Annotated in this window: 44 protein-coding genes and 1 tRNA gene (1 of these 45 running past the window's edge); 41 read left to right on the top strand and 4 right to left on the bottom strand. The window is 41.5% G+C overall.

Going from position 1 to position 57,671, the window contains the following annotated elements; genetic code table 11:
• The 6 genes from G610_RS0115390 to carB form a co-directional block, all read left to right on the top strand.
• Window positions 1-3,334, top strand: partial view of an InlB B-repeat-containing protein gene (locus G610_RS0115390; protein ID WP_026525476.1) — the 3' portion only. Its footprint begins 590 nt before the window's first position; 3,334 of the gene's 3,924 nt are visible here — the last part of the coding sequence; the start codon falls outside the window, past its left edge; its stop codon occupies window positions 3,332-3,334.
• Between the two features lie 227 nt (window positions 3,335-3,561).
• Window positions 3,562-4,029 carry a hypothetical protein gene (locus tag G610_RS0115385; RefSeq protein ID WP_026525475.1) on the top strand — a complete coding sequence of 156 codons (468 nt, stop codon included), beginning with the start codon at window positions 3,562-3,564 and terminating at the stop codon, window positions 4,027-4,029.
• A gap of 17 nt (window positions 4,030-4,046) precedes the next feature.
• The gene (locus G610_RS0115380) at window positions 4,047-4,634 is read left to right on the top strand and encodes a TetR/AcrR family transcriptional regulator (RefSeq protein WP_026525474.1); all 588 of its coding nucleotides are present in this window, start codon (window positions 4,047-4,049) and stop codon (window positions 4,632-4,634) included.
• 156 nt (window positions 4,635-4,790) lie between these two features.
• A complete protein-coding gene (locus G610_RS0115375; protein WP_026525473.1) occupies window positions 4,791-8,666 on the top strand; it encodes a phosphoribosylformylglycinamidine synthase in 3,876 nt (1,291 codons plus the stop codon).
• Window positions 8,667-8,862: 196 nt separating this feature from the next.
• Entirely contained in the window at window positions 8,863-10,062 is a 1,200-nt protein-coding gene (locus G610_RS0115370; RefSeq protein WP_026525472.1) for a carbamoyl phosphate synthase small subunit, read from the top strand.
• A 74-nt stretch (window positions 10,063-10,136) separates the two neighbouring features.
• Window positions 10,137-13,421 (top strand): carbamoyl-phosphate synthase large subunit, encoded by a 3,285-nt coding sequence (gene carB / locus G610_RS0115365; protein WP_026525471.1) that lies wholly within the window; start codon window positions 10,137-10,139, stop codon window positions 13,419-13,421.
• Between the two features lie 53 nt (window positions 13,422-13,474).
• Here carB and G610_RS0115360 read toward each other — a convergent pair whose 3' ends face one another.
• On the bottom strand, window positions 13,475-14,413 hold the full coding sequence (locus tag G610_RS0115360; RefSeq protein WP_035797759.1) for a Uma2 family endonuclease: 939 nt from the start codon (window positions 14,411-14,413) through the stop codon (window positions 13,475-13,477).
• A gap of 254 nt (window positions 14,414-14,667) precedes the next feature.
• Window positions 14,668-15,231 (bottom strand): TIGR01440 family protein, encoded by a 564-nt coding sequence (locus G610_RS0115355; protein WP_026525469.1) that lies wholly within the window; start codon window positions 15,229-15,231, stop codon window positions 14,668-14,670.
• 147 nt (window positions 15,232-15,378) lie between these two features.
• On the opposite strand from G610_RS0115355, the gene G610_RS0115350 reads away from it, so the two are divergent.
• The 11 genes from G610_RS0115350 to G610_RS23595 all read left to right on the top strand — a co-directional run bounded on the left by G610_RS0115350 (window position 15,379) and on the right by G610_RS23595 (window position 31,201).
• Window positions 15,379-16,365, top strand: coding sequence for a dipeptidase (locus G610_RS0115350; RefSeq protein WP_026525468.1), 987 nt, complete (start codon window positions 15,379-15,381; stop codon window positions 16,363-16,365).
• On the top strand, window positions 16,365-17,372 hold the full coding sequence (locus tag G610_RS0115345; RefSeq protein ID WP_026525467.1) for a GTP-binding protein: 1,008 nt from the start codon (window positions 16,365-16,367) through the stop codon (window positions 17,370-17,372). Before G610_RS0115350 ends, G610_RS0115345 begins: the two co-directional genes overlap by 1 nt.
• 194 nt (window positions 17,373-17,566) lie before the next feature.
• Window positions 17,567-19,042 (top strand): leucine-rich repeat domain-containing protein, encoded by a 1,476-nt coding sequence (locus tag G610_RS0115340; RefSeq protein ID WP_026525466.1) that lies wholly within the window; start codon window positions 17,567-17,569, stop codon window positions 19,040-19,042.
• A 24-nt stretch (window positions 19,043-19,066) separates the two neighbouring features.
• Window positions 19,067-20,926, top strand: a complete 1,860-nt coding sequence (locus G610_RS0115335) for a leucine-rich repeat domain-containing protein (protein WP_081667529.1) — start codon at window positions 19,067-19,069, stop codon at window positions 20,924-20,926.
• A 195-nt stretch (window positions 20,927-21,121) separates the two neighbouring features.
• A complete protein-coding gene (locus tag G610_RS0115330; protein ID WP_026494909.1) occupies window positions 21,122-22,492 on the top strand; it encodes a sodium-dependent transporter in 1,371 nt (456 codons plus the stop codon).
• A gap of 65 nt (window positions 22,493-22,557) precedes the next feature.
• Window positions 22,558-23,031 (top strand): NUDIX hydrolase, encoded by a 474-nt coding sequence (locus G610_RS0115325; protein ID WP_035797757.1) that lies wholly within the window; start codon window positions 22,558-22,560, stop codon window positions 23,029-23,031.
• 66 nt (window positions 23,032-23,097) lie between these two features.
• Window positions 23,098-25,551 carry an InlB B-repeat-containing protein gene (locus tag G610_RS0115320; RefSeq protein WP_026525463.1) on the top strand — a complete coding sequence of 818 codons (2,454 nt, stop codon included), beginning with the start codon at window positions 23,098-23,100 and terminating at the stop codon, window positions 25,549-25,551.
• Between the two features lie 140 nt (window positions 25,552-25,691).
• Window positions 25,692-27,419, top strand: coding sequence for a vWA domain-containing protein (locus G610_RS21245; RefSeq protein WP_155831048.1), 1,728 nt, complete (start codon window positions 25,692-25,694; stop codon window positions 27,417-27,419).
• 113 nt (window positions 27,420-27,532) lie between these two features.
• Window positions 27,533-28,174, top strand: coding sequence for an RNA polymerase sigma factor (locus G610_RS0115310; protein ID WP_242829666.1), 642 nt, complete (start codon window positions 27,533-27,535; stop codon window positions 28,172-28,174).
• A complete protein-coding gene (locus tag G610_RS21240; RefSeq protein ID WP_051198049.1) occupies window positions 28,167-29,885 on the top strand; it encodes a CapA family protein in 1,719 nt (572 codons plus the stop codon). The genes G610_RS0115310 and G610_RS21240 overlap by 8 nt, the downstream gene beginning before the upstream one ends.
• Window positions 29,882-31,201, top strand: coding sequence for a glycoside hydrolase family 25 protein (locus G610_RS23595; RefSeq protein ID WP_051198048.1), 1,320 nt, complete (start codon window positions 29,882-29,884; stop codon window positions 31,199-31,201). Before G610_RS21240 ends, G610_RS23595 begins: the two co-directional genes overlap by 4 nt.
• A gap of 47 nt (window positions 31,202-31,248) precedes the next feature.
• On the opposite strand, the gene G610_RS0115295 is transcribed toward G610_RS23595, so the two are convergent.
• On the bottom strand, window positions 31,249-31,716 hold the full coding sequence (locus G610_RS0115295; protein WP_026525461.1) for a GNAT family N-acetyltransferase: 468 nt from the start codon (window positions 31,714-31,716) through the stop codon (window positions 31,249-31,251).
• A gap of 144 nt (window positions 31,717-31,860) precedes the next feature.
• Between G610_RS0115295 and G610_RS0115285 the strand changes: the two genes are divergently transcribed.
• From G610_RS0115285 to G610_RS23850, 18 genes are all read left to right on the top strand, one after another.
• Window positions 31,861-32,538: an epoxyqueuosine reductase QueH gene (locus G610_RS0115285; RefSeq protein WP_026525460.1), complete on the top strand. Its 678-nt coding sequence runs from the start codon at window positions 31,861-31,863 to the stop codon at window positions 32,536-32,538.
• Window positions 32,539-32,557: 19 nt separating this feature from the next.
• Window positions 32,558-34,072, top strand: a complete 1,515-nt coding sequence (locus G610_RS0115280) for a hypothetical protein (RefSeq protein ID WP_026525459.1) — start codon at window positions 32,558-32,560, stop codon at window positions 34,070-34,072.
• Window positions 34,072-35,499, top strand: a complete 1,428-nt coding sequence (locus tag G610_RS21230) for an MBOAT family O-acyltransferase (protein ID WP_081667527.1) — start codon at window positions 34,072-34,074, stop codon at window positions 35,497-35,499. Before G610_RS0115280 ends, G610_RS21230 begins: the two co-directional genes overlap by 1 nt.
• 138 nt (window positions 35,500-35,637) lie before the next feature.
• Window positions 35,638-36,675, top strand: coding sequence for a M42 family metallopeptidase (locus G610_RS0115270; protein WP_026525458.1), 1,038 nt, complete (start codon window positions 35,638-35,640; stop codon window positions 36,673-36,675).
• A 34-nt stretch (window positions 36,676-36,709) separates the two neighbouring features.
• Window positions 36,710-38,479 carry an arginine--tRNA ligase gene (gene argS / locus G610_RS0115265; protein WP_026525457.1) on the top strand — a complete coding sequence of 590 codons (1,770 nt, stop codon included), beginning with the start codon at window positions 36,710-36,712 and terminating at the stop codon, window positions 38,477-38,479.
• A 163-nt stretch (window positions 38,480-38,642) separates the two neighbouring features.
• Window positions 38,643-41,126, top strand: a complete 2,484-nt coding sequence (locus G610_RS0115260; protein ID WP_026525456.1) for an InlB B-repeat-containing protein — start codon at window positions 38,643-38,645, stop codon at window positions 41,124-41,126.
• Window positions 41,127-41,171: 45 nt separating this feature from the next.
• Window positions 41,172-41,609 carry a DUF3592 domain-containing protein gene (locus G610_RS0115255; RefSeq protein WP_026525455.1) on the top strand — a complete coding sequence of 146 codons (438 nt, stop codon included), beginning with the start codon at window positions 41,172-41,174 and terminating at the stop codon, window positions 41,607-41,609.
• A gap of 171 nt (window positions 41,610-41,780) precedes the next feature.
• A tRNA-Met gene (locus G610_RS0115250) sits at window positions 41,781-41,854 on the top strand.
• A gap of 205 nt (window positions 41,855-42,059) precedes the next feature.
• A complete protein-coding gene (locus tag G610_RS0115245) occupies window positions 42,060-42,380 on the top strand; it encodes a hypothetical protein (RefSeq protein WP_026525454.1) in 321 nt (106 codons plus the stop codon).
• A 99-nt stretch (window positions 42,381-42,479) separates the two neighbouring features.
• Complete coding sequence (locus G610_RS0115240) at window positions 42,480-43,223, top strand: Stp1/IreP family PP2C-type Ser/Thr phosphatase (protein ID WP_026525453.1); 744 nt, start codon at window positions 42,480-42,482, stop codon at window positions 43,221-43,223.
• On the top strand, window positions 43,220-45,241 hold the full coding sequence (pknB, locus tag G610_RS0115235) for a Stk1 family PASTA domain-containing Ser/Thr kinase (protein WP_026525452.1): 2,022 nt from the start codon (window positions 43,220-43,222) through the stop codon (window positions 45,239-45,241). Before G610_RS0115240 ends, pknB begins: the two co-directional genes overlap by 4 nt.
• A complete protein-coding gene (gene rsgA, locus G610_RS0115230; RefSeq protein WP_026525451.1) occupies window positions 45,241-46,143 on the top strand; it encodes a ribosome small subunit-dependent GTPase A in 903 nt (300 codons plus the stop codon). Before pknB ends, rsgA begins: the two co-directional genes overlap by 1 nt.
• Window positions 46,144-46,186: 43 nt before the next feature.
• On the top strand, window positions 46,187-47,110 hold the full coding sequence (locus tag G610_RS0115225; RefSeq protein ID WP_026525450.1) for an AAA family ATPase: 924 nt from the start codon (window positions 46,187-46,189) through the stop codon (window positions 47,108-47,110).
• A complete protein-coding gene (locus tag G610_RS0115220; protein WP_026525449.1) occupies window positions 47,107-48,177 on the top strand; it encodes a DUF58 domain-containing protein in 1,071 nt (356 codons plus the stop codon). The genes G610_RS0115225 and G610_RS0115220 overlap by 4 nt, the downstream gene beginning before the upstream one ends.
• On the top strand, window positions 48,104-50,461 hold the full coding sequence (locus G610_RS0115215) for a transglutaminase-like domain-containing protein (RefSeq protein WP_081667525.1): 2,358 nt from the start codon (window positions 48,104-48,106) through the stop codon (window positions 50,459-50,461). The genes G610_RS0115220 and G610_RS0115215 overlap by 74 nt, the downstream gene beginning before the upstream one ends.
• A 191-nt stretch (window positions 50,462-50,652) precedes the next feature.
• Complete coding sequence (locus tag G610_RS0115205) at window positions 50,653-51,582, top strand: mechanosensitive ion channel family protein (protein WP_026525447.1); 930 nt, start codon at window positions 50,653-50,655, stop codon at window positions 51,580-51,582.
• A gap of 2 nt (window positions 51,583-51,584) precedes the next feature.
• The gene (locus tag G610_RS21225) at window positions 51,585-52,574 is read left to right on the top strand and encodes a phosphotransferase enzyme family protein (protein WP_051198046.1); all 990 of its coding nucleotides are present in this window, start codon (window positions 51,585-51,587) and stop codon (window positions 52,572-52,574) included.
• 59 nt (window positions 52,575-52,633) lie between these two features.
• Window positions 52,634-52,786, top strand: a complete 153-nt coding sequence (locus G610_RS23850; protein WP_330368167.1) for a hypothetical protein — start codon at window positions 52,634-52,636, stop codon at window positions 52,784-52,786.
• A gap of 250 nt (window positions 52,787-53,036) precedes the next feature.
• Here the strand turns inward: G610_RS23850 and G610_RS0115190 are convergent, their stop codons facing one another.
• Complete coding sequence (locus G610_RS0115190) at window positions 53,037-53,714, bottom strand: DUF3800 domain-containing protein (RefSeq protein ID WP_026525446.1); 678 nt, start codon at window positions 53,712-53,714, stop codon at window positions 53,037-53,039.
• Between the two features lie 316 nt (window positions 53,715-54,030).
• On the opposite strand from G610_RS0115190, the gene G610_RS23730 reads away from it, so the two are divergent.
• The 6 genes from G610_RS23730 to G610_RS0115160 all read left to right on the top strand — a co-directional run bounded on the left by G610_RS23730 (window position 54,031) and on the right by G610_RS0115160 (window position 57,444).
• Window positions 54,031-54,156, top strand: coding sequence for a hypothetical protein (locus G610_RS23730; protein WP_256379782.1), 126 nt, complete (start codon window positions 54,031-54,033; stop codon window positions 54,154-54,156).
• 236 nt (window positions 54,157-54,392) lie between these two features.
• Window positions 54,393-54,842 carry a DUF1016 N-terminal domain-containing protein gene (locus G610_RS21220; RefSeq protein WP_051198045.1) on the top strand — a complete coding sequence of 150 codons (450 nt, stop codon included), beginning with the start codon at window positions 54,393-54,395 and terminating at the stop codon, window positions 54,840-54,842.
• A gap of 35 nt (window positions 54,843-54,877) precedes the next feature.
• The gene (locus G610_RS0115175; protein WP_026525445.1) at window positions 54,878-55,441 is read left to right on the top strand and encodes a hypothetical protein; all 564 of its coding nucleotides are present in this window, start codon (window positions 54,878-54,880) and stop codon (window positions 55,439-55,441) included.
• Window positions 55,442-55,465: 24 nt separating this feature from the next.
• The gene (locus tag G610_RS0115170; RefSeq protein WP_026525444.1) at window positions 55,466-55,678 is read left to right on the top strand and encodes a hypothetical protein; all 213 of its coding nucleotides are present in this window, start codon (window positions 55,466-55,468) and stop codon (window positions 55,676-55,678) included.
• A gap of 79 nt (window positions 55,679-55,757) precedes the next feature.
• Window positions 55,758-56,417 (top strand): flavin reductase family protein, encoded by a 660-nt coding sequence (locus G610_RS21215; RefSeq protein ID WP_049946219.1) that lies wholly within the window; start codon window positions 55,758-55,760, stop codon window positions 56,415-56,417.
• 352 nt (window positions 56,418-56,769) lie between these two features.
• Window positions 56,770-57,444, top strand: a complete 675-nt coding sequence (locus G610_RS0115160; protein WP_026525443.1) for a DUF3800 domain-containing protein — start codon at window positions 56,770-56,772, stop codon at window positions 57,442-57,444.
• Window positions 57,445-57,671 lie beyond the last annotated feature (227 nt).

The raw sequence follows: 57,671 nt of genomic DNA, 5'->3' as shown, positions 1-57,671 counted from the left end.
CAATACACCTGGTTCAAATTATACAGGTAATCAGGTTGCTCAGATGGAGTCTGACCTCAAGCGTGCATGTAACTCCTTATACAACAGTTTAAGTCTTTCCGGCGAGGATGCTTCTAAGGAACTTGCAATTCATGATGCCCTTATTGATGCTGTTGAATATAACTATGATGAAACAAATAAATATCTAAAATATACCGCGTATGGTGCACTTGTTGAAAAACTGCCTGTGTGCCAGGGATACGCCACAGCATTTAAAATGCTTATGGACAAAGCCGGAATAGAGACTCACGTTGTTTCTGGAGTTACTGGTTCCGGTGAAGGACATGCCTGGAATGTTGTTAAACTTGGCAGCGATTATTATGAAGTTGATACAACATGGGATGATGGTAATTATAATAATAGTTACCCATATAATTACCTGCTGACGCACCAGTACTTTAATTGTACTACAGATACTTTTGCACACTATAACTATTCCATTCCGGGATTTAATAATGCTCTTTCCAAACATCTGAGGAATAGTAAACATATGGGATATCTTAATCCTCCTTTGGCTAATGGAACCAGGTATTCATACAATAATATTAAAAAGGCCTACAGAGTAGATTTTGATGGGGTTAAGAAAGGTGCATATTATTATCTTCCTTACAGATACACTTATACTTACGAGGGCAAAATTGTCGAAATGCCTAAGAATATGTCATTAAGTAGATGTTCCTTTAATAACTGGTATACGGAAAAGGACGGAGGAACAGTTGTAACAGCTAATACAATTATTAATTCTGATATAACTGTTTATGCTCACTGGAATGGTGGAGATAATGTAGAGGATGCTGTAACGGATCAGTCAGATTTACGTACAGTTACCCTACATTATAATTATGATAATAAGACAGAGATAAAGAAGATTGCTAAAGGAAGTACAATCGGGGAGCTTCCGACTCTTTACAGATATGGCTACGACTTAAGCGGTTGGACAAATTCAATAAGTGGAGGAAGTGTAGTTGATAAAAATACAGTTGTAAGTGCGAATCTGGATATTTATGCCCAGTGGAAGCCTGTTGAGGTAAGTGCATATTTTTATAAAGATGATGGAAGCAAAACTGTTAGAAGTACAAATTTTGGAAAAACCTATGGCGATGCTATGAGGCTGGCTTCCGATTATACTAAAGCGGGGCATACGTTAGTCGGATGGTATAAAAGCTTTGATTCTGATGAAGCTATTTCTCCTGATACAGTCATAGATTCAACAAAACCTTTGTATTTTTATGCACATTGGAAAAAGAATACATATACCGTAACCTATGACGCCAATGGAGGAGCCTATAAAAATGGTCAAACCTCCGATAAGCAGAATTCAGAGTATGATACCTACATTACCTTGGGAACCCATGAAAAGCCTTCAAAAAGTGGATATAGCTTTACCGGTTGGAATACTTCAAAAGATGCAACAAGTGGTCTCACAAGTTATAAAGTAACCGGTGATACGACTTTGTATGCAATCTGGAAAAAAACATGTGTAGTGACCCTGCGCTACAATTATGATGATAAGACTGAAAATATTGCGTTTGGTGAAGGCACATATTACACATTGCCCAAGCCTGAAAGATATGGATACAGTTTCGTTGGTTGGAGAAGAGATGGGGATACCGGATCTTCTTATACATCAGGTATAAGGATTTATAAGGATACAGATTTTTATGCAGTATGGAGTCCTAAAAAGGTTTACCTCCATTTTAATTCTACAATAGGAACGCCATCATATCAGTCAATTAGCGTGAATTTTGGAAGTACCTTTGGAGAAGCTTTTGACAGGGTCACAAAACCTTCCAAGGCAGGCTATAAGTTTGAAGGATGGACTGACACAGCAATTAATGATAATGAAAATGTGCTGTCCCGCAATACAGTCATTGATAGTATAGATTCATACAATTTCTATGCTAAATTCACTCAGAGTAATTGTACGATCACCTTGCACTATGATTACGATGAAAAGACTGAGGAAATCAAGGTTGTTGAAGGCACATATTACGAATTACCAAAGCCTGAAAGATATGGATTTACTTTCGTTGGCTGGAGAGAAGGAGAGAGCGAATCTTATATACTTGGTACAACAATTAGAAAAGATACGGATTTTTATGCTAAGTGGAGTCAAAAGCAGGTAAATCTCTATTTCTTTTCTTCAACAGGCACACCGTCATTACAGACCTTGACGGTAGCATTGGGAAGTACTTTTGGAGAAGCCTTTGACAAAGTAACTGAGCCTGCTTTGACCGGTTATAAATTTGAAGGCTGGACAGCAAGCTACAATTCAGATGAGACCTTTAGCCGTGATAGTGTTTTCGATAAAGAGGAAAGATACTATTTCTACTCAAAATTAACGCAAACACCTAAAGAGTCAGAAGAGACAGAAGAATCCAAAGAGATAGGAGAATCCAAAGAAACAGAAGGGTCTAAAGAGACAGAAGGCTCTAAAGGAACAGAGGAATCTAAGGAGAAGGAGGATAAAGGTCACGAAGGCCATGAAGAAAGCAGAAGGACATATACTGTTTCATATGATGCACTGGGAGGACACTTTAGTGATGGAAGAGAAACAAGGTATACACAGGTAGAAGATGGTACAATTATAGACTTGGCCTCACAGGAGGTTCCTGTAAGGGATGGTTCTGAGTTCATCGGATGGACCAGGGATTTGAGTACAAATGGATTGTCCACACACGTATATACAAATAATTACATACATCTTTATGCTGTCTGGAAGGTAATAGAGGAAGATCCTGAGCAGGAGACCGGTAAGTCCGGTGGCAATGGAACCGGAGAAAATCCTGCCGCAGCTGAGCCTGATAATCTGAAATATTATGACATTGTAGATGATTACAGTGAAGCTGATAACCTTCCTGAGGATGGCATAGTAGTGCAGGGCGGCAATGAATATGAGCTTTCAGAGTCAGGTACCGCGACCATAACGGCAGCTACAAATAAGAATTCTGCTTCTGTTAATACAGGAGAATATGTTTCTTATGGTAACAACAGCTTTAGAATCACAAGGATCAACAAAAACGCCTATAAGAACAATAAGAAGCTTAAGAAAGCAACAATAGGATCAAACATCGAGAGCATAGGCGAAAAAGCTTTTAATGGATGCAAAAAACTTTCCAATATTACTGTATATGGTAATAACCTTAAGAGCATCGGTAAGGGTAGCTTTAAGGGGATAAAAAACGGAGCCAAGATCACTATCGTATGTAAAGATAAGAAGGCTTACAATAAGCTTGTGAGGTTGTTCAAAAAGGCAGGCGCAAAGAAGGCGAAGTTTAAATTTAAGAAGGGCTGAGATGCCCTTCTTATTCTTTATTTCTATTATAAAAAGGACATTTTTGTTCTGGAAACCCATGTGCACAAATATGTCAGCAACCTGCATTTCATAAAACTATTAATTGAACAATTTGCCATCTTCACATTTTTATCTCTTATGTTATAATTCTTTGAGATAAAAGAGTTCCGGGGGATTTTTCTTTGAATTTAGGAAACATTTTCGACTAAATGTGAGGGGGCGGTTACATGTTTGAAGGAAAAGACGGCGAAAACAGTGTAGAGGATATTTTAGCCAGATACAAGGACGATGTGGCGACACTTGCACCTTACATCGACTGGCTTAAGGAACACACCAAGCAGCAGGTGGCAGAGAGCTATTCCAACAGCGAATTATCCAATTCAATGCCATTTCCTGTTTATGATTCGACGCTTCTTAGTTTCGTCAAGCAGGCTCAGCAGACAGGTATGATAAATCGCAATTATCACTATGTGTATTCAAGAAATCATATCACCAATTATAAGGATGAGCTTAAGTTCATTGAGAATGCTGAGATAACCGATATGGACGATCTTGCGGGACTGCTTTCCAGATACATTCTGGAGGGAATGACCAAGGGTACTGTTTGGGCAGAGGGTGTTTACACCGGAGTCCTGTACGCACTGGTTTTTAAAATGGATGATCTGATTCATTTTTGGGGAACGATGTCTTACTAATTAACGGGAGCTTTTGAATGAGTGAGAAGTCTGCTCAGAAAAGAAAATACATTCTGAAAAAAGCCCGTGAGGTATTTTCAGAAAAGGGATTTAAGAACGTCACCATGAAGGATGTCGTGGAAGCTTGTGACATCAGCCGTGGAGGCCTTTATCTCTATTTCTCATCCACTGAGGAGATTTTCCTTGCCGTACTGTCTGATGAACCCGATGATGACGATGATGAAGCTATCTCAAAAGCGCTCACAGGAGACGCTACTGCCGGCGATATGCTGGCTCTTTTCTTGAAAGAGCAGAAAAAGGAGATTCTTCGCAAGAAGAGTCTTGTTCTTGCTTCTTATGAATATTTCGCAGAAAAAGATATAGCAGCTGGAGACAATCCGCTTCGCAAACAGTTCGAAGCCGGTATCCAGATTGTTCAGACATTAATTGAAAATGGTGTTCGTGCAGGTGAATTCATCTGTGCTGATCCCTATGGATGTGCCCGCAATCTCATGTATGTGGTTGAGGGTCTTAAAGTTTCCGCTAAAACTATCGGTGTTAGCGAGGCCGCGGTTGACCGTGAGCTTTTGTATATATTGGAGGGCTTAATGCCCGGTGGTAATTGATGCTTCGAGAATTATATTTTTCTTGGAGCATTTATTTTATACATTTATTTAACCTGGAGCTGGTTACAGTTAGCGACCGTATTTTGGTCGGTTACTGTATCCGTATCCGAACGGACTAAGTTAATTATAGACTGGCGTTAATATAGGAGGAGATTTATGAGCAAAGTCAGACGAATCTATGTTGAAAAAAAGGCACCCTATGCCGGAAAGGCAAAGGAACTTAAGAGCGAGATCAAAAGCTATCTCGGTATTAAGAGTGTGTCCAAGGTAAGGGAATTCATCCGCTATGATGTGGAGAATGTTTCCGATGAGGTCTTTGAAAAGGCATGCACCACAGTTTTTTCTGAGCCCCCTGTTGATATCCTTTATCGTGAGGAGATCGAGATTCCGGAAGGAGCAAAAGTATTCAGCGTTGAGGCACTTCCCGGACAGTTCGACCAGAGAGCTGACTCTGCTGTTCAGTGCGTTCGCTTTATAAAGGGTGACGAGGAGCCTGTTATCCGCACTGCAGTTACATATATGCTTATCGGCGATATCACAGATGCTGAGCTTAAGCAGATTCAGGATTACACCATGAACCCTGTTGATTCCAGAATCGCAGATGAAGCAAAGCCCGAGACACTTGTGGATGTATTTGATGAGCCTGAGGATGTAAAGATTCTTGATGGCTTTAAGGATATGGCTGAGAATGAGCTTAAAAAGCTCTACGAGTCATTCGGTCTTGCCATGACCTTCAACGATTTCAAGTGGATTCAGCAGTACTTCCATAATGATGAAAAGCGCGATCCTTCAATGACAGAGATTCGCGTTCTTGATACATACTGGTCTGACCATTGCCGTCATACAACCTTCGGCACAGAGCTTAAGAGTGTAAGCTTCGACGAGGGCTTTTATCAGGCGCCTATCAAGGCTTCCTATGATAAGTATCTTAGCGCAAGAGAGGATGTTTACGCAGATCCCGCAAAGCGCAGCGAGAAGTTCATTTCACTTATGGACATCGCTCTTATGGGTATGAAGAAGCTGAAAAAAGACGGCAAGCTCACAGACATGGAAGAGTCTGAGGAGAACAATGCCTGCACAGTAGTTGTTCCTGTGGATGTTGACTACGGCAACGGCCCTGTAACAGAGAACTGGCTTGTATTTTTCAAAAACGAAACTCACAACCATCCTACTGAGATCGAGCCCTTCGGTGGCGCTGCTACATGTCTTGGCGGTGCTATCAGAGATCCCCTTTCAGGAAGAGGTTATGTATATCAGGCAATGCGTGTAACAGGTGCGGCTGATCCCACAGTTCCAGTTGCTGATACTCTTAACGGTAAGCTTTCACAGAAAAAGCTTGTTCGCGGCGCAGCAGCAGGTTATTCAAGCTATGGTAACCAGATTGGTCTTGCAACAGGCTATGTAAAAGAAGTTTATCATCCCGACTACGCTGCAAAGCGTATGGAGATCGGTGCGGTTATGGGTGCTGCTCCTCAGGAGCATGTAATCCGTGAGAGCTCAGATCCCGGAGATATCATCGTTCTTCTTGGCGGACGTACAGGACGTGATGGCTGCGGCGGTGCTACAGGTTCGTCCAAGGCACACACAGCAGATTCAATCCTTACCTGCGGTGCTGAGGTTCAGAAGGGTAACGCACCTACAGAGCGCAAATTGCAGAGACTTTTCAGAAGACCTGAGGTTTCTGAGCTTATTAAGAAGTGTAACGACTTTGGTGCCGGCGGCGTATCCGTTGCTATCGGTGAGCTGGCAGACGGTCTCGATGTTGATCTTGATAAGGTTCCGAAGAAGTACGCAGGTCTTGATGGAACAGAGCTTGCGATCTCTGAGTCACAGGAGAGAATGGCAGTTGTTGTTGATCCTTCTCAGGTTGATAAGTTCCTTGAATATGCGGCTGAGGAGAACCTTGAAGCAGTTAAGGTTGCAGTTGTTACAGAGGAGCCCAGACTTGTCCTTAAGTGGAGAGGTAAGAAAATCGTAGATATCAAGCGTTCTTTCCTTGATACCAACGGAGCTCACCAGGAGACAGAAGTTGAAGTTCTCATTCCCTCCAAGGAAGATAACTATTTAGATAAAATCGCAAGTGAGGGTGCAGCCAAGGCCCTTGCAGAGAATGATGTTAAAAAGGCATGGCTTGCCGAGATGGAAGATTTGAATGTCTGCTCACAGAAGGGCCTTGTTGAGATGTTCGATTCATCTATCGGTGCAGGCACAGTTACAATGCCATACGGCGGAAAATATCAGCTGACAGAGACACAGGCTATGGTTGCAAAACTTCCTGTTCTTGGCGGCAAGACAGATACAGTTACAATGATGGCTTACGGCTTTGATCCTTATCTTTCAAAGTGGAGCCCTTATCACGGCGCAGCTTACGCAGTAACAGAGTCAGTTGCAAGAATCGTGGCTACTGGTGGTGACTACAAGAACCTCCACCTTACATTCCAGGAGTACTTCCAGAGAATGACAGCTGACAAGACCAGATGGAGTCAGCCTCTCACAGCACTTCTTGGATCCTTTGAAGCTCAGCTGAGATTCGGTATCGCTTCAATCGGCGGTAAGGATTCAATGTCAGGCTCCTTCTTCTACGAAGGTGATGAAAAGAGAGCATCAGGCGAGATCAACGTTCCGCCTACACTTGTTTCCTTCGCAGTAGATGTTGCAAAGGGTAAGGATGTAATCACACCTGAGCTGAAGGCAGCAGGAGATATGCTCATCGAGCTTCCTATCGACAGAGATGAGTTTGACCTTCCTGATTATGAAAAGGTTATGGCTCGCTATGATGAGATCCACGACCTCATGCAGAAGGGCTATGTAAAAGCAGCTTACGCTATCGACTGCTACGGCGTTGCAGCAGCAATCAGCCGCATGGCATTTGGTAACGGCTTTGGTGTAAAAATCGCAGGCTGTGTAAAGAATGAAGACCTCTTCACCAACAGAATCGGTAACATCCTTCTTGAGGTTCCTGCAGATAAGGCAGGCGATGTACTTGCTCTCAGAGAAGCAAGAGAGATCGGTGTTGTAACAGATGATGGCAAGTTCACTGTTGGCGATGTAGTGATCTCTGAAGAGGATGCACTTGCAAACTGGAAGAACAAGCTTGAAAAAGTATTTCCTTCAGTTGCACCTGTTTCCGAGGATGATACAGATAGCGCAGATAAAAAGAGCATCTTTGATGACGGCGCACTTACAAAAGAATACAAGGCTTCCGAGGTTTATGTATGCAAGAACAAGGTTGCAAAGCCTACAGTCTTCATACCTGTATTCCCCGGCAGTAACTGTGAATACGATTCAGCTCAGGCTTTTGAGAGAGCAGGCGCTGATACAATAGTTAAGATTTTCAGAAACAGAAACGCACAGGACATCATAGAGTCTGTTGCTGAGTTCAAGAAGTCAATCGAACAGGCACAGATCATCATGTTCCCCGGCGGCTTCTCTGCAGGTGATGAGCCTGACGGAAGTGCTAAGTTCTTTGCAACAGCCTTCCAGAACGAGAGCATCAAGGAAGCAGTTAACGACCTTCTTCAGAACAGAGACGGTCTTGCACTTGGTATCTGTAACGGATTCCAGGCTATGATCAAGCTTGGCCTTGTACCTAACGGCGAAGTTACCGGTCAGACACCGGATAGTCCTACACTTACCTTCAATACAATCGGACGCCATATCTCAACCATGGCTTACCTCAAGGTTGTAAGTAACAAGTCACCCTGGATGCAGGACGCTGAGCTTGGCGGTGTTTACACCAATCCCGCTTCACACGGTGAGGGACGTTTCGTAGCACCTACAGACGTTCTTAAGAAGCTCTTTGAGAACGGACAGATTGCAACTCAGTACTGCGATCCCGATGGACAGGTACATCTTGATAACCTTTGGAACATCAACGGTTCCTACATGGCTGTTGAAGGTATCACATCACCGGACGGAAGATGTCTTGGTAAGATGTGTCACTCAGAGCGTCGCGGTGACGGCGTAGCAGTAAATATCTTCGGTGAGCAGGATATGAAGATATTTGAGAGTGGTGTGAAGTACTACAAATAAGACCCTCATCCGTCAGACTTCGTCTGACACCTTCCCCCAGAGGGGGGAAGGCAGATGAGAAAAAGCCTTCCCTCAGAGGGGGAAAGCAGATGAGAAAAGCCTTCTCCCAGAGGGGGAAGGCAGATGAGAAAAGCCTTCTCCCTCTGGGAGAAGGTGGCGCGTAGCGCCGGATGAGGGCTAATTATAGGAGGAGCGAATGAAAGCATTTTTGATTTTGGAGGATGGCACTGTTTTTAAGGGGCATGCCATAGGCGCCAAAAAGGAAGTTATAAGCGAGATCGTTTTTAACACTTCCATGGCAGGCTATACTGAAGTATTTACAGATCCATCCTATGCAGGACAGGCTGTCTGCATGACTTATCCGCTTATCGGTAATTACGGCGTGTGTAAAGACGACATGGAGTCAGAGCGAATCTGGCTTGACGGCGTGATAGTAAGAGAACTGTCCGATGTTGCATCTAATTTCAGATGTGATGAGACAATTCAGGAATTCCTTGAAGAATATGACATTCCCGGAATTGAGAGAATAGACACCAGGAAACTTGTTCGCATCCTTCGTGAAAAAGGAACAATGAACGGCATGATCACCACTAATGAGAACTACAACGTGGATGAGATCATCCCGAAGCTCAAGGCATATAACACAGGTAAGGTTGTTGAGAAGGTATCCTGCAAAGAGAAAAAGTTCATCGCAGGAAGCAAAGACCTCAGTGATAACGGACCTCTTTCAGGAAGCGCTGTTTTCAAAAAAGAAGACTTTGAGGCATCACTTAAGGGTGACCTTTCCAAGAGAGAAAAGCGTCCCAGCCTTGTAAGAGAGCTTAACGGAAAAGGACTAAAGGTTGCACTTCTTGATGTGGGTGCAAAGGACAATATCGCAGCATCCCTTGCAGCAAGAGGATGTGACGTTACAGTTTATCCTCAGGATACGACCGCTGAGGAGATTCTTAAGGATAAGCCCGACGGAATCATGCTTAGTAACGGCCCCGGTGATCCCAAGGAGTGCACGGGAGTCATTGAGCAGATCAAGAAACTTTACGCATCAGATGTGCCGATTTTTGCAATCTGCCTTGGACATCAGCTTATGGCCCTTGCTACAGGTGCTGATACCTACAAGATGAAATACGGACACCGCGGCGGTAATCATCCCGTTAAGGATCTTGAAACCGGAAGAGTTTACATATCATCACAGAACCACGGTTATGTTGTGAATACAGATACGCTTGATAAGAGCATCGCTGTACCGGCCTTCGTCAATGTAAATGACGGAACTAACGAAGGTCTTAAATATGTGGGCAAAAATATTTTCACAGTTCAGTTCCATCCGGAAGCCTGCTGCGGCCCCCAGGACAGCGGATATCTGTTTGATAGGTTTATTGATATGATGCGCAAATAAAAGCCTTCTCCCTTAGAGGGAGAAGGTGGCGCGTAGCGCCAGATGAGGGTAAATATTTTTGGAAAGGATATAACATGCCAAAGAATAAAGATGTGAAAAAAGTTTTGGTTATAGGTTCGGGACCGATTGTAATCGGCCAGGCAGCGGAGTTCGACTATGCAGGAACTCAGGCCTGCCGTTCCCTTAAGGAGGAGGGCATTGAGGTTGTCCTTGTTAACTCCAACCCTGCAACCATTATGACAGATAAAGATATCGCTGATGAGGTTTATATCGAGCCCCTCACAGTGAAAGTACTTGAGCAGATCATTGAAAAGGAAAAGCCCGACAGCGTGCTTCCTACCCTTGGTGGACAGGCAGGACTTAACCTTGGTATGGAGCTTGCGGAATCAGGATTCCTTGCATCACACGGAGTAAAGCTTCTTGGTACAACAGCAGAGACCATCAAGAAAGCTGAGGACCGCCAGGAATTCAAGGATACCATGGAGAAGATCGGCGAGCCCTGTGCAGCATCACTTGTAGTACATAACGTGGATGACGGTGTAGCATTTGCAGAGAAAATCGGATACCCTGTAGTTCTTCGTCCTGCATTTACTCTTGGCGGATCAGGCGGCGGTATCGCTCACAACAGATTAGAGTGTGAGGAAATCCTTGAAAACGGACTCAGACTTTCAAGAGCAAACGAGGTTCTTGTTGAGCGCTGCATCGCAGGCTGGAAGGAAATAGAGTACGAGGTAATGCGAGACAGTGCAGGTAACTGCATCACAGTCTGCAACATGGAGAACATCGACCCTGTCGGAGTTCACACAGGTGACAGTATCGTAGTTGCACCTTCTCAGACACTTACCGATAAAGAGTATCAGATGCTCAGAAGCGCAGCTCTTAACATCATCGACGAGCTGCAGATCACAGGTGGATGTAACGTACAGTTTGCGCTTCATCCCACAAGCTTTGAGTACTGTGTAATCGAGGTTAACCCCAGAGTTAGCCGTTCATCAGCTCTTGCATCTAAGGCAACAGGTTATCCCATTGCCAAGGTTGCAGCAAAGATAGCCCTGGGCTATACCCTTGATGAGATCAAGAATGCCATCACAGGAAAAACCTACGCAAGCTTTGAGCCCACACTGGATTACTGTGTAGTGAAGTTCCCGAGACTTCCTTTTGATAAATTCATTACAGCTAAGCGTACCCTTACAACTCAGATGAAGGCTACCGGTGAGGTAATGAGTATCTGCACCAATTTTGAAGGTGCAATGATGAAGGCAATCCGTTCACTGGAGCAGCATGTGGACTGCCTTACAAGCTACGATTTTTCAGATCTTGATGATGATGAATTAAAAGATCGACTTACAGTTGTGGATGACCAGAGAATATGGGTTATCGCTGAGGCACTTCGCCGCGGCATGAGCCATGATGAGATCCACGAGATCACAATGATCGACCACTGGTTCATCGACAAGATCCACACACTGGTAAAGATGGAGCTTAAGCTTTTAAGACTCGGTGAAAAGAGCACCATAGCAAGACATAAGGTCTCTGAAGAAAACGTACCTGAATTCGAAGAAGCTAAGAAGATCATAAGCTATGACACTCTTCTTAAGGCTAAGAGACTTGAGTATCCGGATAAAGTAATAAGCAGACTTACAAGATTCTCAGTAGAGACCATCAAAGGTCTTAGAGATTTCTATGGAATTAAGGCTGCCTACAAGCTGGTTGATACCTGCGCTGCAGAGTTCGCGGCTGAGACTCCTTACTACTACTCAGTTTACGGAGACAGCGATGAGGAGAATGAAGCAGCAGGAGAGGGATCAGGCAAAAAGAAGATACTGGTTCTCGGTTCAGGTCCCATCAGAATCGGTCAGGGTATCGAGTTCGACTATTGCTCAGTTCACGCTACATGGGCTTTTGAAAAAGAAGGCTATGAGACCATCATCATCAACAACAACCCTGAGACGGTTTCAACTGACTTTGATATAGCAGATAAGCTTTATTTTGAGCCTCTTACACCTGAGGATGTGGAGAATATAGTAAGACTTGAAAAGCCCGACGGAGCTGTGGTTCAGTTCGGCGGACAGACAGCCATCAAGCTCACTCAGGACCTTATGAAAATGGGTGTTAAGATCTACGGAACCAAAGCAGAGGATGTTGATGCTGCTGAGGATAGAGAGATCTTTGACAGAATCCTTGAAGAGACAGGAATTAAGCGCGCTGAGGGTGCTACAGTTTATACCGCAGAGGAAGCAAAGGAAGTTGCAAACAGACTTGGCTATCCCGTACTTGTAAGACCTTCATACGTACTTGGCGGACAGGGCATGCAGATAGCACTTTCCGATCAGGAGATTGAAGAGTTCATTAACATCATCAACAGAATTGCTCAGGATCACCCCATCCTGGTAGATAAATATCTTCAGGGTGTTGAGACTGAAGTTGATGCGGTTTGCGACGGAGAGAACATCGTTATCCCAGGTATCATGGAGCATATCGAGAGATCAGGTATTCACTCCGGTGACTCAATTTCAGTTTATCCTGCACAGTCACTTTCAGATAAGGTCAAGCAGACTATCGCTGATTATACAGAGAGACTTGCAAAGGCTCTTCATGTAATCGGACTTATAAATGTACAGTTTATCGCGGTGGGAGATGAGGTTTACATCATCGAGGCTAACCCCAGATCATCAAGAACTGTTCCTTACATCAGTAAGGTTACAGGCATTCCAATCGTAGATCTGGCAGCACAGGTAATGATGGGCAAAAAACTCACAGACCTTGGCTACACACCGGGACTTCAGCCTGAAGCTGAGCACATCGCCATCAAGATGCCGGTATTCTCCTTTGAAAAGATCAGAGGAGCTGAGATAAGCCTTGGACCTGAGATGAAGAGTACAGGTGAGTGTCTTGGTATCAGCAAATCCTACAGTGAAGCTCTTTATAAGGCTTTCCTTGGAGCAGGCATAAAGCTTCCCAAGCATAAGCAGATGATCATCACCGTTAAGGATTCTGATAAGGGTGAAGTAATTGATATAGCAAGACGCTTTGAAAAGCTTGGCTATATAATTTACGCTACACGTTCCACAGCAGATACCCTTAATGAGAACGGAGTAAAAGCCCGTAAGGTCAACCGTATCAGTCAGGAATCACCTACAGTCATCGACCTTATCCTTGGACACAGAATAGACCTTGTAATCGACACACCTACTCAGGGACGAGACAAGACCCGTGACGGATTCCTGATCCGCCGCACAGCAATCGAGACAGGCGTTAATGTAATTACAGCCCTTGATACAGCAAGAGCGCTGGTAACAAGCTTGGAGGATGCATATAAAGAAGATACTTTAGAGCTTGTAGATATTGCAAAGATATAGTGAAATAAGAAGCAGCAGCGATGAACTTCGCTGCTGCTTTTTCAGATTTATTCTCATTCACCAAATTCTTCGATGGAAGCTGCTATTTCATCCAAACTAATTTTAAGCTTACCATCATAGATAGCAACAGGCGCTTCCCCTTTAAGCGGCATTATTTCAGGAATAAAATCCTCATCCATAAAGTTATATTTTATCAGGCACTTTTTATGCGGATCAATTATCCAATATTCCCGCACACCTGCTTCAAGATATTTAGCAAGCTTGACGGTCAAATCCTTTATTCTTGTGGTTTTAGAAAGAATCTCCACAAGAAAGTCCGGGGCACCATATACGCCAAAACCCTTTATTTTACTTCTGTCACAGATAACCAGAACATCGGGCTGAACCATAGTCTTATCGTCGCAGTCTATCTGTACATCAACTGGAGCAAAAAATGCCTTACACTTTCCTTTGTTTTTCTTAATGAAATCAGCTATGGCGGAATGAATTACATAGGAGATATCCTGGTGAACAATTCTAGGTGCTGGCATGTCATAGAACACGCCATCAATAAGCTCAACTCTCTGCTCATCAGGAAGAGCAGAGTAGTCTTCAAGAGTAAATTCTCCCTGTTTCTTATAGGGACTTCCATATTTTATACCTTCGGGTGTGGGCTGCCTTAAAGTATTGTCGCCATTTGTTGTTTCATCAGAGCTAAAAGCAGGAGCTCCCTCCATCAGCATGGAGCTATTAGTATTTTGTAGATCAAATAAAGTATCGCCGGTATTCCCGCTAAATCCTGACGAACCATACTCATAAGCTTTGCCCTGATAAGTAGCTTCATTGCCTGAAAGAACCCGTTCTATAGCATCCAAAGTAGCCTTACGAGGATTCTTGGTTTTGCCTGTAAAAATCTTCTGGAGTGTGATAGATGGCACTCCTGTATATTCTGAGAGTTGGCTATAGCTGTATCCCCTGGTTTCCTTAATCTCACGCATCTGTTTTATGGTCATTTGGTTCCTCCTGGAAATGTTGCGATATAAATATCAATAGTATACAATAGTTTTATATATTATAGCATCCTATTATATACAAAGCAAATGGAGACTGCAAATTGCAGTCTCCATTTTTAAATGACCCTTTCGGCACATGTTTTAAAGTATTACTTAGTAACCTTCGATCCGTTGTCTCTCTTACCTTTAAGAAGTTTGGTGTAAGAGGAGAGCACTTTCTTAGGTACCTTGAAGGTTGCACCCTTCTTTAATTTTCACATGAGATTTTCATCATAGATGGCTCTCTGACCACCTACATATTTGGGCCTGTGACGGGCACAGATTATGGGCGCTGCGCCAATCTTACGAAGAGAGATGCGCATGGGAACTACGACGCTGTGCATGTGCATTCCTATCATGGTGCCGCCAATATCAATTCCTGCATCTGCCTTGTAGTTAAGGCTTTCAACAAGAACCGGATCATCGAATCTCTGATAGCATACTGTTCCCAGGGCGCCACCAGCATGATTGGGCTGAGGGATGGCATTTACCTGCTCAAAGTCATATTTTTCCATAGTCTTTCGCTCAACTACAAGAGCTCTGTTTAGATGCTCGCAGCACTGCGCAGCTGCATAGATACCATGCTCTTTAAGTACGGGAATTATTCCGTCATATACGGCATTTGCCACATCCACGTTTGTGGCGGTACCGATCTGATCGCCAAGGACTTCACTGGATGAGCAACCGATGACAAAAATGGAACCTTTCTTAAGGTTAGCTGCTTCAAGTATTTCTGTAACTGCCTGTCTGCTCTGGGCTGTAATTTCTTCAAAATTCATGACGTTTTTCCTTTTTTATTGTGATGTTCCTACTGAAGTGATGTAGTATTATAGAAGTTGTGTAGGTTAGGTAATAATATATTCCAAAATTGGTATTATAAACATAACCAAATCAAACTAATTTAATATAACCAGATGGAGGAGAGTATGAGAGCATATGCGGATATGCACTGCGATACTTTGATGAAGGCCTTTTTTGAAGGGGAGGAGAGGCTCTTTGAAGGTCAGGGAATGCAGAGCGTTTCAAATATGATAAAGGCAGGACAGCTGCTGCAGTTTTTTGCGGTGTTTTTTATACCGGAGCTTGATGAGGAGACCAAAAAGCAGGCGGGATTTACCAGAGAGATTCCCTCTGATGATGAGTATTACAGCGAGCTTAAAAGCATTCTCTATTCACAGGTAGAGAAGCATTCAGATTCAATAGCGATTGCATTAAGTGCAGAGGACGTCAGGAAAAACAAGGCAGCAGGCAAAGCATCAGCCATGCTTACCCTGGAGGATGGAAGATTTTTAAACGGAAGTCTTGATAAGCTAAGAAGTGTCTATGACGACGGCGTTCGTGCCATCGGACTTACCTGGAACGGTGAGAACTGTCTTGGATATCCCAACTCGGCCGATAAGAACATCATGGAAAAAGGCCTTAAGCCCTTTGGTTTTGAAGCAGTGGAAGAGATGAACAGACTTGGCATTCTTGTGGACGTATCACATTTATCGGACGGCGGATTCTTTGACGTTGCCAAGACCTGCAAAAAGCCCTTTATAGCATCTCACTCGAGCTGCAGAGTGCTGACAGACCATCAAAGAAATCTGACTGATGAAATGATAAAAATCATAGCCTCAAAGGGAGGCGTAGCAGGAGTTAATTTTGCTCCCGAATTCGTGAATATAGGGGAGGGCGATCCAAAGTCCAGAGCTGAATTTATCGCTTCACATGTACTTCATATGTATAAGGTCGGAGGCGAGGATATCATAGCTCTTGGTACCGATTTTGACGGAATACACGGCGACATCGAGATAAAGCATCCTGAGGAAATGGAGCTTTTATTTGATATTCTTTCAAAGAAGGGGCTGTCTTCCTCAGTTCTTGATAAGTTTGCAAGTGAAAATGTAATGAGAGTATTGGAGAGCATCTGATGGTAAAAATAGATTTGGTAACAGGCTTTCTTGGATCAGGAAAAACTACTTTTATAAGGGAATATGCCAGGTATCTTCTTAATAAGGGGGAGAAAATCTGCATAATAGAAAATGACTACGGCGCAGTGAATGTGGATATGGTGCTGCTTCAGGATCTTTATGGAGATAACTGCAATCTGGAGATGATAGTGGGCGGCGATGGAAAAGAGGCTCACAGAAGGCGCTTTAGAACCAAGCTAATCTCCATGGGTATGAGCGGCTACGACAGAGTGATAATCGAGCCTTCAGGAATCTATGACGTGGATGAATTCTTTGACGTACTCTACGATGAACCCCTTGATAGATGGTATGAGATTGGCAACGTTATCTCTATCGTGGATGCTAAGAGTGTAAGCGAGCTTTCTGGTGTATCAAGATATCTGTTCATGTCTGAGATCGCCTGCGCAGGGAAAATAGTTCTCAGTAAGCTTTCACAGGATACTGATGCCCAAAATGTCATGGGAAAAATAAATGAGATCATGGCTGAGTTTGGACTGGGATGCTCCGGTAAATCCAAAGCTCCTGCTAATGAGCCTATAGGCGATAAGGACGAATTTTGGTTTTCGCCGGAAAAACACTTCATTGCTAAAAGCTTTTCTGACCTGACAGATTCTGATTTTGAAAACATAGAAAAAGCCGGATACAGACACGCCTCCTATGTAAAGCTTCCTTTAGAAGATGAGCAGTATAATCCGCTGTTTTATTTTGATGTGGAGATGCCCGTAGAAAAGCTTAAAGAGATCTCCGAATCTCTGTTTAAGGATGAAAAAGCAGGACACATAATCAGAATAAAGGGCTTTGTAAAAACCGGTGAGAACTCTCAGGCAGAGCTTAATGCCACTGAAAAAGAGCTTAGCATTACACCCATTGTCAGCAGCAAAAATGTTCTTATTATCATAGGAGAAGGACTGAATAAAGCCTACATAAATGATATTTTCAAGGACTATTGTTCTCAGGTGTCACTTTGACTAAAATTATAAATAAATAATGTATTTTATAGGCAAATTTTCAACTCAAAGTACATATTGATAATTGGTTATATAAAAAATCATGAAAAATAGATCTTGTCAAGTACGGATTATGCACGAATCTGTTCATAATTCGTAGTATATACCCCCTCTTTTTTAGCTATAATTCTAGTTGGAAAAGGGGGTATTATAATATGTCTGGTTTGAAAAAGTTTTCACTAATGTTCTTGTTATCGTTCTTTATGTTATTCGCGACAGTTTCTGTTATCACTCACGCCGCAGAAGGAGATAAGCTTAAGGTGGATTTTGTTAATAAGGTTGTAACTTTGCCACTACTTAAGCCTCAGGAAGGTATGCGAATAAACGATCTGATTGCCGGTAATACTGAACTGGGCAGATCTATTGTAGTGAATTATAAGGAAAATGGACTGGAAGGGATGTGTACAGTTTATTTGGATCTTAGCGTGGGAAAAGATACAGAATATTTTTATGGAGAAGATGGAAATAAAATAGATACGCTTCAAGCAGGTCAGACTTATACCGGCAGAATCCAAATTATGGCTCAGACACGTAAATTAGATGAATGGGGCTACCCGGTTGGAGACTCTGAAATATGGGATCATTGTACACTTAAGTTCTGTGATCAGGATAACAGATTCCTTGTTTTTGATGCCAAGGAAATATATGAAAATGAGAATTATCAAATATTCTTCTATTTTACCTTCACTGTTCCTGATAACACAGGATCACCAATGTGTGAAGGGGCTTACACTATGGATCTCAGCGAAGAAAACTATACCTTCATCAGCTCCGATCATTTTGCGCCTATAGAAGGAGAACGTGTTGTTAATACACTTAATAATGTTGATAAGATCCGATTTGATAAAGAAACCACAGATATAAAGAACAGTCTGCCTATAAAGGTTGATTTAAATAATGATGGAAAATATGACGTCGGCATTACCAAAAAGAGTATAGGTCTTGAATTTAAAAAACTTGATACCTGCAGTTGCAAAGGCAGTGTAGAACTTAAGATAAACAGTCATGCAGCAAAAGACTATGACAATAAAGGAATGCAGTATTTTAATCCTTTGACCTTTGTTTTAAGCGTTGAAAAACCTGAAGAAAAACCAGCAGATGAACCCGTTGAAACGCCCAATAAGCAGGAAGAACAGAAGAAGGTTGAAGAGCCTGTAGCTGAAACAGAAGTTACCATAAACAATGCAACCTACAAGATTGATGGTGAAAATGCTACTGTTACAGCAGCAACCACTGCAGCAGGGAATTTCAGTGTTCCTGCAAATGTTACTATCGGTGGTAAGAGCTACGCTGTTACAAAGATAGCAAATAATGCCTTCAAGGGAAGCGCAATCAAGAGTATTACAATAGGCAGCAGAATAACTGAGATTGGCGATAATGCATTTTCGGGCTGCAAGAGTCTTACCAAGGCTACAATAGGTAAGAATGTGACTAAGATTGGCAAAAAAGCATTCTATAACTGCTCTAAGCTTAAGAAGGTTACCTTCAAAGGCAACAAGGTAAAGAAGGTTGGTTCCAAGGCCTTCAAGAAGATAAAGAAAGGGGCATCATTCAAGGTTCCGAAGAAAGTGCTTTCTTCTTACACCAGACTCTTAAAGGGTAAGAGGGATTCAGGTTCCAAAATTAATTAAGTGAATTAGTTAGGAGGAAGGGTTATGTTAAGGAAATTGTCGTTGTATTTGTCATTAGCGTTTACGCTGCTATTTTGCACTGTGGGAATCAGAGCATATGCAGCAGATGATGGGGTAGTTATAGATGCAAATAGAAATGAAATTACAATGTCTCTTTATAAATTCAAGAGCGGGGAAATGCCTCAGTCCTATGTAGAGAGGGTGGTAAAGGGCACCACTGATACTACTGTAACATATACACCTTATAATGACAGGATTGAAGCCAGATGTGCGAAAAAGTCTGGAAAATTTACATATGTTGTGGATTTTGAATTCAGGTTTAGTGAAGGTGCTACATATAACGAAAACAAGCAGATGGCGCCAACAAGAGTTTTTCAGAGTGGTAAAGCCTATAGCTGTAAGGTTGCGGTGAGTGCTTTTACGGATAATGGAAAAAATAAAATGCCGTGGGTTAATATAACCATAATTCCACGAGAGGGAGAAGATTGTATAACTTTACCCATGTCGCCCATCGGTGTAAATAATGGTGAAAGCTTCAACTATAGTTATAAACTTGCAAAATCCAAGGATCAGGGCGAGTGTACTTTAGACTTAACTGTGGGTGATGTAGAGTATAAAAGCGATGAGGAAAAAGTAATCGCAGAGAGAATTGTAAATGCCTTAAATGCCGCAGCCGATGCAGGCAGGATAGGCTCACAAGTTAAAAAATATACTTCTTCCGGCAGTCAGGTTGTAGAGATGTCTTTCGATATGGATAGGGATAATAAGTATGATTTTACTGTAACAAAGTACGATAATTACTATGTATTCAGTGAACTTTATGCCCTTACTGATTCACCTGGTTGGACTTTGGAACTGACAGGGGAGGAAAAGCAAGCTTTAGATGAGACTGGAAGCGAGTATTATAGTACAGTATACATATATATGTATGAACTGCAATATAACATGGGTGAATTATCAATCGATTTTAATAAAGGTGATTTTTTATTTAATCTTAATAACGACACACAGTACGCTTATGCATTGTTTCTGTATGATACGCTCGTATTAGCATCAGATAGGGGAAATTATGGTTTACCTGAGCAGATTTCCTTTTCAGATCAGAAAGTTTCTGAAGGCAATTTGGTATTCTACAATTTAAATTCAAACGATGATAAGTATGATATCGCAGTTGCGATTAAGAATGATAAACTTATAATCAGTCAGCTTGATACCTGTGATTGTGGAGATGAATTTGCTCTTGAACTGAATAAAAAAGCAAAAAAATTTGCTGAAAATGATGGTGACGGATATTATAGCCCGCTCAAATTCAAGTTCAAGAAGCAGGCTTCAGAAACTTCAGAGCAGAACAAACAGGAAGAATCTGCTAAGAAGCAGGAAGAAACCCAAAAGGTTGAGGATCCTGTAGCAGAGACAGAGGTTACATTAAACAATGCAACCTACAAGATTGATGGTGAAAATGCAACTCTTTCGACAGCAAGTACAACAACAGGTAACTTCAGTGTTCCTGCTAATGTTACCATCGGTGGCAAGAGCTACGCTGTAACAAAGATTGCAAATAACGCCTTTAAGGGAAGTGCTATAAAGAGCCTTACAATAGGTAATAGCATCACAGAGATTGGTGACAGCGCATTTACAGGCTGCAAGAATCTTACAAAGGTTACAATCGGTAAGAATGTGACTAAGATTGGCAAAAAAGCATTCTATAACTGCTCTAAGCTTAAGAAGGTTACCTTCAAGGGACAGAAAGTAAAGAAGATTGGTTCCAAGGCATTTAAGAAGATTAAGAAGGGTGCATCCTTCAAGGTTCCTAAGAAAGTGCTTTCTTCTTACACCAAGCTCTTAAAGGGTAAGAGAGACAATGGTTCAAAGATTACCAAGTAATTAAAGACAATTAAAATGCTTAGTATATTCTCGTGACAATAGAAACTAAGTGATAAAAAGAGAGGGTATTTGCTTTAGATAATGAGCGAAGCCCTCTTTTTATTTGAAATATATACTAAACTATATTTTTCTATGAAAAAGAAACTCTATCTGATATAATGTTATCCGATATTGTTTTTGACAGGAGGACATTTGATTTTGGAACACGAACATCGCAGCTCATTTTCAGGAAAAATTGGTTTTGTGCTCGCTGCTGCGGGAGCATCTGTAGGTTTGGGAAATATTTGGAGATTTCCTTATCTTTGTGCAAAATATGGCGGAGGAATTTTCCTTCTCGTATATATAGTTCTTGCACTTACTTTTGGTTACACAATGATCATCGCTGAGACAGCCATAGGACGCACTACGAAAAAGAGTCCTGTAAGTGCATTCAGATCCCTTGGCGGAACTAATGCAATGCGACTTGGCGGATGGATGAATGCTATAATCCCTATGCTGATCGTACCTTATTATTCAGTTATCGGCGGGTGGGTTTGCAAATACTTATTTGAGTACTTCAGAAGTGAAGCGAAGGACATTGCTACTGACACATTTTTTGTGGACTTTATCTCAAACGGTGCAGAAGCTGAGATTTGGTTTATTGTTTTCATGCTCATGGTTCTAATAGTTATTTTCATGGGTGTTAGAAACGGTATTGAGAGAGTATCAAAATTCATGATGCCTATACTTGTGGTATTGGCAATTGTTATCTGCGTGTATTCCGTTACACGTCCCGGAGCTCTTGAAGGCGTTAAGTATATGCTTGTACCTAACATGGAGAACTTCTCATGGATGACAGTGGTTTCTGCCATGGGACAGATGTTTTACTCACTTTCAATTGCCATGGGTATCCTTATTACCTTTGGCTCTTATGTAAAAGATGAGGTAAGCATTGAGGACTCAACAAGACAGGTGGAATTCTTCGATACTGCCATCGCTATACTTGCCAGCCTTATGATCATCCCTGCTGTATTTGCTTTTTCGGGCGGAGATCCGGAGACACTTAAGGCAGGCCCTTCACTTATGTTCATTACCATGCCTAAGATTTTTGCAAGCATGGGCTTTGGAAGATATATAGGAGTTCTTTTCTTTGCCCTTGTACTTTTTGCAGCTGTAACAAGTGCCATCGCTCTTACAGAGAGCTGCGTTTCTACTTTTTCCGATGAGTTTGGATGGAGCAGAAGAAAGGGCACAGTTGTAATGGCAGTTGTCATGATCATACTTGGAAGTCTTTCATCACTTGGAAACGGTCCTCTTGCTAATGTGACTATATTTGGTATGCAGTTCCTTGATTTCTTTGATTTCCTTACAAACTCTGTGATGATGCCTATTGCAGCATTTGCGACCTGTATCCTGGTTGTTTATCACATGGGACTTAGTAAGATTGATGAAGAGGTTATGCAGAATGGACATCCCTTCAGACGCAGAGCGATATTTGGATTTATGATCAAATACCTTTGTCCACTCTTCGTAATAATTATTCTGTTCAGTTCAGTTGCATCTGTTCTTGGACTTATAAGTTTTTGATTTGTTTATTGTTGCCACAGATAGTATAGTTAAACTGTCTGTGGCGTTTTTTATAGGAGATCAAAATGGAAATCACAACTCTTTGTTACATCGAGCATGAAGGAAAATATTTAATGCTTCATCGTGTTAAGAAAAAGAACGATATAAATGTGGGCAAGTGGATAGCCCCGGGAGGCCATCTTGAAAAGGGTGAGAGCCCTGATGACTGCGTAAAAAGAGAAGTCCTTGAAGAGACGGGACTGACTCTCAGATCAGCAAGGTTTAGAGCGATTGTGACCTTCTGTGCAGGAGATATCACAGAGTATATGTGCCTTTTTACATCGGATGATTTTGAGGGCACATTAAAGGATTGCGATGAGGGTACTCTTGATTGGGTTCCAATGGAGGATGTAAGTAAGCTGAATCTCTGGGAAGGCGATCTGATATTTTTAAAGCTTATCAGTGACCCTGATCAGCCTTTCTTTTCTCTTAAGCTGACTTACGACGGTGATAAGCTGACGGGAGCCGAGCTTGACGGTAAATCAAATATTAATGTATAATTGTATATTGTGGATAAATATGTGATTTATTAAGAGAGTGATTTTTATTTTTGAGGAATTTTTTTAATGAAGAAATGTGTTAAAGGTTTATTATTTTCTCTGGCTTTTTCCCTGGGACTTGTGATTTCTCCCGCGGTGAAATTAAACGCTGATGCGGAAGGATTAAGTGTTACAAATCCCACAGGAGATCTGCCTAAGTTAGAGGTTTCCAAAGAGCTTGAGATTGTAGTTACAGAGGATTCTAATGAGGGTGAGTTTTCCGTATCACCTGCTCCTGCTACGTTTAATGCTAAGGTCAATGTTTATGACTTCTATTATTATAATCAGTTAAATGAAGATGATAAGCTTTGCTATAAGGCATTTTATGAGGCATCCAAAGCTAACATGAATACAGTTCCTGATGGCACGTTGACAGGAACCATTATAAAAGAGTATGGAAGACTTATTTATAGCGGTGAGAAGGCTCTTAGCTATGACTATACTTCTTTTACAAGGGCTCTGGAATATGACCACCCTGAAGAGCTTGAGGCAACACTTTTCAGACCAAGCATTTGTAAACTCACCACAAGAAACAGTGCTCAGCAGGTAGTTAAGTACGATTACTATCTTTATTTTACAGTAGAAAGATATTCAAGAGCTGAAGTTACCAAGATGGAGACTGAGCTTAAGGCAGCCCGCGATGCGGTTTATGCCAAGGCTAATCCTACCGGAGATGATTTTTCTAAGGAGCTTGCGCTTCATGATGCACTTTTAAATAATGTAGAGTACGACCACAATGTATCCGATAACAACCTTGGTTATCACTATGGCCATACTGCTTATGGAGCCCTGGTGGAAGGTGCTTCGGTTTGTGATGGTTACGCCAAGGCATTTAAGCTTCTTTTGCAGAAAGCAGGAATTGAGTCCTACGTCGTAGCAGGACTTGGTAACGGCGGCGGACATGCCTGGAACGTGGTTGACATCTGGGGTGATCTGTACGAAGTAGATGCCACATGGAATGATACGGAATCTTTTCAGGATCATCCATATTATTTCTATCTGACTCATGATTATTTTAACTGCACAACAGCAGATTTTAACAGCCATGACCATTCAGTTCCCGGATTTAAATCAAAGACCACCACTCACGTTACTCACAAGGATTATCTTGGATATCTTAAGGCGCCTGTGGCTAATGGAACGGAATTCAGCTACATAAATGCTAAGAAGGTATTTGATATAACCTTTGATAAGGTAAATGACTCAGCATATTATTACATTCCATACGACAGAACCCTGACCTATGAGGGCAAGCTTGTTATTATGCCCACATCGATGCGTCTTAGCGGTTATTTCTTTGATAACTGGTATACAAAAGCAGAGGGCGGCACAGTAGTAGATGAAACAACTGTATTTAACGGACCTGCTACTGTTTATGCACATTGGACATCGGGAAGTGGCAACAATACTTACACCGTATATTTAAAGTCTGCTACAGGTGATTCCTCCATAAGAGTAACCCGTGGCGGAAAATACGAGAATCTTCCGGAAAGCCTTACAAGAACAGGCTATGAATTTGGCGGATGGTTTACTGATGATAAATATACTACCGAGGTAACAGCAGATACCAAGGTTACATCCAACGTTTCACATAATCTATATGCCAAGTGGACAGCTGCAAGCTATAACGTTTCGTTTGATGCAAATGATGGAAGAGGTGTTATTTCTGAAGGCACAGTCACCTATAATGCAAAGTACAGTGATGTCCTTAGTAACGTGGAGGCTCCTGAAAGAGAAGGATACAGCTTTGATGGATGGTTCACCCAGGCAGATGCAGGAAGCCAGGTTACGACAAGAACAAAAGTGACTAATACTGCAGATCATACCCTGTATGCGCACTGGACTAAGCTTCCTGATCCTGAGCCCGAACCTGAACCGGAGCCTGAGCCACAGTCTCAGCCTGAACCACAGCCGCAGCCAGAACCTCAGCCTCAGCCGGCACCTGAAGATGATAAGAATAAGTCAGATGATCAGAGTCATAGCAGTGACCAGAGTAATCAGGAGCTGCAGGAGAAGGGGCAGCAGGAGGATAAAGCTGCAGAGCTTCCCCCGGAAGGAAAGCTTACAGTTGGCGATAGCGATTTTAAGCTCTCAGAGGATGGCACAGCCAAGGTTACCAAGAATAACAATAAGAAGGTTAAGTCGGTAACAATAGGTGATGTCTCTTATGATGGTGAGAGCTATGCGGTAACTGAGATTCAAAAGAACGCCTACAAAAAATGCAAGAATCTTAAGGTCGTAAAGATCAGTTCAAGCATTAAGAAGATCGGCGCAGGTGCCTTTAGTGGTTGTGAGAACCTTAAGAAGATAACTATTAACGGCAATAACTTAAAGAGCGTAGGCTCAAAGAGCTTTAGCGGAATAAGCAGCAAAGCCAAGATCACTGTTATCTGTAAGGATAAGAAGACCTACGACAGAGTAGTTAAGCTTATTAAGAAGGCAGGAGCTAAAAAAGCCACCTTCAAATTCAAGAAAGGATAAATAAAAGCCCTAAAAGCCGCGTGTTTTCGCGGAAAACAAAAAATCAAAAAAAATTGTAAAACCGGTGCAACATTTTTCGATGCCCATCTGTATATAGAGTAGAACAGCAAAAATAAAGCTCTAAACGGAGGGAGAAAGTTATGAGTAGAAAAATGAGATTTGCACCGGTTATTTTATGTGGAACAGTTTTGACAGGAAGTCTTTACGGCTGCGGAAAAGCATCTGAGACAACAGCTACAGAGAGTCCTGCTACTGCAACAGAAACCACAACCCAGTACTATGGAGATAATGCAGATGAATATGCCTGCACAGAGGCAGAGCCTTCAGATTCCTACGTACCTGTAAACAGCTCCAAAAATATTTTTGGCAACAATAACGAGGAGACCTTTGTCTACGAAGATGCCGAGGAATGCGCAGATGTTTATGGCTGCTATCCTGATTATTTTTACACAGAGCCTAACACAGAATCCTATGACAAGCCTGAAGAGAACGGATACAACCTTGTAGCAACCAATCCTCTTTCAACCTTTGCGGCAGATGTTGATACAGCATCCTACACCAATATCCGCAGAATGATCGAAGACGGCTACACACTTAACATGATAGACACCCAGGCAGTAAGACCTGAGGAGTTCATCAACTATTTTTCATATAACCTCAATGACCCGGGAGCAGGCGAGAAGTTCGGTATCACAACCGAGATCTCAAAGTGTCCTTGGAACGAAGATCATGAGCTTATGTTTGTGGGCATGAAAACAAGAGAAATAGACCTTGAAGAAGCACCCATGAGTAACCTGGTATTCCTTATTGACGTATCAGGCTCCATGAGCGATGAGAACAAGCTTCCTCTTTTACAGAAGAGTTTCAAGGAACTGGTTGATAATCTTCCTGACAAAGGAACAATCTCAATCGTAACCTATTCAGGCTGCGAGAAGGTGGTTCTTTCAGGTGAGAGCATGTCCAATAAGAAAAAGCTCAAGAAGGCCATCGACAGCCTTGTAGCTGATGGCTGCACAAATGGTGAAGCAGGTATTCAGAAGGCTTATGAGATCGCTAAAGACAACTACATCGAGAATGGAATCAACAGAGTAATCCTTGCAACAGACGGTGACCTTAATGTAGGTATTTCAAGCCCTGCAGAACTTGAGCGTTTCATCGAAGACAAAAAGGATGATGGTGTTTTCTTATCAGTTCTTGGCTTTGGCGATGGCAATTATAAGGATGACAGACTTGAGAAGCTGGCTGACTGCGGTAACGGTAACTATTCCTACATCGACAGCTTCTATGAGGGCAAAAAGGTTCTTGTAGATGAGATGGGATCAACACTTATCACAATTGCAAAGGACGTTAAGTACCAGGTAGAGTTCAATCCCGGAAGAGTAAATGCTTACAGACTTATCGGCTATGAAAACAGACTTATGGATGATGCTGATTTTAATGATGATACAAAGGATGGCGGCGAGATCGGAGCAGGCCACAGCGTAGTAGCTCTTTATGAGATCATCCCTGTAGGCAGCAAGAGTGAGATTTCGCTTAAGTACCAGAATGGAAAACAGAATGTTGATACATGTGCTACAGAGTTCAGCGACGAGTATGCAACAGTAAGTGTTCGCTACAAGGAGCCCGATGCAGATAAGTCCAAGCTTTTCTCTATCGTAGTAAATGACAGCGCTTATGACACAGAAGGCAGCGAGAACATCAGATTTGCCGGAATGGTAGCAGAGTTTGCAATGATCCTTGGTGACAGCGAGTTCAAGGGAACAGCAACCTATGATGACATCCTTGATAACTACAAGAAGCTTTCAACAAGAGATGAGTACAGGGATGAGTTCAACCAGCTGGTAAGAATGATGGCTAAAAGATCCTGATATATGATATGCGGAGCTCTGAATAACATTAAAGAATATGGTATACTATGCAGTGGAATTATACGGAAGGGCAGCTACGGGGAAAAGCTGCCTTTCCTTAGGGGAGACTTAACATGGGGACATGCGTACTGCATAGAAATGTCATATTTGAGATCATAGATGCCGCAAGCTACACACTGAAAATGGCAGCAGTTAATCTGAAAAAGAGGATAGGCCATATTCTTTTTATGGCAGAGGACTCTTTTGAAAGTACCAAAACCGACACCATTAGCAGTGAGGAAGCAGCGCAGAACGCCGGAAAATATCTTGATAAATACGGCAATGCGATTCTGAGGCTGGCATATTCATATCTTCACAACATGAGTGATGCTGAGGATATTCTTCAGGACACCCTCATCAGATACATCAAAACCACACCTGCATTTGAAAATGAAAAGCACGAGAAGGCATGGCTCCTTACAGTAGCAGCCAATCTCAGCAAAAATAAGATTGATTATATTAATATCAGAAAAGCAGACGAGCTTTCAGAAGAGCTTGTAGCAGAGAATAAGGAAGACCTGGGCTTTATCTGGGATGCGGTAAAACAGCTCCCTGACAAATATAGGGAAGTAATTCATCTTTTTTACGAGGAGGGGTATCAGGCAAAAGATATAGCGAAGATTCTTAAAAGGAACGAGTCTACTGTCAGATCTGACCTGAACAGAGGCAGACAGCAGCTGAAAAATATTCTGAAGGAGGCGTACGATTTTGAGTAAGTATAATGAAATCATGGACCACATCGAAGTCTCAGACGAGATGCGAAGCCGAATCCTTAAGAATATTGAAGAGCAGGCGAAGGCAGCAGATCAGGGACCTATATTTAAGGATAGTAGTCAGGCGGAGCAGGATGCAGGAGATAAGAACTCCGGCGGCGATAAAAAGGAAAAGCCGGATGCTGCTAAGATCCTTAAGTTTGTTACGGGCTTTGCCACAAAGGCAGCAGTATTTGCATTGGTGGCAGCAGGCGCTTACGGCGTAATAAGGACCGTTGGACTTAAGAACACATCCACCATGGAGTCAGCCACATATCAGGAGGCAGCTACCGCAGAGGAAACAGAAACTGCAGCCTGGGAAGAAGAGGCGACATACGAGACGGAAAGTGCTGAATTGTCGGATGATGCAGCTTATGAAACAGAAGCTACTGAGGATAGCAGTGCGACATACGAGCCTTCCTTTGATATTTCAGAGTCAGAGGTTAATGGTGCCATGACAGGCGATGCCATGAATGAAGCTCCTATGGATGCAGGCAAAAAGTCACCTCTTGATTCTGTAAAAGACCTCTTTGACAGTGAGGATAAAGCGGATAATAATGACGAGGCCTCCTATGTCATAGAAGATGCGGAGGAAGAAGCTGCTGCAATTTCCCAGGATAGCGTAACTCTTCTCATGGTGGGAGATATTCTCCTTCATACACCTGTAGAGGAAGCAGCTAAAAACTCAAATGGCGACTACAACTTCGACTTTATATTTGAACATACAAAAGATGAGATAAGTGCGGCTGATATCGCTATGGTTAACCAGGAAGTTATTATTGGCGGCGAAGAGCTTGGCGTTTCCGGATATCCTGCTTTTAATGCTCCATATGCCATAGGTGATGCTCTTGTAAATGCGGGCTTTGATGTAATCTGTCATGCCACAAACCATGCACTTGATAAGGGCAAAAAAGGAATCCTGAATACCACAAATTATTGGGAGGAAAATCATCCTGAGATAACAGTTGTCGGAATAAACGAAACTGAGGATGAGTATGAGGATATAGATATCATTGAAAAGAATGGTATCAGGATTGCGATTTTGAATTACACCTTTGGAACAAACGGCATATCAGCTCCCTCAGATATGCCCCATATAGTTGATACCCTTGATGAGAGCAAGGTTGTAGCGGATCTTAAGTACGCTGAAGATAATGCAGATTTCACAGTTGTATGTCCTCATTGGGGAACTGAGTATAACCTTGGAATAGATAAGAGCCAGAAGAAGTGGACGGATGTTTTCAGAGAAAATGGTGCTGACCTCGTTCTCGGAACCCATCCTCATGTAATAGAACCTATAGAATTTATTACAGATGACAGTGATGGAATCACCAATAATCACTGCGACGGAGATATGCTTGTTTACTACTCCCTTGGCAATTTTGTTAACTGGACATCGGGAACAGGAGATGGAACAGCAAACAGAATGCTTGGTGGAATGGCGGGTGTAACACTTTCAAGGGATGAAAATGGCGACATTGCTGTATCCGATTACTCAGTTCAGGCAGTTGTATGCCATGTTCAGAGCGGCCCTGAAAATGTAACGGTTTATCCACTGTCTGATTACACCGAAGATATGGCAGCAAGTAATGAGATTACAGCTCAGGATTCTGCATTCTCCAAAGAGTACCTCGTTAATCTGTGCAATGAGATATGGGGGGACATCTGGAAATGAATGTGAAAAAGAGTCTTTTTACAATTTATGTCGGTCTCATACTTGTACTGATAATGCTGGGTATAGGGATTGGTGTTTTTGAACACACAAAGGCAAAAAGAAAAACTCAGGATGTGGCAGAGGTAGAAGTAGAGGAGCAGGAAAAGGATATCAGAGACAGCCTCGCGGTCAGGACAGAGGATATCATAAAGGGTGATTCACAGGGCGTTATTAAGGACGGAACAGCGGAGCAAAGAGAAGCTCCTGAGATTCAGAATCCATTTGTGGTTACTCCCAAAAAGGATATAGAAAAGCCCATTACTTTGGATGAAGATGTCACAGAGGAAGAAGAGCCGGAAGAGGACAAAACTGCTACTGATGAAGAAAATGCAGATGCTGCGGGAGCCGGTGAGTCTGATGGCGAAGCTGATAAGGCAGATGCTGATGCCAGCAAGGATGATACTTTAAATGCTGAAGCACCAGTGCAAAATGATAATGCAAATGAAGCTTCCGATGGCAATGAAGGTGAGAAGCCTCCAAAGGATGATGATATCGCTATGGGAGCTCAGGCAAGGACAGACGAACCTGAGATTTTGGAATTTGTTGATGTCTATCAGGAACAGTATCAGGTGGAAATTAATCCTGATATCAGGAAGCACGACTATATCCTTGACTGTTTTAAAGAAAACGGCAGATACATCAAATACGAAGGTGATAAAAGCTACAGATACCGCCTTGGAATTGATGTATCACATCACGACGGCGAGATAGATTTTGATGCCGTTAAGGAATCAGGGATTGATTTTGTAATCATCAGAGTTGGCTACAGAGGCTACGGCGAAGAAGGACATCTGAGGGAAGATAATAATTACAGACAGTATATAGAAGCAGCCCAGGATGCAGGCCTTGATGTGGGAGTTTACATTTTCTCACAGGCTATAAATACAGACGAAGCCAAAGAGGAAGCGCAGCTGGTGCTTGATGCCATAGAAGACTACGACATCGATCTGCCTGTTGTTTATGATCCCGAGAGCGTTCTTGATGCCAATGCAAGAACTGATTATGTATCAGCGGAGCAGTTTACTGAGAATACCCTTGCATTTTGCAAGATGATCGAGGATGCGGGATATAAGCCCATGATCTACTGCAATATGCTGTGGGAAGCCTACAAGCTTGATCTTAGCCAGCTTATGGACTATCCCATTTGGTATGCCGACTACGAGGAGAAACCTCAGACACCTTATTATTTCTCTTACTGGCAATATTCAAATACGGGAAAAGTGCCCGGTATATCCGGAATGGTGGATCTTGATATCCAGCTTATTCCTGCGGATTAAAGACAAAAAGATGGAGCAGATTCTTATTAAGAGTCTGCTCCATTTTCTTAAAGTATCTGTTCCATTCCTACCTTGTAGGGCTTCATGCCAAGTGCTTCATAAAATTTCATTGCACTCTCATTGCAGTTCCACACATTTAAGGTTACGTTGTAATAGCCATTTTCTTTTGCCCAGGAAAGGACATATTCGTATAGGCTTTTTCCTACGTGCTGACCTCTGGCATTTTCATCAACACACAGATCATCGATATACAGCGTCTTAACATCCGTAAGGAGCTGATCGTTTATATGCTGCTGGTGGACGCAGAAGGCATAGCCCAGCATTACGTCGTTATCATCTGTTGCCGCAAAAATTGGTCTTGTATCATCCTTAAGAATCTCTTTAAGCTCATCATCATTATATTTATTGGCCTTTTTGAAAAGATCAGGTCTTCCGATGTGATGAACCAAATTGACCTGTCTTAGTAATTCATGCATCTGAGGTATGTCTTTTTCTGTGGCTTTTCTGAAATTCATGGCAAATTCTCCCGAAAGTAATGTTTTTGGTACACACAATCTTGTGATTTTCAAAGAATCAAAGCAAGATTTAGTGGTTTGTGATATAGTAATTTTGTATGGAAACTTAAAAATCATTATTATGAGTATATATGAAAAAAGAGAATGAATAAAGTAAATTACGCTAAAGAGCTTGAAAAGAAAATAGATGAATTTCAAAAAGAGGGCAGGATACCGAGCCTTCTTTTGCATGCCTGCTGTGCACCCTGCTCGTCCTATTGTCTTGAGTATCTCAGGCAGTTTTTTGATATTACGGTATTTTACTATAATCCCAATATCATGAATGAGCCTGAATACAGAAAGCGTGTAGAGGAGGAGAAGCGCCTTATTGCTGAGTATAACAGGCAGGTGGAAACAGGGAATTTTGAGGGTATGAATTCCGATGCTTCCGCAAGGAAGATTGATATTATTGAAGGCGATTATGTGGTAAAGGATTTCCTTGATGCTGTTAAAGGCTTAGAGAGCTGCCCCGAAGGCGGAGATCGTTGTACCAAATGCTTTGAGCTTAGACTTGAAGAAAGTGCCAAAGTAGCAGCGGATAAGGGGGTTGATTTTTTTACAACAACACTTACAATATCGCCTCTTAAGGATGCCGACAGGCTAAACAGAATCGGTAATGAGATGGCGCAGAAATATAATACACATTTTTTGCCATCTGATTTTAAGAAAAAAGAAGGATATAAAAGATCCATAGAACTGTCTCATAAGTTTGACTTATACAGGCAGGATTTTTGCGGCTGCGAGTTTTCAAGATTGCAGCGACTTGCAGAAAAGAAAGACTAATTGTTTTTGGGAGATAGGTATGAAAAGGAAGAGGTTATTGGAACTGATCGCATTCCTTCTTATTTTTGCGGTCATTTCCACGGGACTCCTCAATGCTCTAACTGTTAAGGGAACGCCGGGGGAGCCCAGACTATACAGTGTCTACGAGGGCTATGCTAAAAATACTGAGGTGCTGTTTGCAGGAAGCAGTCACGCAGGTCAGCTTCTTGGTCGTAATCTGTGGGAGGATTACGGAATAGCTGCCTATACAATTGCAGGCAATTCTCAGCCCGTTGATATCATGTACTTTACCATAAAAGAATTTCTGAAATATCAAAAGCCAAAGGTCATTATGGTTGAGACTGCATTTATTCCGGATGACAGTATTTCTGAACCTGATACGGAATATGCTGGAAGTACCATCAATGATTCACCTGTTAGATTTTCACTAAATTACCTTGACCTGGCACTTAGTCAGATCAGAGATTTTAAGCTGCCCGTAAAAACAGAAGGTGCGCAGCTTGTTTTAAAATGGCCTTTGGAGCATGAGAGATATAAGGACTTAAGTAAGGATGATTTTATTATCAGCATGCCCTATGTGAATACGGATCTTGAGCCGCTGTATTCCACTCCCGACGAAGAAATTTCTATTGTCACCACAGACAGAAGAGAGAAGCTTAGTGACGTGGGAGAAAAATACCTAAATAAGCTTATTAAGCTCTGTAAAAAAGAGAAGATTCAGCTTGTCCTTTTCCATACACCATATCCTGCACCTGAGATTTCAATGGCGCAGCAAAATACCGTTGGCGATATAGCAAAAGAAAACGGAGTGCCGTTCCTTGATTTTGATTACATGCTTGATGAGATCGGTTTTGATCCGCAGACAGATCAGAGTAGGGATTTAAATCATTGCAACTACTACGGCGCAGAAAAGATCACGAATTATATCGGGCAGTACCTTTTGGAAAGCTATGATGTGGGAAATCACAGAGGAGACCCTGCTTACGAAAACTGGGATAAGGACCTTCTGGCATATAGTAAGCATTTCCTAAAGCAGAGTTTTGACCTGTCAAATGACATTTCCGAATGGTCCAATGTGGTAGCAGGTAATGTGGAAGATTTTGTTATAGTTTTTACTCTTTCAGGTAATTACAAAGCAGGAGATGAAGCTCTGATAAAAGGAATCCTTGATAAATTCGGGGACTATGATGAGTTCTATGAAAAGGGCGGGACGCTGATACTTGATCACGGAAAAGTTCTATATAATTCCGGTGATGAAACTGTATATGCTTTTACCCATAAATTTGAAAATGCCGGTCTTTCCGTAAACAGGCACAAAGGCAATGATGAATTTGCAGATAGCGCACCTACAGAGAATGACAATGACGGTATCTATTTATGGGGTGATAACTATATAAAGGCTGTAAACGGGCTTAACGTTATGGTCTATGATGATGAGCTTGATGATGTGACAGATGCAGTTGGTATAGATGTCTATCTTAGTAATACAGAGCTTTTCAGAGATAAAATAAATTACGATACACTTGGAGAATAATGATGCTTGTTCCGTATGCGGTTTTATATCCGCTTATTATTGCTGTACTAATTCTTATATTTGTAATGCCATCAGGCTTTAGGAGTCCTTTCCTTTTACTTGTAAGCCTTGGCATTTACTGTTGTAGCGGCACTAAGGTTCTTTTTGTACTGCCTTTGGTGGCGATTTTTACCTATCTGATTTCAAGGGTACTTGATAGGAAAAGAGCAGATACATCAGGAAAAATAATTTTTGGAATATCCATAATCATATTGGTAGGAATGCTTTTATCCTTTAAGTTCACAGGGCTTAAGGGCTTTGCACCAATAGGAATTTCCTTCTTTGTTTTGGAAGCTGTGTCCTATCTTACTGATATCTATAGAGGAAAAACAGAGGCTGAGAAAAATCCTATCTACGTGCTTTTGTATCTGTGCTTTTTCCCTACACTTACATCAGGTCCTATAGAGCGGGGTGGTAACCTTATTCCGCAGTTTAAAAAGCTTGATAAGATGGGTAGGAGCGAACTGTTTGATCCCGGCAGAATCTGTGACTACGCCATAGTCATAATATATGGAATGTTTGTAAAGCTGGTAATTGCAGACAGACTTTTGAAGGTGACGGATCTTATTTTTTCTGAGTATTACAGATTCGGAACGGTGGCTCTTATTATAGGAGCAGCCAGTTTTGGATTTCAGCTCTACTGCGACTTTATGGGATATTCACATATCGCCCTTGGTATCGCAGGACTTTTTGGAATCGAGATAATTAATAACTTTAAAGCACCATATCTTTCAGTCTCTGTCTCAGAGTTTTGGAGGAAGTGGCATATTTCCCTAAGCTCATGGCTAAGAGACTATGTATATATTTCTCTTGGAGGAAACAGAAAAGGAAAAATCAGAAAGTGTTTAAATCTGTTGCTTACATTTATTGTCAGCGGTATCTGGCATGGGAATGGCATTTCATTTCTGATCTGGGGAGGGCTTCATGGCATTTATGTTATTGTAGAGAATTTACTTAGAGATCATGGACTTCTTAAAAAGAATTCAAACGAATTACCTTTTGGAAGCAGATTCCTTCGGGCGGCCTCGACTTTTATTCTGGTGGATTTTGCATGGATTTTCTTTAGAGCAGATACAGCAACAGCTGCCTTTTTATACATAAAGCAAATGTTTACTGTACCGGATTTCTGGATTCTGTCAGATATGGACAAGCTGTTTTCATTAGGGCTTGATATGCAGGAGTTAGTGATACTCATGCTGGCACTTCCGATTTTATTTGGTATGGATTATGTAACTGCAAAGAGAGACCTTCGCGTGGATCAGTGGCTAAATGAACAGGGCAGAGCATTCAGAGTTGTTTTTACACTGGCTATTCTTTTCTATGCCATGGTATTTGGTGTATATGGAGATGCGGTCGATCCAAGCGCCTTTTACTATATGTCATTTTGAGAACAAACGAAGCCATCAGTAATCTGATGGCTCCATAATTATGCGCGTTATTCGATTTTAGTTTGTCTGTTCTGTATTTTAGGAATTTCTTTGTGTTATAATCAGACTTGTCTTTAATATAATTGTGAGGTGTTTGAAATGAGCTACGAACTTAATGAGAAACGTTTTCTTGATGAGCTTGAAAAAGAACTGTCAATAGATTCTGTGACAGGTCAGTATCACGAGCTTCAGGATTATCTTGTAAAAGAAATAGAAACTCTTGGTTTTAAAACTACTACATTAAATAAAGGTGGCATAATCGCAGAGATTGGCGGTGAGGGTAACCCTCTTCTTATTACAGCCCACGGTGATACTATCGGAATGATGGTTCGCCATATAAATGAGGATGGCACCATCAAGGTGTATAAGGTAGGCGGTCTTTACGCATATCATACAGAGCGTGAGAATGTACGTATTCACACCAGAAGCGGCAAGGTTATCACAGGCTGCGTTCAGAGAAAAAATGCATCGGTTCATGTTACAGAGGATGAGCTTAATAAGGAAGTTCCTTCTTTTGACTGCAACTCATTTGTAGTTCTCGATGAGGATGTAAAGAGCGCAGATGATGTAAGAAAGCTTGGAATAGAGATCGGTGACTACGTTGCTGTTGAGCCCAGATTCACATACGCAAACGGTTATATCAAGTCACACTTTATAGACGATAAGGCACTGCTTGCTGTTCTTATGGAGCTTCTTCATGATGTTAAGGAAGGTAAGATTGGGCTTAACCGTAAGGTTTATATTTACATTTCTTTCTATGAAGAGATTGGCCATGGCGGATCATTTATTCCTGAGGATGTAAAGAATTTCCTTGCGCTTGATATCGCATGTATCGGACCTGAGCAGACAAGCTCAGAGCACAAGGTTTCTGTTTTCTGCATGGACAGCCGCTTCCCTTACAATGTTGATATGATAAGAGAGCTTGAGGCAGCAGGAGAAAAATCTGGTGCTGATTATGTGGCTGATATTTTCACTCCTCACTATGGAACAGATGCAGATCCCGCACTGGTTGCAGGCTTTGATGTAAGACATGGCGCTATCGGACCCGGCACCAGAGCAAGTCACGGCTATGAGAGAACTCATATCGATGGAATTAAGAACACCTATAAGCTCCTTGCAGAGTATGTTGCAAAGTGATATAAATGTTTGAGGTAAATAGGAGGATAATTAATTGGAGAAAATTTTAGAGTTAATTTCAAAAGAGGTGTCAGCTGCATTTGAGGCAGCAGGCTATGATGCAGAGCTTGGAAAGGTTACTCTTTCAAACAGACCTGATCTTTGCGAATACCAGTGTAACGGCGCTATGGCCGGGGCAAAAAAATATGGTAAGGCACCGTTTATGATAGCTGATGATGTTGCTGCTAAGCTTGAAGGCAGCGAGATCTTTTCATCAGTAGAATCTGTAAAACCCGGATTCCTCAATCTCAAAGTCAGCGAGGATTTTGTAAGAGGTTATATTGTAAAGATGCTTCACGAGCATCATTTTGGTGTTGCAACACCCCTTCATGCGCCTGAGTTTATGATCGACTATGGCGGACCTAACGTTGCAAAGCCTCTTCATGTAGGACATCTTCGCTCAGCAGTTATAGGTGAGAGTATTAAGAGAATTCTTAAGTATGCTGGATATAAGATTACCGGCGATATTCATCTTGGTGACTGGGGTCTTCAGATGGGACTTATCATCACAGAGCTTAAGCACCGTCAGCCGGATCTTCCTTATTTTGATAAAGATCACAAGGGACAGTTCCCCAAGGAAGCTCCCTTTACTATCAGTGAGCTTGAAGAGATTTATCCCGCAGCAAGTGCTAAGTCTAAAGAGGATGAGGCATTTAAGGCTGAGGCCATGGAAGCTACAAAGCTCCTTCAGGATGGCGATAAGGGTTACCGCGCTTTGTGGCACCACATCATGAATGTGTCAGTTAATGACCTTAAGAAGAACTATAAGAATCTTAATGTAAACTTCGACCTTTGGAGAGGCGAGTCAGATGTTCATGAAGTAATCCCCGGAATGGTTGATTACATGAAACAGCACGGCTATGCTCATGAGAGTCAGGGTGCACTTGTTGTTGATGTTGCAGAGGAGACAGATACCAAGGAGATTCCGCCCTGCATGATCCTTAAGTCAGACGGAGCATCTCTTTACAATACAACAGACCTTGCTACTATTCAGCAGCGTATGGAAGAGTTTAAGCCCGACGGTCTCATCTATGTTGTAGATAAGAGACAGGAGCTTTACTTCACACAGGTATTCCGCTGTGCGAGAAAGACTAAGCTTGTTCTTCCCGAGACAGAGCTTCATTTTGTAGGCTTTGGTACCATGAACGGCAAAGATGGTAAGCCCTTCAAGACAAGAGAGGGCGGCGTAATGCGTCTTGAGAAGCTCATTGCTGAGATCGATGAGCAGATGTACAGCCGTATCAAAGAAGGCAATCAGGATATCGATGACAACGAGGCAAAGGATACAGCCCACAAGGTTGCACTTGCTGCCATCAAGTATGGTGATCTGTCCAACCAGCCTTCAAAGGATTATATTTTCGATATTGATAAATTCACTTCCTTCGAGGGAGACACAGGTCCGTACATTCTTTACACAATGGTGCGTATCAAGTCCATTCTTGCTAAGTATGAGAAGGAAGGCGGAGATGTTAAGGCTGCTCTTCTTAGAAATGCGGAGTCCGCAGATGAGAAGAATCTTATGCTTCTTATTACAAGATTTGCAGATGCAGTAGAGAGTGCTGCAAGAGACCTTATGCCCAACAGAATCTGCGCATATATTTATGAGCTGTCCAATGCACTTAACAGCTTCTATCACTCAACTAAGATCCTCACAGAACCCGATGAGGAAAAGAAGAGTGGTTATATCGCACTTCTTAACGTAACACTTAAAGTACTGGAGACAGGAATTGATCTTCTTGGCTTCAGCGCACCTGACAGGATGTAACCCCAGACATTTGGTGAGGTACTTTTAAGCAAAAACATAATGATTTCAGTTATTTAAGCCGATATATTTTTTGATAGGTATATTCATTTTTATATGCCTGTCAAAAATATATCGGCTATTGCTGTTTTATAGATGTTTTACAGCTGCTGCTGGAGATTCGATTATGGGTGATAAGAAAATCCATTTAAATATTTTTATAGCGCTTTCCATTATTGTGGGAATATTTTTGATGCCCGGTATTTCTGCCAAGGCTCTTACCAAAACCTTTGATGGTCAGAGCACAATGATAGTAGATCAGGACTGCACCATAAATATTACGGGTAGTTTTGATCAGAAGGCTACGCTTATCATTAAGTCTGGTAATGTCACAATTAATGGGAACAGTAAGATGATGAGTGCTGTAGATAAAGAAAGTTGGGAATCTTTGCCTTCAGGATATAATAGCAGCTATTTTAGGAATTCTATTCTTGTAGATACTGCAGCAAATGTAACTATCAATGACCTTTCAATAAATTACAATGATATCAATTGTGAATTTAACCCTAACCTTGTAAACCAGGTAATTTGCGTTAGAGGAAAGCTAAATGCAAAGAACCTGAAAATTCTTAATGCACCTGACAGAGGGATAAAAATAGAAGGCTCTGGTACATGTACTATGACCAATGAAAGTACTATTAATTGTCATAATACAGAAAGAAGCGGCTACCATGCCGGAGTTGATGTCTATGGCACCTTTAATATGAATGGCGGGACAATTTCACAAAGTACATGTTATGGCATAAAGGTTCAAAGCGGAGGAGTGGCGAATCTTAATGGGGGAAGTGTGACTAATATCATGATGAATCATGATACTGAGAAAAGCTCCGGAGTCCATGTGTATGCAGGAGGGACACTTAATGTGAATGGCACTGTTATCTCCAATTGTGATTTTGGGATCAATTCAGCAGGAACGGTTAATTTTACAAGGGGAGAAATTAAAAACAATACAACCGGTGCTATGTGTGCCGTTAAAGTCGCAGGTGGAACCTTTAACATGTCAGGCGGATCAATTCATGATTCCAATGTGCTGCTGGGATCCTCGGGCGGAATAGTTGTTGTAACAGGTAATTTCAATATGACAGGCGGTACCATTTGTAGATGCAACGGCGGAGTATACCTGGCTGGCGGAACCATGACCATGACAGGAGGAAGTATTAGCGAATGCCAACAGCGAGGTATATATGTCACACCTACTAATAATAACACTGCACTCAGGATAGGCGGCTCAGCTGTAATTGAAAACAACCCTTCATCCTCATCCAATTCTAAATGCAATGTACTATTGGGAAGTGATAAGAAGATAATCGTTACAAGTGCGCTTAAGAGTGGTGCAAAAATAGGTGTAACTACACAGACTACACCCACATCCTTTAATCCTGTTGTCATAACAAGCGGATTAAGTGGAAGAGGTACATCTACCAACTTTATTGCAGATAATAGCAGCTATGCAATTGGAATGCGAGGTAGTGAAGCTGTAATAGCACTTAATTATGAGATTCATACAGTTACCTTTAACAGTGATGGCGGGACCGCAGTTCCTTCCCAAACTATCTATACAGGTGAGAAGGTGACGGCACCTGCAAATCCAACCAAGACTAACTATAATTTCACGGGTTGGTACGACAGATATGGGAATAAGTGGAATTTCGCCAACGCATTGGGCGAAGATATAACACTATATGCAAAATGGGAGAAGCATCATCATAGCTTTTCATATTCTGCGAGTGGAAACACAATTATCGCTATATGCACAAATCACACAAACTGTACGCTGGCAAATAAAAACTATCAGGTAAAGATGAGTATTGAACCTCCGGACATTGCGACTCCTGGTATGGCAGGAAGTGCCAACGCAAAGCTTGTAGGAGTTAATGATTTTAATGCTGTGACAGGACTTTCTATTTGGGATGGAAATGTTACCTACATTGGTCGAGATGGTACCTCTTATCCTGAGATTTTTGCTCCCCCTATCGCTGATGGCAAATACAGAGCTAAGCTCACCGTAAAAGGCGCGGTTGCAGTAGTTGATTATACCCTCGGAAATGCTACATCAGGCAATAATCCCGGCAGCCAGGATAACGGCGGAGGTAATTCTGAGAGTCAGAAGAATGGCGACGGCTCAGAGACCATCACAGAGACCAGTAAGAGCCCAAGCGGAGCCCTACTTATTTCTGTGATTTCGGTAGATAAAAACGGAGACACTGTTGAGAACATGACCTTCGAAACATTGTCTTCTAATAAGGTGTCTCTGATCTCTTACAAGGGCAAGAAGAAAAAGGTCGTGGTTCCTAATACCATAAAAGCAAAGGGCATAACCTACAGAGTGGTTTCAATAGGTGATGGTGTTTTCAAGTCAAATAAGAAAATTACATCCATGACCCTTGGCAAGTATGTCACAAGCATTGGATCAAATACCTTTAAGAGCACAAAAAATCTAAAAACCTATTCGATAAAGGGTACACTTACAGAGGTTGGTAAAAATGCTTTCAAGAGCACAAATAAAAAAGCCGTTATCACAATAAAAGCAAATAAGAAGAATTTCAAAAAGACAAAGAAGCTTATACAAAAGGCAGGTCTGGCTAAATCTGTTAAGATAAGAAGGAAATGACTGTTACAAAAGGCAAAGTGAAGAGTTTGAAAAGGAGGATTCATTATGACAGGAGCAGCATTCATTATTTTAGGCATCGTATTTCTTTGTATTGCACTGTACACATTTGTAATTAAGCTTCCCAAGAGTCGAGTTCAGATCAGTCGCAGAACAGGAAAGACCAGGGGCAAAATTTCGAACGTTGATGTTAAAATCCTAAAGCACAAGAAAAAGAGTGGCCTGGGCTATCATGAGACAAAGACCTACAGGCTTGATGTTACCTATAACGTTGGCGGTACAGACTATGAGCTTAAGAAAATTATTTCCATGACATCCAAAGAGGTCGGCGAAGAAGTGGATGTATCCTACAATCCCGATGAACCTTCCGATGCACATGCAGATGAATTCTTCGCAGGAGAAGTAGGTACAAAAGCAGGCGGAGTAGTAATGCTTATTATAGCTGTAGTACTACTTTTAATCGGTTGTGCAATCGTTGCACTTTGATTTTCACGCCTCTTATGAGGCGTGAAGTTACTGTTCACACCGTAGGGTGTGAGCTGTAAAGACCTGAAAAAAATAAAATAAAAAATTTTAAAATTTCTTGTTGACAACATAGTGCTTATAGATATATACTAGCCTAGTCGGTCGACGAGAGAAGCCGACAGAACTGAATATGGCGAGATAGCTCAGTTGGCTAGAGCACGCGGTTCATACCCGCGGTGTCGAGGGTTCGAATCCCCCTCTCGCTATTAAAAAATACGAGGTAGAATTTATTCTACCTCGTATTTTTTCTATAACGAAAATGGGATTCGATCATGAGACACAGCGATAGCGGGGACGAGTGCTTTGCGAGGACCGAAACGGAGTGTAGACGCGTAGATCGAATCCCCCTCTCGCGTCTAAATATGATAAAATCAGTGTTGTAACCTTATATCGAGTCAAGGAGCTGACAGTATGGAAAGCAAAGATAATATCATTAGTTTATTGGCTTTATCCATGGGCATGGATGGCCTCAAGGAATCAAAGTATAGTGATTCTTTTTATGATGCCAAAACAGGTACTCTTTATTATGATGGCATGGCTATTTCCAAAATCACTGCTGACAAGGCAGTAAAGTACTTTGAGATGATGGAGAGCAGATGCAATAAAGAAGATCACGCTGACCGTGAAATGAAGATGATATACAGGTGTGCCATCGAAGCAATTAAGATGATGCAGACAGAAAAGGTTAAGATTCTTTTACAGGAAGAGCTAGAAGAGCGCGAAAATTTGTAATGTATTGCCATTTGTGGTATATTCTTTAATTGGCATAGATTGATTTTTGACGAAATCTTACCAACATATATGCCAAAAAAATATTTATCGGAGGCATCCTTGCTAAAAACATTTTCAATAACTGACGTAGGTCAGAAACGAAAACTTAATCAAGACTACGTGTTTACCTCCGAGAGACGAATCGGCAATCTCTCTAACGTATTTATTGTTGCGGATGGAATGGGCGGACACAACGCCGGGGATTACGCATCTAAATATACGGTAAATACCATGGTAGAGGAGATTGAAAGGTCTCTTGAACAGAACCCAGTACGTATTTTGGAAAATGCAATCAAGAAGGCGAATCAGAAGCTCAGAATCAAAGCAGCTGAAGATGAGCATCTTTACGGAATGGGGACTACAGTTGTAGCAGCCACTGTTATGGGTAGGTATTTACAGGTTGCTAATGTAGGTGATTCCAGACTCTATGTTATCGGAGAGAGTATCAGACAGATAACCAGAGATCATTCACTGGTTCAGGAGATGGTGCGTGCCGGCGGACTCGATCCGGATGAGGCCAGATCTCATTCTGAGAAGAACATCATTACCCGTGCTATCGGTGCGGATGATAGTGTTGATGTGGATTTCTTTAATGTCGAACTCGAGAAGGGGGATATTGTGCTCATGTGTTCTGATGGGCTTACAAATATGCTCGAGGACGAGGAGATTCGCATGATAGTCAGTGGGCAGAGAGACATAATAGAGAAGGCACAGAAGTTGGTTGATATGGCTAACCAGCATGGCGGTAAAGACAACATTGCCGTTATCTTGATAGAACCATTTGCTGACGGAGGAGCTGAATGATAAAAATAGGAATGATGATCGGAGATCGCTACGAGATCCTTGAGAAAATAGGAACCGGTGGCATGTCCGATGTTTATAGAGCAAAAGATCATAAATTGAACAGACCGGTTGCTGTTAAGGTTCTGAAGCAGGAGTTTTCGGAGAACGATAATTTCGTATCCAAATTCCGCGTTGAAGCCCAGGCCGCAGCAGGCCTTATGCATCCCAATATTGTTAATGTCTATGATGTAGGTGATGAGAATGGTATCCATTACATAGTAATGGAGCTTGTTGACGGCATCACTCTCAAGAGATATATCGAGAAAAAATCAAGACTTACAGTTAAGGAAGCTGTCAGCATTGCCATACAGGTAGCTATGGGACTTGAGGCTGCACATAATAATCACATAATCCATCGTGATATCAAGCCTCAGAACATCATCATTTCCAAGGAAGGTAAGGTTAAGGTTACAGACTTTGGTATTGCCAAGGCTGCCACCAGTAACACAATCACTTCCAATGTTATGGGATCTGTTCATTACACATCACCTGAGCAGGCGAGAGGCGGTTATTCAGATGCCAAAAGTGATATTTACTCACTTGGTATCACTCTTTTTGAGATGCTTACAGGACGTCTTCCTTTTAATGGAGATACCACTGTTGCGATAGCAATTAAGCATATTCAGGAGGACCTTCCCACACCGGTTACTTTTAATGAAGATATACCGATAAGTGTTGAGAAAATTGTAATGAAGTGCTGTCAGAAAAGCCCTGACAGAAGATATCAGAACGCTGCAGAGCTTATTACAGACCTTAAGAGATCACTTATTACACCGGATGATGATTTTGTTAATCTCGTAGATCCTGATGAAGAGAGCGCTACCAGAGTTGCTACAGAAGCAGAGCAAAAGAGTATTGGAGGAATGTCCGATACAGAGCAGATGCGACTTAATGCTGATGTAATGCGCGAGTATGAGCAGCAGAAGAGACGCGGTTCTTCAAGAGGCTATGACAATGGCGATTATGATGATGACGAGGACGAGTATGACAGACGTTCCGGAGCCTATGGTAACCGAATGGAGAAGATTACCATTGGCCTTGCTATTGTCGCAGCAGTACTTGTGGGAATAATAGTTATTTTCCTTGTTGGAAAGGGAATTGGTATATTCGGATCAGATGATAATCCCGCTGTTACAATTTTTGAAGGTGATTATCAGGAGGGTGAAGATGTTGATGGAATAGAAGTTCCTGACGTGGTAAGCGGCAATATGTCTTATGCTCAGGCCGTATCTATTCTTAACAGTAAAGGCTTCCAGGTTGCCAAGGTTGATGATGAGACCAGCACAGCATCTAAGAATACTGTTGTTTCACAGTCACCTGAAGCAGGAGAGTACGCTGAGAGCGGTTCAACAGTTACCATCACTGTAAGTACAGGTGGAGAGAGCAATTCAGCTGCTTCCAACAGTGCAAGTACTGAGGCAAGTGACTCATCAGAGCAGGCTTCGTCTGAGGAGACAGTAGAGTCCAATCAGGTAGCTATGCCTAATCTTGTTGGCCTTTCAGTTGATGAAGCAATCGCTGCTCTTGCTGAGGCAGGACTTGAGCAGGGCACAATAGTTGATGTTAATAACGAACAGTATCCTGTTGATACCATCACAGCTCAGAGCCAGCCTGTTGGTGCAACTCTTGAGAAGGGCACCAAGATCAATATGGAAAAATCAAAGGGACCTTCAAGTCCTACAACATACGCTTTTTCAGGAGACATTGCAGCTCCTACGGAAGGTCAGAATTACACTGACGGTATCAGCGTTCATGTATCTTTCGTAACAGCTGATGGAACATCTCTTCTTGATACTGAGACTGCTTCATTCCCGATAGCAGGAGTCAGCAGAACAGGACTTACGTCTCCTACAGGTGTTATAACATTTAAGTATTTGGCGTCTACTCCCGCAACTACCGATGCTGAAGGTAATATCATCGAGGGAACAACGCAGGAATACACAGTAACAAGAGCAGTTACATTTACTCAGGAGAATTGATGCAGGGGAGAATTGTAAAAGGAATAGCCGGATTTTATTATGTGAATACCGGAAGCGAGCGGGTATATGAATGCAAAGCGAAGGGTATTTTCAGAAAAGACGGTATCAAGCCTCTCGTTGGGGATGATGTAAATATCGAGATAATTGATGAGGAAGGTGGAATTGGCAATATCACGGAGATTTTGCCTCGCCGTAACATGCTTATAAGACCGCCGGTCGCTAATGTCGACCAGGCGGTTGTTCTGTTTGCAATAGTAAAACCTGATCCCAATTACAATGTCCTTGATAAGTTCCTTATTCAGATGAGACGCAATAATCTTCCTGTCATCATCTGTTTTAACAAGCAGGATATTGCCACCAAAGAGGAACAGCAGGAACTTATGGATGCCTACGAAAAATGCGGCTATGAAGTTATTTTTATAAGCGTTCATGAAGGGGCGGGACTTGATGTGCTTTGCGAGAAGCTCCGCGGTAAAACTTCTGTTGTGGCAGGCCCCAGCGGTGTTGGCAAGTCATCTCTTCTGAATAAACTTCATCCTGAAGCTGAGATGGAGACAGGGGAGCTTAGCAGGAAAATTGCTAGAGGAAGAAATACCACAAGACATTCTGAGATGTTTTTCGTGTCGGCGCTTTCCGATGATAAGGAAAAAACCTACATCCTTGATACACCGGGATTTACATCTCTTGCGCTTAAAGATATCACAGCTGAGGAGCTTCCTCAGTATTATACTGAATTTGAGCCCTATGAACCTTTTTGCAGATTCGGCGGATGCAGTCATATTGCTGAGCCTGATTGCGGAGTAAAGACCGCTTTGGAAAATGGTGAGATATCCAGAGTCAGATATGATAATTACAGGATGATCTACGAGGAGCTGAAGAATCAGAAGCCGGTTTATAGATGATATTTGAATATTGAAGCTTTTTTGGGAAAAGGATGGGGAACTTATGAACGAGAAGGCAAAGAGACTTAAAGATAGCATGGAGCAGCGGATTGTCGGAAAAGGTGATGTGATTGAAAAGATCATCATATCAGTTTTGGCCGGCGGTCATGTTTTGCTTGAAGATGTACCAGGGGTTGGTAAAACATCTCTTGCAAAAGCGCTTGCCGATTCGCTATCTGTTTCTTTTTCCAGGATTCAGTGTACCCCTGATACTACGCCATCAGATATTACGGGACTTTCTGTCTATAGCCCTGTTGATGGTAATTTTTCGGTCATTCCAGGACCAGTAGTAAATAACATTATTCTTGCTGATGAGCTTAACAGAACATCCCCTAAGACTCAGTCTGCGCTTCTTGAAGTTATGGAGGAGCACAGGGTTACAATTGATGGTAAAGAGATTCCGGTCCCTGAGCCTTTTATGGTGATAGGAACGCAGAACCCTGCGGAGATGGCAGGAACCTATCCGCTTCCAGAGTCCCAGATGGACAGGTTTATGATGAGGCTTTCTGTTGGATACCCGGATGCCACGGCTTCTGAGGATATGGCGAGGCGTTTCCTTGAGGGAGAACTTCATGAGGAGACTCATCCTGTACTTACGGGGGATGAAGTTATTGCCATGAAAAAAGAAGTGGAAAAGGTATCTATCCATGAGAACCTCAGAGCATATGCTGTAAGTATTGTTGAAGCTACCAGGAACAAGGCTGAGATTTCATGCGGAGCATCACCCAGAGCTCTGCTTTCCATGTTAAGATGCGCACAGGCAATTGCATATATAAATAACAGGAATTACTGCATCCCTGAGGATATTGCAGGGGCTGCAGGACTTACTATACCTCACAGACTAATGCTTTCAGCTGAGGCAAGACTTAGTCGTATAACCAAGGAAGATTTTGTCAGGAAGATTCTTGAACAAGTGAAGGTGCCATGAATATTACTGTAAATAAAAAGGGCGTGATCATACATCTACTTGTTGTCGCAGCGAGCCTTGTATTTGCCAGTTTTTACGGAGGCCCGGTTTCTTATGCATTGCTCTATGCGGTATTATTTCTTGTGCCTTTTTCGGCATTATATATTTTTCTAAATTACAAATTCTTACGTATTTTCCAGGAAATAGAAGTTCATAAACTTACCAAAGGTGAAGACCATAATTATCGTGCCACCATAGAAAACGCGGGATTTCTCCCGATTCACAAAATGCGCATGTTTGTTTTTGACGACAGGTGTAATCTCTATGAGATAGAAGACGGTCAGAAACTATCTCTCGATATCCATGAAAAGAAAGAACTGAATTCGGGAATCAGCTGTAAATATGCAGGCTCATATGATGTGGGAATAAGACGCGTTGCCTTTACGGATCCATTTAATATTTTCACGGCGGAATTTGATATCCCTTATACCTTTAGGGCTGTTGTCAGTCCTCAGATAACTGATGTGGCAAATCCTGTTTTGGAACTTGAGAATCTCATAAACAGTACGGGATTTAAGAGTAACAGGATCTATGAAGATACGCCGGGAAGCGATTTTAGACCTTATCAGAGGGGAGACGCACCTGCCGCGATCAACTGGAAGGTATCTGCAAGGCTTGGAACTCTTATGTCCAGAGTTCCTGACAAAATTGAGAAAAGACGGGTTACTATTTTGATGCAGGCTGCAGATGTTCCCGAGAGGGAGCAGGATACGGAGTTTTTGAAAAAGAGGGATTACTTCCTTGAGTTTGCCGTATCTGCTGCATGGCACTTCGGGGAACAGGGTGTTCCTGTGAGGCTGATCTATCCTTCAGGAGCAATCGTCACTACCACAGTGGATTCCTATGATAGTTTTTTGGAGTTTTACGGTAAAGTTGCAGATGGCATTTTTTACAGATCAAAAAAAGAATTTGATGAGATCATGAATATGGCAGAGGATCAAAGGAGTAGCAGCTATGCTTACGACACAAGGATCATCATCAGAGAAGATCCGGGGGCGGGAGAAGATAACTACGTTATTTGCGGATGAATTAAAGATTCATCTTTTTGTGCTCTCTCTGGTCATAATATCTACAGAGATTTTTCTGCTTCTAAAGGGCGACACAGTAGACCTTGATAGAGGCTTCTTTGTCATGTCTGTGTTTTCGTTTTTCGCATTTTTTACTGTGCTTGAGTATCTCTTTGGAATATTCGTAAATAGTAGCGCAGCATCTGTTTTTCCGCTCCTTCCGTCAATGCTTTTATATTTGCTTCTAAGGGATATGGAGGCATGGCCTTACCTTGATGTGGCGGTAATTGTGGCTGCCATTTTGAGAATAGTTTTTGTTTTTATGTGGAAAAGAGAGTATGTGCTTCTATGGGGAAGTTTTGTTTTGAATGTGGCAGCACTGCTTTTGCGCTTTGTGTGGAGAGCATTTAGAGGGAAAAATTACACGGACAAACTGCTTTTTATCTGTCTTGTGGTAATGACTCTGGCGGCAGTTCAAAAGCTTATCTATGCATGGAAGGAGGAAGCGTTTCCTTTTTATTATTTCGCCATATTAGGGATTATAATTCTTGCGATGCCTATGGGAGATGCGCCAATTGACTGGACTCCTGTTGTTAATGCAGGAGAGAGACTTGTAAAGAACGTAAGGAACGCCGCGGATGATGTGGCGTATTACCTGTCCTTTTCTTTTGGCGAAGGCTCATATGTTGCCGGCTACAGCTCACTAAATGTCACAGGTAACAGTCTTGCAAAATCAGAGAAGGATCAGCTGATTCTAAGAACAGAAGAGAAACCTTTTTATTTTTATACCGATGATGAAAGCACAGTTAATATGAAAATGCGTCGTACTGTGTACCTTCAGGGCGGTCGGGGCGCAGATAAAAAGCAGCTTGTAAGCTTCATAAAGTTACTGTATGACAAAGGCGTAAATAAAGAAATGGCGGGACTTTTTTCGCAGCTATCACACATAGATATTGAGTATGCATATCTTGATACCACAGATGAGATAGTGCCGGGGAATTCATTTGAGGTCAGCAATAAAGATGGTATCGTTGATGGCGGTGCCGGTAAGTCCAAACATAAAAAGGGATACAGCCTGAGTTCGAGATTTATCGATATTGATTATGGTAGTCCCTACCTTATTGGACTTTTTAGAGATAGTGAGGGTGGTGTTTCAAAAGCAGAATTTTCCTATGATGTAGCCTGTGAATATGTGAATGAGCTATATGGAATACATTTTAACAGATTTGTTGACAGGCAGGAGTTTGATGAGATTATTACTGAGATAAATGCAGATGGCATGTCTTATGTTGAAGGCGAGACCTTAGGTGGGCAGCATAATAACAGAGCTGAGTATTCATATTGCTTAGAAACAGATGGCGCCAGCGACAGAATGATTAAGCTTGCTGACGTGATCACATCGGCTGCGGCTAATGAATACGATAAATGTAAAGCAGTCGAAGGTTATCTGAGGCAGTATACCTACAGTACAAATGCGGTCGGTGGACATAACCCTGATTCTGATATGAGTACTTCTGAAGGCATGAGTGACATAGCGGACAGATTTTTGTTCGAGACGGAGCAGGGGTACTGTGTTCATTACACTGCTTCTATGATAATGCTGCTGCGGCTTTCAGGGATTCCTGCAAGAGCATGTGTTGGCTACAGATATGCATTTCCCTTTGATGCTCAGGATGAATATGTGGTCAGCAGCAATAATGCTCATATCTGGCCTGAAGCATATTTAAAAAATGTAGGATGGGTTCCATTTGAGCCAACGAGTGCGTACAGTACAGCAATTGATCACACATGGCACAGAAAAGCAAAGGAAGAGCCTGAAATAGAGATAGCAGATGCTTACAGCTTTGAATATCCTGAAATGGAACTTCCTGCAATTCCTGAAGTGGATGCGTCATTGGAGGTGGGAGAAGACGTCGAAGTAGTGGAAGAGAAGCTGGCTGTAAGAATATTTAAGATAGCATGGCCTGTCGCGCTTAGCATTGTTCTTCTTTTGATACTGCTGGTTGCAGGGACCTCGGTCATAACCGGATTTAAATATAAGTATGGAACCCCGGAGAAAAAGCTTTTCATGGATGTTGAAGCCATAAAGAAGATCATTAAGAAAAAGGCAGAGGATGATTTCGAAGACCGTGGTCTTTTATCTGATTATCTGGAAAAAGCGCCGGAGGATGTCAGAGGTGACCTTGAAGTTGTATTTGGCGCATATTACAGGATGATCTACGCCGGAGATTGTGCTTTAGGAATTTCACCTGAGGAGAATAATCTTGCGATGAAGGTAAGAGAAATGCTAAGCAAAAGAGAATAGTTTATAATATTTTTATATTTTAGGTTTTGTTAATGGTGTAAAATTTACCCATATTGTTTTTATGAGGGAGGAATTTAATATGATTTTAGTTTTGGTTGTTCAGTTGGTGATCTTTTTTCTTGTGCTGAAATGGCTTCTGAATAAAAAGACATGGGAGCCATATTCAAAAAAGTCAGTTATGAGGAATTAAAATGAACACTTTAATAAATAATATTTTGGAAAGCCATAAAGATGAGATAGTTCAGTATATGTCTGAGAATCCCGGTACGTTTATTTGGTCTATGATCATAGTTGTTTTGATTACAGTTTTGCTTTTGGGGTTCTATTTCCTTATTGGCTGGATATGTTTAAAAATCAGTAAAAAGATCTTTGCGGCCATAGAAAGAAAGAAAGGTAAAAAGATACATCTTCAGTTTGCTGAGAGTCTGGTCAAGCTTGCCATTATTATTATATTTATTGTAATTCCTCTTGGCGGAGACAAAATAGGGCACTCACTACTTGGAAGTGCTGCTGTTTTGGCTGCTGTAGTAGGCTTCGCTGCGCAGGATGTAATAAAGGATATTCTTGCAGGTATTCAGATAAGTGTTTATAAGCCTTTTGATCTTGGGGACAGGATTGAACTAGCAGACGGGACATCAGGTATAGTTGAGAGAATCACTATGCGTCATATTGAACTTCGATTGATAGATACAATTGTGCTGATGATTCCAAACAGTGTCATAAATACCGAAACAATAAAGAATTACAGTTATGATTATGTTCCAAGATCCGTGCAGTTTAGTTTCCCTGTAGATTATAAAACTGACATCAAGAAAGCCAAGCAGGTTATTTTTGATGCCATAGAGGAGAGCCCATATTCTTATCCCGGCAAAAAGTCAAAAAACGGTGAAATGATATACGCTCCCGTTTATTTCATAGCCATAGATGATAGCTCACTTAACATGAAAGTAACTGTGTATTATAAACCGGGTACAGCTACAGAGGTTTTAAAGGACGACATAAATACAAGAGTATTCGAGGCTCTTGAACATGCAGGTATCGAGATACCGTATCCACATACAAGTGTTGTTATGAGAAATGAACCCGTCCCCCTGGACCAAAATCTGCGAAAGGAGAGTTAATATTGGACAAATTTCTTGGCAATGCAAAGAATCTGTATGGCCTAAAAGAATATGAACTAAGTAGAGTCCCTGGCCATGAAGGCGGAAGGAATCAGATTTATATTTGCAAAAGAAACGGAATACCGAAATATGTTTTGCGTTTTTCAGTGCTTGGCGACAGGAAAAAAGAAGAGTATCTGGCTGAGGCAGAGTTTGTTCATTATCTTGCAGAAGCAGGAGCTCCTGTAGTGGATGTGATTTCCTCTTCAAACGGGAATCAGATTGAAGTTTTTTCTGAGGATGGAAAAGAGTGCTTCGTAATGCTGTTTTCTTTTGCTAAAGGAATGCTGATTTCAGATAATGGATACAGGTACAGAGAAGGGGTACCACTTGATGAGTACTTCTACAACACGGGTAAAACGCTTGGCGAAATTCACAGACTTTCGAAGGTATATAAGCCCGCGAACAAAAGAACGGAGTTTTTTGATAAATACAATCAGGAGTATATCGAAAAATTGATACCTGATGAATATAAGGATCTCAAAATAGCAATCGGAGAGCGCCTGAAAGATTTTCACAAGCTTACTGTGAATGAGAGTGTTTATGGACTTGTGCATTTTGATTTTAGTGATGGAAATTATCATATTGATATGAATACCGGTGACATCACGGTATTTGATTTTGATAACTGTATGTATTGCTGGTACATGTTTGACCTGGCTAATCTCTGGATCCACGGAACCGGATGGTTTCAAAATGAGCCGGATCCCGAAAAACGTATGGAGGGGATGAAAGGCTATTTTGATACAGTGCTGGCCGGCTACAGGAGCGAGACTGATATTTCTGACGAGGAAGTTTCTAAGCTACAGCTGTTCATTGATATGGTACTTATCGAAAACATAGTTGACGAATTTGAGTGTAGTGCGCGTGAAGGAGAAGAACTTGATCCTGAAGATATCGAAGACGCCGAAGAGTGTCTGATAAAGCATATACCATATGCGGGATTTATTTGATGGTGTTAATGAGAGGTTGTAAATCATGATCATTGGGGAAGTGTGCCTGCTGACAAACGATGTACGGAGACTGGCAGATTTTTATAAAAGGCTGCTGGGGGGTAGAAAATAACAGCGATGATGATACTCATCAGTTTATTATCTCAGAAGGGACACAGCTGACTATCTATAATGACGGAACCAAAAAGAATAACGCCCTTGGTGTGCTGTAAATATGAGCTTTTACAATCCAGACAATAACGTTATTTATTTCAGGCAGTTGTAGTAGATTTTTGAGCATGGAGAGATTTGTTATATCCAGATAGGAGGAAAGAGCAATGATACGCATACTATTCGTCTGCCACGGCACTCCGAAGGGATGATAATGCAAGCTTTTGCATAATGGGGCAAACTTTTGCAGATTATAGTAGATAAATAAAAAGATACTACCAACCTTACTACTAAGGCCGGTAGTTTTTATGTTTAGGCTAATTCATATTTCTTCAAATCTTTTATATAGTTTTTTCTGAAACCATTTTCGCCACCAAAGAAACGCTTTTCTTGTGTAGACATATTATGATCATTCATTTTTAGTTCTGTCAGTTTCATAGTGCAGATGAAATCAGCTACTTGGAACAATCGATAGTCCGAGGGGATAACTTTCTTTGTTTCTACTGAAGGGAGAAGGACATTGAGTACTGAACCTAAAATTCGTGATAATTCAACCTGGCCATTATCATAGTAGATTTTTACGGTGTCATAAGGTAAAAGAAACTCGTAGTTGTTTTTTATCCATGTATCAATCTGTTTAGATAATTGCATGGTGGCTTCTGTGATATCTTCAGCATGTCTTCTGTCTACATAAAAGGACTTGTGCTTGATTTTTACTTTTCTAATGAATCCCATAAGTTTCATTAGAAGTTTTCTTCTAATGACAATGTCTTCATTTTTGAATTCATATTCCATTCTGACAATGGGACCAGCGTGAAGACAATGATTAGGATATCCTAAATATGAGAGCTCTTGCTCAAGCGATTCCAATGCTGTTGAAATATCAGATTCTTGATTATGAAAGATCATTGTTACTATGTAATAAGGGGAGCGATGATTGAATTTTCCAAAATCCCCAGATTCATCAATGAAAATGCTAATTTCTTTCATACGTACTCCATAACAAAAAAAATGGTGTGGGACACCCACACCGTATCGTTGGACCCGGGTCTTTCGACCAGCCCTGTAGTGACATGCACTACTTTGTATAAATATGTTAACATGTTTGGTTTGTAAAAACAATGGAATTAACAATAATTTTCTAAATTATTTATAAGGCTTTAAATGGCATAAAGCAGCGTGTGTCCGGCAATTATTTAATTGCAGTGCCCTCTCGTTATTAGTAAAATATATATTGTTGTTTAGTTATGTAAAGAGGAAACTGTCGGGATCCACAACATTTTTTTGCCATATAAGAAATGTTCAGATGGATGAGAAACTCACGCCCCAAAATACCTTCGACATAGACTTGACATTATTGGATCCTGTTATTTACTCCGGCAAATATCATAGCCTTGGTGAAAAGCTTGGAGAAATTGGGGATTTCCTTTGAGAAAAAGTGGACGAGTTAAAGCATGTTGATAAGGTTTTTTGAATCTAAAGTGCAGAAATAGAGGGAAAAAGAGCAATGATTAGAATACTATTCGTCTGCCACGGCAGGATTTAATGCCTAAGCGAGGAATAGCGGAAATAAGCCATTTGTTGGCAGACTGATATCTGTTTTACACCTTGTTTACACCTTTTGAAGGTGAGCTACCCGATATTATTTTGATAAGGATGGTAAGAATAATGAATAACATTATTAAAACGGATGAAACATATAATAACTGGATATCTTCACTTAAGAAAAGATATCGCAGTAGTCAGATTAAAGCTGCATCAGCTGTTAATCGGGAAATGCTGATATTCTACTGGGAACTGGGGCGGAACCTGGAAATCCTCAAAACTCAGTATGATTGGGGAACAGGCTTTTACAAAGCTGTTAGTGACGATATCAAGCGGGAATTGCCGGATGTAAAATCATTTTCGCCAAGAAACCTATTATACATGCATCAGTTCTATAGGCTTTATTCTGAAGAGACAATCACGCCACAAGCTGTGGCGCAATTAGGTGAGGTTGAGATTACGCCACAGGTTGTGGCGCAAATGAATATCTTTATGATTCCGTGGGGACATCACAGGTTTATTATCGATAAATGTAAAGATTCAAAGGGACTTTACCATCTATTGAAGAAATAGAACGTGAATTAAAAGAATAAACGTGAGGATTAGATATGTATTATCATGCTTCCCGGGTTGAAGGAATTAAGCAATTAGAGCCGAGGGTATCGGATCATCATGTTCCGCTGGTTTATTTCTCGACTAAAAGAGAAAATACGCTTGTTTATCTTAGCAATGCTATAGAGAAGTATTGCAGGGAAACAGGCTTTTTCTATGATGGAATATGGAAGAAATGGGGACCGTACGGTTTTACCAAAGATGGGATACAGCAGCTGCAGGAGTATTATCCTGACGCGCTTGAAAAGACATATAAGGGTGTTTCGGGATATATCTACAGCGTAGAAAATATTACAGATCCCGGATTTGAGATCAGGATACCGGATGCTGCATCGAGCTCCGAACCTGTAAAAGTAACAGGTTCGGAGTTTATTCTGGATGCATATCAAGCAATTCTCGAGGCAGAAGAAAAAGGGCTTATAGCAATCATGAGATACGATGAAATGTCTGAGAAGATGAGAGAATGGAACAGAAGAACAATCCTACAAGAATATGAAGAAGCTGTAGACCATCCAGAATATCGTCATTTTCTGAAGGGAAATTTTACGTACATTCAATAAGTATGGAGAAGGAAGTATGATCTTATGCCGGATTATTCAGAGGCCGTGATAGAGGCAAGAAATCAAGGTGCGAAGGAGTTTCACTGTAGTTATCGTGAAAAGAATCTGGCTTCAAAAAGATTGCAGGATGCATGCGGGTTTAAGTTTGACTACAGGTCTGAGGAGAAAACAGACCCCAGAACGGGAGAAATATACGTGGTGGTGAACGATAAAAAAGATCTTCAGTATGTAGTTTGATCAGCTCGAATAGTCGAAGGTTGTCGATAAGACTGAAGTTAATTCTTATGTTGGCTTTTGTAAGGAGGGAAGGAAAAAGATGAAATACCAATACAAAGAAATGCCTGAATCTATGAGTGGGACATACGGAGAATTTGCAAAAAACTTCGGATTTGATTGGAAAGAATTTATAATGGGAATACCGACACCGATGTTTCTTGTCACAACCTATAAATCTAATGGACAGCCAAATGCTACGATGCAGTCATGGGCAGGGTTTACGAGTGCGAATCATGGAGGCGGGTATTACGTGATTCTATGCAGCGTGAATAAGAGAGGACATCTTTACCAAAGCTTAAATGAAAAGAAGGTAGCAGTGCTAAATTTCATGTCATCTGATTTATACGAAGCCTGCATGAAGACAATACAGAACAATCAGTTCGAGGCGGATGAGATAACTTCGTCAGGGCTTACTGCGGAGAAAGCTTCATGGGTAGAAGCGCCGATGGTCGCTGAATGTTTCATGAACCTTGAGTGTAGGTATTTGTGGGAGAAAGAAATTGTACCGGGTGATGATCATGTTATGATCTGCCTTGAAGTCGTAGGCGGGCATATAGAGAAGGATTATATGGAGGATATGTTTGGAGATAAAGGGGTTCTTTACAATGTCCATTATCCGATAAATCCGGAAGACGTGAAAGAAAAAGGTTGCGATTATGTGGCTGCACTTAGGAAAGTAAATCAATCCTACGAATATTGATGAGATATGAAATATATGCGCAAAACTACGATTGAAAAAAATTCTGAAGTGTAAAGGATACGAAAAATGATAAAGGTACTTTTCGTCTGCCACGGCACTCCGAAGGGATGATAATGCAAGCTTTTGCATAATGGGGCAAAGTTTAGCAGGCTATGGCAGATAAAAAGAGAGATACTACCGAACTTACTACTAAGGCACGTAGTATCTATGCTTAATGAATAGTATTTGATTCTATTTAAATTTGTTGAAAATATAGCCGATTTATGGTACTATAATAGTGATCTGAGCGAAAGCTCTTTGGATCACCGCAGGCGGGAAGAATTTCCCGTCATTTTTTTTGGAGTTAATGACTATGAAAGAACTTAGCATTTTTATTGATGAGTCAGGTGATTTTGGAGAAACAAGGGACATAAGAGATTATTATCTGGTGACATTTGTTTTCCATGATCAAGCTAATGATATTACAGAGAATACAATTAAGCTTGAAAATAGCGTTAAAGAATCAGGATTGGATATTGAGTATATTCATACTGGCCCAGTTATTCGTAAGGAAGGAATTTTCAAAGATTATTCTTTAGATGAAAGAAGGCAGCTGATTTATAGAATGTTCAATTTTGTAATGAGGTGCCCTATAAATTTTTGCACCGTGGCCATCAAGAGAAAAGAAGCAAATGACAGAGTTCAGCTATCTGGTAAACTTGGAAAGGCTATAAATGCTATGCTTGCTGAGCATATGGATTATCTTAATGAATATGATAAGGTAATCGTTTATTATGATAATGGTCAGAGAGAGCTTGGCTCAATTCTTAATGCCATTTTCTCTATTCAGTTATCAAATGTTGAATTTAGAAAAGCAGAGCCACAAAAATATCGTCTCCTGCAGGCTGCAGATTTTTTGTGTACTATCGATCTTCTTCAAATCAAAAGGGATGAAAAACGCTTAAGCAAGGGCGAACAGCAATTTTTTTATAATCCCAACGAGCTTAAGAAGACGTTTATTAAAGGTATAAGTAAAAAGAGAATATGACATATTTGAAGAGGCTGTCCGTTAGGGCAGCCTCTAAATTATTTATAAGGCTTTAAATGGCATAAAACAGCATGTTTCCGGCAATTATTTAATTGCGGTGCCCTCTCGTTACTAGTACAATATATATTGTTGTTTAGACAATATGTAATGACCTCCATTTTGTAGCAACGTGGATTTACCTGTATACTATAGTTGCTAAAACAAATGGTAACAGGGATTACCGCATA

The organism is Butyrivibrio sp. MB2005, from assembly GCF_000424285.1.
Lineage (GTDB): Bacteria > Bacillota > Clostridia > Lachnospirales > Lachnospiraceae > Butyrivibrio.
Note: the sequence above shows the minus strand (reverse complement) of the source record. Positions and strands in the feature narration are given on the sequence as shown.

Bases quoted from the DNA above. Each gene is read 5' to 3' on its own strand.
- G610_RS0115385 (WP_026525475.1), top strand. From the start codon at position 3,562: ATGTTTGAAGGAAAAGACGGCGAAAACAGTGTAGAGGATATTTTAGCC.
- G610_RS0115380 (WP_026525474.1), top strand. From the start codon at position 4,047: ATGAGTGAGAAGTCTGCTCAGAAAAGAAAATACATTCTGAAAAAAGCC.
- G610_RS0115375 (WP_026525473.1), top strand. From the start codon at position 4,791: ATGAGCAAAGTCAGACGAATCTATGTTGAAAAAAAGGCACCCTATGCC.
- G610_RS0115370 (WP_026525472.1), top strand. From the start codon at position 8,863: ATGAAAGCATTTTTGATTTTGGAGGATGGCACTGTTTTTAAGGGGCAT.
- carB (WP_026525471.1), top strand. From the start codon at position 10,137: ATGCCAAAGAATAAAGATGTGAAAAAAGTTTTGGTTATAGGTTCGGGA.
- G610_RS0115360 (WP_035797759.1), bottom strand. From the start codon at position 14,413: ATGACCATAAAACAGATGCGTGAGATTAAGGAAACCAGGGGATACAGC.
- G610_RS0115355 (WP_026525469.1), bottom strand. From the start codon at position 15,231: ATGAATTTTGAAGAAATTACAGCCCAGAGCAGACAGGCAGTTACAGAA.
- G610_RS0115350 (WP_026525468.1), top strand. From the start codon at position 15,379: ATGAGAGCATATGCGGATATGCACTGCGATACTTTGATGAAGGCCTTT.
- G610_RS0115345 (WP_026525467.1), top strand. From the start codon at position 16,365: ATGGTAAAAATAGATTTGGTAACAGGCTTTCTTGGATCAGGAAAAACT.
- G610_RS0115340 (WP_026525466.1), top strand. From the start codon at position 17,567: ATGTCTGGTTTGAAAAAGTTTTCACTAATGTTCTTGTTATCGTTCTTT.
- G610_RS0115335 (WP_081667529.1), top strand. From the start codon at position 19,067: ATGTTAAGGAAATTGTCGTTGTATTTGTCATTAGCGTTTACGCTGCTA.
- G610_RS0115325 (WP_035797757.1), top strand. From the start codon at position 22,558: ATGGAAATCACAACTCTTTGTTACATCGAGCATGAAGGAAAATATTTA.
- G610_RS0115320 (WP_026525463.1), top strand. From the start codon at position 23,098: ATGAAGAAATGTGTTAAAGGTTTATTATTTTCTCTGGCTTTTTCCCTG.
- G610_RS21245 (WP_155831048.1), top strand. From the start codon at position 25,692: ATGAGTAGAAAAATGAGATTTGCACCGGTTATTTTATGTGGAACAGTT.
- G610_RS0115310 (WP_242829666.1), top strand. From the start codon at position 27,533: ATGGGGACATGCGTACTGCATAGAAATGTCATATTTGAGATCATAGAT.
- G610_RS23595 (WP_051198048.1), top strand. From the start codon at position 29,882: ATGAATGTGAAAAAGAGTCTTTTTACAATTTATGTCGGTCTCATACTT.
- G610_RS0115295 (WP_026525461.1), bottom strand. From the start codon at position 31,716: ATGAATTTCAGAAAAGCCACAGAAAAAGACATACCTCAGATGCATGAA.
- G610_RS0115285 (WP_026525460.1), top strand. From the start codon at position 31,861: ATGAATAAAGTAAATTACGCTAAAGAGCTTGAAAAGAAAATAGATGAA.
- G610_RS0115280 (WP_026525459.1), top strand. From the start codon at position 32,558: ATGAAAAGGAAGAGGTTATTGGAACTGATCGCATTCCTTCTTATTTTT.
- G610_RS21230 (WP_081667527.1), top strand. From the start codon at position 34,072: ATGATGCTTGTTCCGTATGCGGTTTTATATCCGCTTATTATTGCTGTA.
- G610_RS0115270 (WP_026525458.1), top strand. From the start codon at position 35,638: ATGAGCTACGAACTTAATGAGAAACGTTTTCTTGATGAGCTTGAAAAA.
- G610_RS0115260 (WP_026525456.1), top strand. From the start codon at position 38,643: ATGGGTGATAAGAAAATCCATTTAAATATTTTTATAGCGCTTTCCATT.
- G610_RS0115255 (WP_026525455.1), top strand. From the start codon at position 41,172: ATGACAGGAGCAGCATTCATTATTTTAGGCATCGTATTTCTTTGTATT.
- G610_RS0115245 (WP_026525454.1), top strand. From the start codon at position 42,060: ATGGAAAGCAAAGATAATATCATTAGTTTATTGGCTTTATCCATGGGC.
- pknB (WP_026525452.1), top strand. From the start codon at position 43,220: ATGATAAAAATAGGAATGATGATCGGAGATCGCTACGAGATCCTTGAG.
- rsgA (WP_026525451.1), top strand. From the start codon at position 45,241: ATGCAGGGGAGAATTGTAAAAGGAATAGCCGGATTTTATTATGTGAAT.
- G610_RS0115225 (WP_026525450.1), top strand. From the start codon at position 46,187: ATGAACGAGAAGGCAAAGAGACTTAAAGATAGCATGGAGCAGCGGATT.
- G610_RS0115220 (WP_026525449.1), top strand. From the start codon at position 47,107: ATGAATATTACTGTAAATAAAAAGGGCGTGATCATACATCTACTTGTT.
- G610_RS0115215 (WP_081667525.1), top strand. From the start codon at position 48,104: ATGCTTACGACACAAGGATCATCATCAGAGAAGATCCGGGGGCGGGAG.
- G610_RS0115205 (WP_026525447.1), top strand. From the start codon at position 50,653: ATGAACACTTTAATAAATAATATTTTGGAAAGCCATAAAGATGAGATA.
- G610_RS23850 (WP_330368167.1), top strand. From the start codon at position 52,634: ATGTACGGAGACTGGCAGATTTTTATAAAAGGCTGCTGGGGGGTAGAA.
- G610_RS0115190 (WP_026525446.1), bottom strand. From the start codon at position 53,714: ATGAAAGAAATTAGCATTTTCATTGATGAATCTGGGGATTTTGGAAAA.
- G610_RS23730 (WP_256379782.1), top strand. From the start codon at position 54,031: ATGGATGAGAAACTCACGCCCCAAAATACCTTCGACATAGACTTGACA.
- G610_RS21220 (WP_051198045.1), top strand. From the start codon at position 54,393: ATGAATAACATTATTAAAACGGATGAAACATATAATAACTGGATATCT.
- G610_RS0115175 (WP_026525445.1), top strand. From the start codon at position 54,878: ATGTATTATCATGCTTCCCGGGTTGAAGGAATTAAGCAATTAGAGCCG.
- G610_RS0115170 (WP_026525444.1), top strand. From the start codon at position 55,466: ATGCCGGATTATTCAGAGGCCGTGATAGAGGCAAGAAATCAAGGTGCG.
- G610_RS21215 (WP_049946219.1), top strand. From the start codon at position 55,758: ATGAAATACCAATACAAAGAAATGCCTGAATCTATGAGTGGGACATAC.
- G610_RS0115160 (WP_026525443.1), top strand. From the start codon at position 56,770: ATGAAAGAACTTAGCATTTTTATTGATGAGTCAGGTGATTTTGGAGAA.